We start from the raw sequence: 57,671 nt of genomic DNA on the forward strand, positions 1-57,671 counted from the left end.
TACGCCGAGGTGCTCAAGAAATCCGTCGGCGGTCCGAGCACCCTTCAATAGCGTTGCGCTTGGAACTTGAGACCGCCGTCGGTCAGCCAGCCATAGATCATCACATGACTAGTACGATGCTCGAGTACTAGCAGCCAAGCGCGGGCCGCATCTAGGTCGTCGTCAATTATGATTTCTATTCGATCAGACCACTCTAGCCTTATCTAGAAGATGGGCTCGCCGGCGATCCTTGAGCCTAGCGACCTCCACTCGTATTACACCGCTTGGGCTGGCGTCAGGCCGAGCATCATCATTGTGCCGGTGATCAGCAAGCTGAGCATCTTAAGGTGGGGCGTCGAGACTCTCCATCGAATCTGTTGTTGTGTTGTGACGGTGGTTCTACGGCGGCAAAATGTTGTACATATTATTTTTGTGTTCAACATATACCTTTGTATGTGTCGACTATGGTGCTTTGTCCAGTTACCGTCATCCCATGGTCGTGTCGCCCGAGGGGCACGCTCACGATGAGACGCTCAACATGGGAACAGGTCGCGATAAGCAATGAGGAGAGGCCTTCATGCCAGATAACAAGCGCCGGCTGCGCAGCGCCGAGTGGTTCGGTACCGCTGACAAGAACGGCTTTATGTACCGCAGCTGGATGAAAAATCAGGGCATTCCCGATCACGAGTTTCAGGGCAAGCCAGTCATCGGAATCTGCAATACTTGGTCGGAGCTGACGCCTTGCAACGCCCATTTCCGAAAAATCGCTGAGCATGTCAAGAAAGGCGTACTCGAGGCCGGGGGCTATCCGGTGGAATTTCCAGTGTTTTCCAATGGCGAGTCTAATCTTCGCCCCACGGCGATGTTCACTCGTAACTTGGCGAGCATGGACGTCGAGGAGGCTATCCGCGGCAATCCGATGGATGCAGTTGTATTGCTGGTGGGTTGCGACAAGACCACACCAGCGTTGCTGATGGGCGCTGCCAGCTGTGACCTGCCGACGATTGTGGTGACGGGGGGGCCGATGCTCAACGGCAAACACGAGGGCCAGGATATCGGTTCCGGTACTGTGGTATGGAAGCTCTCGGAAGAGGTCAAGGCAGGCAAGATATCGATACACGACTTCATGGCCGCCGAGGCCGGAATGTCTCGCTCTGCGGGTACCTGTAACACCATGGGCACTGCCTCCACCATGGCCTGTATGGCGGAATCACTCGGCACCTCGTTACCGCATAACGCGGCGATTCCAGCAGTTGACTCCCGTCGCTATGTATTGGCGCACCTTTCCGGAAATCGCATTGTAGAAATGGTCGATGAGGATCTAAAGCTTTCAAAGGTGCTGACCAAGGATGCTTTCGAGAACGCTATTCGTACCAATGCGGCTATAGGCGGCTCCACCAATGCTGTAATTCACTTGAAGGCTATCGCCGGGCGCATAGGCGTCGACTTGGGAATGGACGACTGGTCACGAGTTGGCCGAGGTACGCCGACCATTGTCGATCTACAGCCCTCCGGCCGCTACCTGATGGAGGAGTTTTACTATGCTGGTGGCCTTCCTGCGGTGCTCAAGCGTCTCGGCGAAGCCGATATTCTGCCCCATAAAGACGCGTTGACCGTCAATGGCAAGACCCTGTGGGAGAACGTCTGCGACGCCCCGCTGTACAACGATGAGGTGATTCGTCCCCTCGACAATCCGTTGCGGGAGGATGGTGGCATGTGCGTGCTTCGCGGGAACTTGGCACCGGGCGGCGCGGTACTCAAGCCTTCGGCGGCAACCCCCGAACTGATGCAGCATCGTGGTCGCGCGGTAGTGTTCGAGAATTTCGACGACTACAAGGCGCGTATCAACGACACGGACCTAGATGTAGATGCCAACAGTATATTGGTGATGAAAAACTGCGGGCCACGTGGCTATCACGGCATGGCTGAGGTCGGCAACATGGGCTTACCCTCCAAGCTGCTGGAGCAGGGCATAACCGATATGGTGCGCATCTCCGATGCCAGGATGAGTGGAACTGCCTACGGTACCGTAGTGCTGCATGTGGCCCCGGAAGCGGCTGCAGGGGGGCCGTTGGCTGCAGTGCGCAACGGCGACTGGATTGAGCTCGATTGCAACAGCGGTCGGTTGCATCTGGAAGTCGACGCACTTGAACTTGAGGCGCGTCTGGTCGAGGGCGACCCTACCGCAGTATCGAAAGAGATCGCCCGCAGTGGTGGCTATCGACAGCTCTACATTGAGCACGTGTTGCAGGCTGACGAAGGTTGCGATTTCGATTTTCTGGTTGGCTCGCGGGGCGCCGATGTGCCGCGCCACTCGCACTGAGGAACATTTCTATGACTAAACAACTTATGACCAAGGATCGCCTGCGCTCGCGATATTGGTTCGACAACCCGGATCATCCAGGCACCACTGCCCTGTGCTTAGAGCGTTACATGAACCAGGGGGTCACCCTAGAGGAGTTGACCAGTGGCCGGCCGATCATTGGCATTTGCCAATCGGGCTCTGATCTGGCGCCCTGTAACCGGCACCACATTGAGTTGGTGAAACGAGTCAAGGATGGTGTGCGCGCTGCTGGTGGAGTCCCCTTCGAGTTCCCATTGCATCCGATTCATGAAAATGTGCGCCGGCCCACCGCGGCGTTGGACCGTAACTTGGCCTATCTAGGGCTAGTCGAGGTGTTGCACGGTTATCCGCTGGACGGTGTAGTACTGACCACCGGCTGCGATAAGACCACTCCGGCCAGTCTGATGGCCGCGGCAACAGTTAATATCCCTGCCATAGTGCTGTCGGGCGGGCCGATGCTGAATGGTTGGCGAGGCCGTGAACGAGTCGGCTCCGGAACTGTGGTGTGGGAGATGCGCAAGCGTCTGGCCGCCGGGGATATCGATTACCCGGAGTTCCTTTCGCGGATAGCTGATTCGGCGCCCTCAGTGGGTCACTGCAATACCATGGGCACCGCCTCGACGATGAACTCGCTGGCCGAGGCACTAGGCATGAGCCTGCCCGGTTCAGCGATGATCCCCGGGCCCTATAAGGAGCGAGGGGCGGTTGCCTACGAGACTGGTGAACGCATCGTCGACATGGTCTGGGAGGATTTGCGGCCGAGCGACATTCTGACCCGTGATGCGTTCGAAAATGCCGTCGTTACCTGCTCGGCGCTAGGGGGATCATCCAACGCGCCGATCCACATCAACGCCATCGCTCGCCACGCTGGAGTCGAACTCGACAATGACGACTGGCAGCGTTTGGGCCATGAAGTACCGCTGCTAGCTAACGTTATGCCTGCTGGAGCCTATCTCAGCGAGGAGTTTTATCGTGCCGGCGGTGTCCCGGCGGTGATGAATGAACTGCTATCGGCGGGACGAATTCACGGCGAGGTGATAACTGTCAATGGCTTATCCCTAGCAGACAATATTGCCGGTTGTGAGACTGCTGATGAAGATGTGATTCGACGCTATAGAAATCCGCTGGTAGAACACGCGGGGTTCCTCAACCTGAAAGGCAATCTTTTCGACTCGGCGTTGATGAAAACCAGCGTAATTGCCGCTGACTTCCGCCAGCGCTTCCTCAGCGACCCGGATGACCCAAACGCCTTCGAAGGTAAGGTGGTCGTGTTTGACGGTTCTGAGGACTATCACGCACGCATTGATGACCCGTCGCTTGGTATTGACGGGCGTACCATCCTAGTGATGCGGGGCGCTGGCCCTGTCGGGCATCCCGGTGGTGCCGAGGTGGTCAACATGCAGCCACCTGAGGCGCTCATTCGCGCTGGCATTGACTCGTTGCCATGCTTGGGGGATGGGCGTCAGTCGGGCACATCCGGCTCGCCGTCCATCCTCAATGGTTCGCCAGAGGCTGCTGCCGGTGGGGCGCTTGCGCTGCTCAAGAGCGGTGACTGGGTACGGGTCGATCTTGGTCGTAGCGAGGTAATGTTGAAAGTCGATGACGCCGAGCTGGCAGTGCGCCGCGAGTGTCTGGAGGCCGAGGGTGGCTATCGTTACCCCGACCATCAGACACCTTGGCAGGAGATTCAGCGCGGGATGGTTGAGCCACTGGACCAGGGCATGACTTTAGCACCTGCAACCAAGTATCGAGATGTTGCCCGGACCAGTCCCCCGCGGGACAATCACTGAGTAAACACTAACGGCAAAAGCACGCGGCCGGCACAAAGGCGCCGGCCGCGTGCTTTTGCTGAGGACAAGTCTAGGGCTCAGACTAGGTCGAGCCGACGACCTAGGGCGCTGTCCCCAGGCTCAATGCCCAGTGCCTCGGCGGTTCCAGCAAGCACAGCTTGAGCAGCGAGGAAAGCTTCGCGGGGCTGGCGGGCACGAATGCTCTCCATTAGCTGACGGTGTCGTTCTAGACTTGCTTCGGGATCGCTGGCGCTGGTGTTGGATTCTGCCACCAACATGTAGATCGAGGGTCTGAGGATGTGCGAGAGCTGTGCCCAAACGATGTTGTGGGTTGCTTTGAAGATGGCTACATGGAAGGCGACGTCGAAGTCACTATGCAGCCTGCCACCCTGGCCGTGCAGGTTTTGTCCCATGCCCTCGAAAGCCTCCTCCATAGCGACCAGGTCTCGGGCTGTGGCGCGCTTGGCTGCGGTTAGTGCCACATAGGGCTCGACGTCGAGACGAAACGATAGAATTTCGCGCTGGATGCCCGGGTTGGGAGCAGCGTACCGGGTCATCCAATCGGTAACTTGGGTATCGAGGATATTCCATTCGGCGTATTCGCGTACCTTGGAACCATGGCCCGATATGCGTTCGATGACGCCTGCATCCACCAGCTGTCGCAGGTCGCTGCGCACAGCTGAGCGGTTGATTACAAACTGCTCGCAGAGGTCTACCTCCTTGGGCACGAAGTCACCAGGGTGATAGCGGCCAGAGAAAATGGCCTCAGCCAAGAAGTCGGCCACACTAGGGCGAGTAGCTGTTTTGCGCTTTTTATCTATCACAGGTCCCTCGGCTAGTAAAAACTAAACATATGATGTTTTATGTTGCACATTTCGTCAATACGATTTTTGTGCTACCAAGTCGTAGCCCGTTATTGGACCGCAGAATGGCCAAAGGCGATGTGGTCTTCGGGCTTGGTAGCGCCGGAGCCAACAGTGTCTTTGGTCATGCCTCTCTTTAAGCCGCCCTCGGGGCATGGTGGTGGGCGAATATTACTGCTGAGAAAGAAGCGCCTAAGAGGTGGGGTCTCTGCTTGCCCCCTTGCGCAACGCCTACAAGGTATCGTGAAATCTCCTAGCCGGCACTTTGCTCTCTGTCAACGGTGTAAAATGTGGCCGCCTTAAGGTCTAAGAAATTTGCTGGTGGGTATGAACGGCTAGAGCAAGCTGTCGGGGAGCCGTTGTGAGCCTCGACGATGATAACCAGGTCGTTCCCGCCTTGATGGACACTAGTCGTGGTATTTTGGTTCTCTTCAGTGCGCTTCTGCTTAAATGCGCGCATGGAGCCAAGCGATCTACGTCTAAACGATTTCAGATATTCATTGGTCTATTGGATTTTGTCGATGCTGTAACGGATGTAGAAAACCGTAGATAGGTTGGCGTTATGGAACTATCTGCTCTTGATAGTCCGCGCTTCAATTATACACAATCGATTTCACCCATCTACTTTAGGTGCACATTTAACGATTATCCTATTTCAAGTATACTTGGGTTGAGCATTCTAATTATGTTGTGTTGGTTTATGTTTTTTAGTTTGTAAGGAGTTTCTAATTGTTGGTATTGGGATTGGCTAAGGGATAGACATGACCTAGTCTCCAATAAGCTACGGCGTGAACTAAATGGCATTCTCTTAAGCTGGTAAATATTGATTAAGTTACCTAATAAGAGTATTTGCTCTATTTTTAAAGCTTTATGCTGTATATTGGTTTTAATTTTTGATATATGGGTATATCTAGTGATTGGTTTTTCACTAGATATTATATTAAAATTTACGGACAGGTCTCGCCCTGGATCAGCTGTGTCGAGAGCCGGTGTGATGACGCGGGCTCCAGCCCCAGAATCATTCGCGCGGCAAGGCGGCCTTTCTCGGTACTGTCCTGGTGGACGGTGGTCAGACGCGGTGACCGATATTGTCCTTCCTCGATGCCATCGAAGCCGGTGATACGCAGATCCTCGGGAATTCGGATGCCACGTTGTTCGGCCAGGGTCACGGCGGTCAGAGCAATGCGGTCTGACATGCACAGCAGGAGGTCTGGCCGCTCGCTGGCCGGCAGGTCGAGTATCTCTGCCAGCACCGGCGCGCAGACCTCATAGGTGTTTTCCTCGATGTTCCACATCGCGACGTCTTGCAAAGACACCTCTCGCTCTGCCAGGGCGCGATGAAACCCCGCCAGACGCGAGCGAGTAATGGTACGGCCGGCCGGAAGCAGCGTATGGGCATCGGTGATGGGGCCATTGCAGGGCGTGTCGGTCAGGCGCAGGTTGACGATACCGATACGACTGGCGGGTGTCTGCAAGGCATGTTGCGCGATGGTGTAGCAGGCGGGCTCATCATCCACATGGATGGCGGGGTGATCGCCCAGATCGAAGTCGACTGCCACGATAGGCTTGTGACCCGCGCTCTGGAGTTCTTCCACCAGCGCCATGCTGGCCATCAGCCCGTAGACGATGAAGCCATCGGCAATGCTGGAAGATCCGGGTGCCTGGGAGGCATTCTGGCGGCCTGAAAGCAGCAGTAGGGTATGGCCGTGAGCATCCAGCACTTCCGCGATGCCCGACAGCAATTCGCTGGCGACGGCGTCCTTGAGGCTGTAGGTCAGCGTCTCCGCGAGTACCACGGCGATGATCCGTGAGCGCCCCGTGCGCAGACTGCGCGCCTTGGCATCCGGGCCACGGTAGCCAAGGCGTTTGGCCTCCTCGAGCACCCGCTCGCGCAATGCTGGCGAGAGCTGGTCGGGGCGGTTGAAGGCGTTGGAGACGCTGGCGGTGGAGACGCCGAGTTGAGCGGCTAGCTCCTTGAGAGTGATGCGGCGAGGCGATGACACAGGCGTCGGGTTCCTGAAGGTGAAAAGCTTGAACGATTAAGTGCAGAGATAGCATATCGCCACGTACCAGAAATGCCCAGAAAGTGACGGAGTTGGCCGAACGAGCGGTCAACTGCGCACAAGGCGTCCAGTCGGGCAACGCCTGCTAGCAGTCCTGCACTTGCGAGGTATCGGCTGGCACGACCAGCCAGGCTGCCATCCCCGGCGCCAGGCTCAATTGGCCTGCTTCAAGCGAGGGCGTGGCCATGCCGGGCAACGAGACGACCTCTATCGGGTCATGATGCTGGCCATGAGGCATTCGCGAGCCCATCAGGGTAGGCAGATCGAGCATGACGGGGGCGTTGTCGTGTTCCGGGGCGTGACCTGCCTCGTGTTCCAGATTGGCCAGGCACACCATCTGCTGGTGAGGAGTGTGACGTATCACACCAAAGACACCCTTCGGCAGCACGGACGGGGAAATGAGCGTCTGTTGCCCCGTCTTCAGCGTCGCATTCTCGCGACGCAGTTCCAGCAGCTTGCGAACGCGATTCAGCAGGCTCTCGGGCGCCTCTTGTTGCAGCGAGACCGCCTGTGACTGATGAGGGGCATGGACGGGAAGCCAGGGCGACAGGGAGTCAGCGCAGAAACCACCATTGCGTTGAGGCGCCCACACCATGGGCGTGCGACAGCCATCGCGTCCCTTGACCTCGGGCCATAGCGCGATTCCGAAGGGGTCCTGCAGCTCGGCGTAGCTCAGCTCCGCTTCCTCGAATCCAAGCTCTTCGCCCTGATAGAGGCAGAGGCTGCCCCGCAATGAGCAGAGTACCGTCAGAGCCAGCAAGGCGCGTGCGCTCCCCCAGCGGCTGGCACTGCGCGGAACATCATGATTGGACAATGCCCAGCACGGCCAGGCGTCTTCGCCATGCTCGGCAAAGCGTGCCAGAACGGCGTGCAAGTCCACGGCATCGCCCGTGCTGTTGAGCAGGTCGAAGGTGTAGGCCATATGCAGGCGTTGCTGGCCCGCGGTGTAGGCTGCCATGGCGGGAAGCGGGTCGCTGCCCCCGACCTCGCCGACGCTGGTGGCGCCGGGGTATTCCTCCAGCAGGGCACGAATCTCTTCCAGATAGTCGAGATTCTCTGGCTGATCCGCATTGTGTTTCAGCAGTTGATAGCTGCGGGGATGCCCACGGCTACGGTAGTCGTCCGAGGACGGCGGATTGTCCGTCAGCGCCTGGTCATGGAAGTAGAAGTTGGCGGTGTCGAAGCGGAACCCGTCGACGCCCAGCTCCAGCCAGAAGCGCAGATTGTCGAGCTGTGCCTGACGCACCTCGGGATGATGGAAGTTGAGGTCCGGCTGGCTGGCGAGGAAGTTGTGCAGATAATACTGGCAGCGTCGTGAATCGAAGGTCCAGGCCGGGCCACCAAAGGCGGCTAACCAGTTGTTGGGCGCACCGCCGTCCGGGCGCGGGTCGGCCCAGACATACCAGTCAGCCTTGGCATTGTCCCGGGATTGGCGACTTTCCCGGAACCACGCATGCTGATCGGAACTGTGTGACAGCACCTGATCAATGATGACGCCCAGCCCGAGCTCATGTGCGCGGGCGACGAGCCGCGAGAAGTCCTCCAGAGTGCCGAACAGGGGATCGATGTCACGGTAGTCCGAGACGTCATAGCCGAAGTCCTGCATGGGCGAGGTGAAGATGGGGGAGACCCAGATGGCGTCCACCCCCAGGGTCGCGAGGTAGTCCAGACGTTGGATGATGCCGGCAATATCGCCGACACCATCGCCATTGGCGTCCATGAAGCTGCGCGGATAGATCTGATAGAGCGTTGCGCCGCGCCACCAGTCGTGTGCGGCATGGCGATGGAGTTGGGTAGATGTCATTGCACAATCCTTGTTGTCGAGGCGGCAGGGGGCACGGGCATGCTAGAGCGCCGGAAAGGCCCCGCGTCTCTGCGCGAGACCTTCCGGGCGTCATCAGTCTGCAGGCGCAAGGCCTGGCGGGGTGAGGCCGTTGGCGTTACCAGCCGCGGCGCCCGATGCGGGTGAGTTCTCTCCCGAGCGCTTCCACCGCCTGAGCACCGGTCTCCTCGCCCGACAGCACCTGATGGGTGCGGTTGAAGAAGGCATTGGAGACGCGAGCGTAGGCATCGCCCGTCACCGAGGCCGGGCGCGCGACGCCGGTTCTGAGCGCTTCATAGAGCTCGCCCATCGAGGGGTTGCTCGCCAGCACCTCGTCATCCTGATAGAGGTGTTCGATGGTGGGGTTGCGCCCCATCTTCATGGCATGGGCCTTCTGCTGCGGAGCGGCGGTGATGTAGGCGACCAGCTCCGCTGCGGCCTGTGGGTGCTCCGAGTAGTGTGATACCGCAAGATTCCAACCGCCCAGGGTCGCGCGTGACTCGCCCTGCGGGCCATGCGGGAGGGGGGCCATGCCGACCTTGCCTGCCACCGGACTGCCCTCGGCCTGGCTGAGCTTCCAGACATAGGGCCAGTTGCGCAGGAACAGCGCATTGCCCGACTGGAACAACCCACGTGACTCCTCCTCGGTATGATTCAGCGCACCTTCCGGAGCGATGCTGCCGATCCAGGAGGCGGCGAGGTCGAGTGCCTCGGCGGCGCGCGAGTTGTCGATGGTGACCTCACCGGCATCATCCACCAGGGTGCCGCCGCCCTGGCTTGCAACCCACTCCAGTGCGTTGCAGGTCAGCCCCTCGTAGGCGCGCCCCTGGAAGCTGTATCCCCAGAAATCGGCATTACCGGCGTCGCGTTCCGCCGCCTGGATCGTGCGCGCCGTCTCGGTGAGTTGCTGCCAGGTCTCCGGCACCTGCTGGTCGTATTTTTCCAACAGGTCCTTGCGGTAATAGAGCACGCCTGCGTCGGTGTACCAGGGCATGGCCACCAGACGTCCCTCTACGGTGCCGTTGTCGACCAGCGCGGGGAAGAAGCCCTCGGTGGCGTCGTCGGGCAGATAACGAGAAAGGTCGACCAGGTGATAGTCGAGCAGCCCTGGCCACGCCATGTCGACGATCAGCACGTCGATGTCACTGGAGCCGCTGCTCAGCAGCTGCTGATACAGCGAGAGCTTCTCGGTGGTGTCGTTGGGAGTGGAGATCACATTGACACGATTGCCGGATTGCTCGGCCCATTGCTGGGCGAGCTCCGGACACATGTCGGAATCTCCGCCGGGGCCACAGGCAATCGTGACCTCGGTGGCCAGTGCGAGGGGTGCCGTCAATGAGGCCCCGCTCAACAGCAGGGCACCGGCGCTACCCTTGAGGGTAGTGAGCATCCGTTGGCATGGGGTGCTGATAACAGAAGGCATGGCGTGCGACTCCATCATTGTGATTGTTGTTGCGGCGTCCGGGATGACCGTCATCCACCGAGCATCCCGTGAAGCATCGAATCTGCCAGGCGTCAGTTGAGGGCGAGCCACATGGCGCTGCCTGGCATCAGCGACAGGGGGTGGTGAGAGGCGTGTGTCGCCGTGACACCGGCGATCTCGAGGGTGGTCCAGGTGGTGATGTCTGGCGCCAGTTGACTCGGGTCGATAACGCTCGGCGTATCGCCTGTCCCGAGGTGTGCCAGACACAGCAGGCGTTGCGCTCCATGCTGACGCACGCTGGCGAAGACGTCGTCCGGGAGCCGCTCGGGGGCAATTAGGGTCTGATCACCTTCGCGCAGCACCTGGCTGGTCCCGCGATAGCGCAGCAGGCGACGCGCTCGCGACAGGAAGCTGTCATCACGGTTTTCCTGCTGCGCCACCGACAATGGCAACTGGCGTGGGGAGACCGGTAACCAGGGCGTGGCCTCAACGCCGGACTCCGTCGCGCAGCGGCTGAACCCACCGTTCAGGCCGTCATCCCAGACCATCGGCGTGCGACAGCCATCGCGGCCCTTGATCTCGGGCCACAGGTTGATGCCGAAGGGGTCCTGCAGGTCCTCGAAGGCCAGCTCCGCTTCGGGAAGCCCCAGTTCTTCTCCCTGATAGAGGCACAGGCTGCCACGCAGCGAACACAACACCGTCAGGGCGAGCAGGGCGCGCGATTCTCCCCAGCTGGTTGCACTGCGTTCCACGTCATGATTGGACAGGGCCCAGCAAGGCCAGGTGTCTTCGCCTTGCTCGGCAAAGCGCGTCAGCACGTCGTAAAGCGCGCGGGCATCGCCATCACTGTTGAGCAGGTCAAAGGTGTAGGCCATGTGCAGGCGGCATTGGCCGGCGGTATAGGCAGCCATGGTCGGGAGAGGGTCATTGCCGGCGATCTCGCCGACACTGGTGGTGCCCGGGTACTCATCGAGCAGGTCGCGGATGCGCTCCAGATACGCCAGATTCTCCGGTTGCTCGATATTGTGCTGCATCCGCTGATAGCTCTGCGGGTTGCCCGGGTTGACGCCTTCGCGCGCCATCGCCGGGTTGTCGGTCAAGGCGCGGTCATGGAAGTAGTAATTGACGACGTCGAAGCGGAAGCCGTCCACCCCCAGATCCAGCCAGAAGCGCAGGTTGTCCAGCTGCGCCTGGCGCACCTCGGGATGATGGAAATTCAGGTCCGGCTGACTGGCCAGGAAGTTGTGCAGATAGTACTGGCGGCGCTTGGCATCGAAGGTCCAGGCGCGACCACTGAAGGCCGCCATCCAGTTGTTGGGCGGGTTGCCATCCGGAAGCGGGTCGGCCCAGACATACCAGTCGGCCTTGGCGTTGTGACGGTCCTGACGGCTTTGCTGGAACCAGACGTGTTGATCGGAGCTGTGAGACAGCACCTGGTCGATGATCACGCGCAACCCCAGCTGGTGGGCTTGCGAGACCAGGTGCTTGAAATCCTCCAGGTGGCCGAACATCGGGTCGACATCCCGATAGTCCGCGACGTCATAGCCGAAATCCTTCATCGGCGAGGTGAAGAAAGGGGATAGCCAGATGGCATCCACGCCGAGACTGGCCACATGGGGCAGGCGCTCGATGATGCCGGCCAGGTCGCCAATGCCGTCGCCGTTGGCATCCATGAAACTGCGGGGGTAGATCTGATAGATCGTGGCACCACGCCACCAGTCGAGGCGTGCGTGAGGATCGAGTTGAGACAGGGTCATCATGACCTCCTTGTGAGTCGCGTGATCGGCAAGCGGGAGATTCAGTGCGCCTCGCCAGCACAGCGCGCGATGGCAACGCCGTGGGGCGGCAGCGTCAGGCGACCTGCCTGCCAGTGACCATTGATCATGCCGGGGGCATCCTCGAGGGCTTCCGCTCGCCAGGCGGTCTTCAGAGTCAGGGCCTGAGCAGAGAAGTTGAGCGCGATCAGCAACGACTCGCCGCCTGAGTGACGCGTGAAGCAGATGACTTCCTCATGCAGCGAGTGGAAGTGGATCTCCCCTCGGCTGAGAGCGGGGTGACGGCGGCGGAAGGCGAGCAGCTCCCGGCTGGCATTCAACAGCGATGCCGGGTCGTGTTCCTGATGGTCGACGGCCAAGGCATGGTGGAAGTCGGGAACCGGCAACCAGGGAGACACGCGAGAGAAGCCCGCATGTGACTCACCGGCCTGCCACGGCATGGGCGTCCGGCAGCCGTCGCGTCCCTTGTAGCGTGGCCAGAAGGTGATGCCGGCGGGGTCCACCAGCTGGTCATGGCGTAGCTGGGCTTCACTCAGCCCCAGTTCTTCGCCCTGATACAGGCAGACGCTGCCGCGCTGGGTCAGCAGGAAGGCGAGATAGAGGCGCAGGCGCGCCGGCGAGGCTTCGGCGTCCCAGCGCGTTGCCAAGCGTGTGACATCGTGGTTTCCCAGCGCCCAGCACGGCCAGCCGTCTCCGATCTGCGCTTCCATCGTCTGTAGGGTCGCCAGGAGGTGGTCAGGTGAGGCGTTCTCGGTCAGCAGATCGAAGGAATAGGCCATGTGCAGCCGCTGGTCGCCCCGGGTGTACTCGGCCATCACGCGCAAGGAGTCATCGTCACCGACCTCGCCAACGCTGGTGGTGCCGGGGTATTCATCGAGCAGACTCCGCAGCCGTTCGAGAATGGCGAGGTTCTCGGGTTGGGTCTTGTCGTGAAGATGTTGTTGATAGCCGTAGGGGTTGTCCGGGCGCACGCCAATGAAGCCCTCGGCGATCTCACGCCGCGGTGGGTTATCCTTTAGCTCACCATGTGTGCAGAAGTTGATGGCATCCAGACGGAAGCCATCCACCCCCCGCTCCAGCCAGAATCGCACTTCTTCAAGAATGGCCGTCACGACCTCGGGGTGATGGAAGTTGAGGTCCGGCTGCTCGATCAGGAAGTTGTGCAGGTAGTACTGGCAGCGGCGAGTGTCCCATTGCCACGCGGAGCCCCCGAAGATCGATTGCCAGTTGGTGGGCGGTGCGCCATCGGGTCTGGGGTTTGCCCAGACATACCAGTCGGCGCGCGGGTTATCGCGGCTCTGGCGGCTTTCCTCGAACCACGGGTGGGCGTCGGAGGTGTGTGAGAGCACCTGATCGATGATGACTTTCAGGCCGCGCGCATGCGCTGCCTCGACCAGACGGTCGAAGTCCTCCAGGGTGCCGAACATCGGGTCGACATCGCGATAGTCGCTGATGTCATAGCCGAAGTCCTTCATGGGCGAGGTAAAGAAGGGAGATAGCCAGATCGCATCGACATTCAGCGAGGCGATGTAATCCAGGCGCTCGAGGATGCCCGGCAGATCACCGATGCCATCGCCATTGCTGTCCTGAAAGCTGCGCGGGTAGATCTGATAGATGACGGCGCCGCGCCACCAATCGTGGGCCGACACCTGGGTGTCTCGAATCGTGGACATGCGAGTCTCCTGGGCGGGAGCCATGGCTCCCGCCCGTGCGGTCCTTGCGGAGAATGAAGCGGTTGGCCTGAGGCGCCGTAAGCAGGCGCTGGATACTCAGTCCTGGCTGCCAGGTCCTCGAGGAAAAGCCCTGCAGAACAGGCCCTGAACGTCAGGCTGCCTGGCGTTGCTGAGTCAGGCTCAACGCGCGATCCTGGCTGTCGAAGAGATGCACGTGCTCCAGGTCCGGCACCAGCGCGACGCGTTGGCCGATCTTCCATTGACTGGGGGCTTCACTGCGGTGGATCAGCAGGCTGTCGCCGTCTTTCGGGTCCAGATAGACATAGACTTCGTTGCCCAGGTACTCGACGTTGACGATCTCGAAGGCGTTGTCGCCACGAGCCTCTTCCAGGCAGAGGTGTTCGGGACGAATCCCCAGCGTCAGGCGGCTGCCGGTGCGTTCGTCGCCGGCATCGCGAGGCAGATCCAGTTCGCCGATCCCGGGCGTCGCGATGCGACAGCCATTGCCCTCGCTTCGCAGCAGCTCTGCCGGCAGGAAGTTCATGGTCGGGGAGCCGATGAAGCCGGCCACGAAGCGGGTCGCCGGCGCCTGATAGAGCGTCTGGGGGCTGCCGACCTGCTCGATGCGCCCATCACGCAGTACCACGATCTTGTCGGCCAGCGTCATGGCTTCGACCTGGTCATGGGTGACGTAGACCATGGTGGAGCCCAGGCGATGGTGCAGGCGGGCGATCTCGTTGCGCATCTGGACGCGCAGCGAGGCATCCAGGTTGGAGAGCGGCTCGTCGAACAACAGGATCTTGGGCTCACGCGCCATGGCGCGCCCCATGGCGACGCGCTGGCGCTGGCCACCGGAAAGCTCCTTGGGCTTGCGATTCAGCAACTCCTCGAGCTGGAGGATGCGCGCCGTTTCCATCACGCGCTGCTCGACGTTGTCCTTGTCGGCCTTGGCAAGCTTGAGGCCGAAGGCCATGTTCTCGTACACCGTCATGTGCGGGTAGAGCGCATAGGACTGGAAGACCATGCCCACGCCGCGCTCACGCGGGGGGAGGTCATTGACCAGATCGCCGGCGATATGCATCTCACCTTCGCTGATCGATTCCAGCCCGGCGATCAGGCGCAGCAAGGTCGACTTGCCACAGCCTGACGGCCCGACGAAGACCACGAATTCTCCGCTGCCGATCTTCAGGTCCAGGTCCTTGATGATGTGCGTGCTGCCGAAGGTCTTGTTGATCTTGGAGAGGGTTACGCTTGTCATCTTGCGACTCCCAGCCGGTGCTCGGCACCGGCTTTCGAAAGAAGGTTAGTCGAGTGCCAGGAAGGCAGCCTGATAGGCCGGCAGTACCAGGCGCGCTGCCTGGGGCTGAGCCTCGTCCAGTTCGGCAGTGAAGCCCGTGCCCCCGAGAAGGCGCGCGCCGCCTGCGTAGGCTTGCGGCAGTGCGGTGGTCCGTTCGGTGCCGGTCAGGTTGAAGAGACACAGCATGCGCTGGCCATCGTGCTCGCGCTGAAAGCCCAGCAGCTCGTCACCCACGTCCACCAGTTCAATGTTCCCCTCGCGCAGTACCGGGTGTTGGCGGCGGAAATTCAGTAGGGTGCGTGTGGCATGCAATACCGAGTTGGCGTCGTCTTCCTGATTGGCCACGGCCAGCGGCAGGTGGCGTTCATCGACCGGCAGCCAAGGCTCGACATTCGAGAAGTCCCCCCGGGCCGTCTGACGCCAGGGCATGGGAGTCCGGCAACCGTCGCGGCCCTTGAATTCCGGCCACAGCACCTTGCCGTAGGGGTCCTGGATGCGCTCGAAGGGCACCTCGGCTTCCGGCAGGCCCAGCTCCTCACCCTGGTAGAGGCAGACGCTGCCGCGCAGTGACAACACCATGGCCAGGGCGACCTTGGGATAGGCCACCGGGTCTTCGTCGGCACCCCAGCGTGTGGCGCTGCGCACGACGTCGTGGTTCGACAGGGCCCAGCATGGCCAGGCATCACCGGCCAGGCGCTGGAAGCGCTCGATGACTTCTCGCAGATAGCCTGCGGAGTGCGGGGCATTGAGCAAATCAAACCCGTAGGCCATGTGCAGCTTGTCTCCCCCGGCGGTGTACTCCGCCATGCGCTCCAGCGGCTTGTCATCACCGATTTCGCCCACTGTGGTGGTGCCCGGGTATTCATCCATCAGGGCGCGCAGGTCTTTCAGGAAGTCGAGGTTTTCCGGACGGCTCAGGTCATAGACGTGTCGCTGCCAGGTATAGGGGTTGGAATCCGGCGCGCCCAGTGTCTTGGCCTCGCCCGCCGGTACCGGCGGATTGTCGCGCAGGGCCTGATCATGGAAGTAGAAGTTGACGGTATCCAGACGGAAGCCATCGACGCCCAGCTCCAGCCAGAAACGCATGTTGTCGAGCTGTGCCTGCCGGGCTTGCGGGTGGTGGAAGTTCACGTCGGGCTGGCTGGTCAGGAAGTTATGCAGGTAATACTGCTGGCGGCGTGAATCGAAGGTCCAGGCCGAGCCGCCGAAGATCGACAGCCAGTTGTTGGGCGGCGTGCCGTCGGGCTTGGGGTCTGCCCACACGAACCAGTCGGCCTTGTCATTCGTCCGGTCCTGACGGCTTTGCTGGAACCAGGGATGCTCATCGGAGGTGTGGCTGATCACCTGATCGATCATGACCTTGAGATTGAGCGAGTGAGCGCGCTCCAGCAGCACCTTGAAGTCCTCCAGGGTGCCGAACATCGGGTCGACATCACGGTAATCGCTGATGTCATACCCGAAGTCGAGCATCGGAGAGGTGAAAAAGGGCGACAGCCAGATGCCATCCACGCCCAGGGAGGCCACGTAATCGAGTCTGGCGGTGATGCCCGGCAGATCCCCGATCCCATCGCCGTTGCTGTCCAGGAAGCTGCGCGGGTAGATCTGGTAGATGACGCCACCGCGCCACCAGCTGGAGGAGGTCTGCATTTGGGTTTCGAGCAATGACATGAAGATTATCCTTTGACGGCGCCGGCGGTCAGGCCGGATACGATGCGGCGCTGGAAGATCATTACCAGGATGACCAGCGGTATGGTGACGGTGACGGAGGCGGCCATGATGGGGCCCCAGGGGAGCTCATGCTGGCTGCCGCCGGAGATCAGAGCGATGGCGACCGGCACGGTGCGTTCGCTGTCGGTCAGCGTGAAGGTCAAGGCGAACAGGAACTCGTTCCAGGCCGCGATGAAGGCGAGCAACCCGGTGGTGGCCATGGCCGGCCACATCAGGGGCAGGAAGACCTTGGTGATGGTCTCCCATGGCGTGGCGCCGTCCATGATCGCGGCCTCTTCCAACTCCATGGGCAGCTGTCGCATGAAGGTCGTCAGCACCCAGACGGTGAAGGGCAGCGTGAAGATGGTGTAACTGAGAATCAGGCCACCGGGGTTGTTGTAGAGATTCAGGCTGCGAATCACCTCGAACAGCCCGGACAGCACCGCGACCTGAGGGAACATCGAGACCCCGAGGATGATCAGCATCACGGTGGAGCGGCCGCGAAAGCGCACGCGTCCCAGTGCATAGGAGGCGGTGATGCCCAGCAGCAGCGCGATCAACACGACGCTCAAGGCGATCAGGATCGAGTTGCCGATCGCCTGCAGGAAACTCTTCTGCGCAAAGATCTGGGCGTAGTTGCTGAAGTCCAGTGAGGTCAGCCAGTAGTTGACCTCGAACAGCTCACTGGACGGTTTCAGTGAGGTGATGACCGCGTAATAGAAGGGGAACACGGCGTAGACGATGATGATGGCGATCAAGGCCCATTTACCGACCAGCTTGGCGAGTCGGGTCATCTGGTAGCGATTCATCGGATGCTGATTCATTTATCCACTCCCAGTTGGCGGCGGCCAAGGTAGAGGTAGACCACGACGGCCAGCGCGATGATCAGGAATAGCATCGTGGAGGCGGCACTGCCGTAGCCCACGTCCTGGAACTCCACCAGTTGCTGGCGGGCGTAGATTGACATGGTCATGGTGCTGGACGAGTTGGAGGTCAGCACATAGATGACGTCGAAGACGCGCAGTGCATCGAGAAGACGGAAGATCACGGCGACCAGCAGGGCCGGGGTGATCAATGGCAGGGTGACACGGAAGAACACCTTCACCGGGTGAATGCCATCGACCTCGGCGGCTTCATAGCAATCCTTGGGCAGCATCTGCAGCGCGGCGAGTACCAGCAGTGCCACGAACGGGATGGTCTTCCACACATCGACCATGATCACGGCCCACATCGAAAGATCGGCATCCGCCGTCCAGGCCAGTGGCGCATCGATCAGCCCCAGCCCCATCAACAGGTGGTTGATGATTCCGAACTGGTCATTGAGCATCCAGGCCCACATCTTGGCGGAGACGATGGTCGGGATGGCCCAGGGGATGAGCACCGCGGCGCGGACCAGCATGCGCCCCTTGAATTCGGCGTTGAGCAGCAGGGCCACGATGATGCCGAAGACGACTTCCAGCGACACCGAGATGACGCTGAAATAGACGGTGTTCCAGACGGAATTCCACCACACCGGGTCAGCCAGCAGGCCGTACCAGACGCCGTCGTCCTTCACGAGATAGTTTTCAAAGCCGATGAAGGCGGCGCCGGTCGTGTCCGAGAGCGAGGCATCGGTCAGGCTGAGGTAGAAGGTTCTCAGCAGTGGCCAGCCGGCCACCAGGGCCAGCGCGACCAGCATCGGCGTGAGATAGGTCCAGGCCGCACGTACCCGCTGGCGTCTGACCTTGGTGCCGCGTTTGCGGGTCCGGGCCGAGGGCGTATCCGTCGGCACTGACTCATTGAGCGTGGTTGTCATGCGAAACCTCCCGGGTTACCAGCGACGACGTTTGATGCGAGCCAGCTCGCCCTTCAGCTGAGCCACGGCCTGGGCGCCGCTCTGCTCGCCGCTCAGCACACTGTGGGTCGCATTGAAGAAGGCGTTGCTGACCTGGCCGTAGTTGTCACCGGTGACGGCAGACGGACGTGCCACGGCATTGGTGAAGGTGTCGTAGAGCGTGCCGAAGAAGGGCACGGCGGTGAGCACCTCTTCATCCTGATACAGCGCCGTGAGGGTCGGGTTGTAGGCGGCCTGGATGGCCCGGCGTTTCTGCTCGGACTCACCGGTGAGGAAAGCCACCAGCTGTGAGGCGAGCTCGGGGTTCTCGCTGTACTTCGAGACCGCCAGGTTCCAGCCGCCCAGCGCCGCTGCGCTTTCTCCCTCGGCGCCGTGAGGCAGCTTGACCACCCCGACCTTGCCAGCCACCTTGCTGTTATCGCTCTGGGTCAGCGACCAGGCGTAGGGCCAGTTGCGCATGAAGACGGCGTTGCCGGACTGGAAGATGCCGCGGGCTTCTTCCTCGGAATAATTGAGCGCCCCCTGCGGGGTGATCTCGCCGATCCAGCTGGCGGCCAGGTCGAGAGCGGAGGCCGTATTGGGGTTGTCGACGGTGATCTCGCCATCGACATCGACAATGGCGCCGCCGTCGTTGCTGGCGACCCATTCCAGCGCATTGCAGGTCAGGCCCTCATAGGTACGTCCCTGGAAGACGTAACCCCACATCTTCTCCCTGCCGGCCTCGCGTTCCTTGGCCTGGATCTGCGTGGCAGTCTCTGTCAGCTCCTGCCATGTCTCGGGAGGTGCGAACCCGTACTTCTCCAGCAGGTCCTTGCGGTAGTAGAGCACCCCGGCATCCGTGAACCAGGGCATGGCCACCAGGCGGCCATCGACCGTGTTGTTGTCGATGATGGTCTTGAAGTGGCCCTGCGCTGCCTCTTCGCCGAGCGTCTGGTGCAGATCAAGCAGGTGATTGCCGAGCAGGCCCGGCCAGACCACATCGATCTGCAAGACGTCGATGTCACCGGACTGGGCCGACAGAATCTGCTGATAGAGCGAGAGGCGTTCCGTCGAGGAATTGGGCGTGGAGACGATATCGACCTCATGGCCGGTCTTGTCTTCCCAGGCAGCGACGCCCTGTTCACAGAGTTCCAGTTCGGCTCCGACCGCACCGCAGGAGATGGTCAGGTCCGCGCCCATGGCAGGGGCGGTGGTGGCCGCTCCCAGCAGGGCGAAGCTTGAGGCGATTAGCGTCTTGCGTTGCATGGTGGATCCTCGTCACTTGTTGTTGTTTGACCCGCATCGGACGTCTGGGTGGGGGAGAGTCACAACGTCGTCCGATGGTGGCTTCTTAATCGATTAAGGCGTGATCACAGTCAAGCGATTGGCGTCGATATCCGCAACCTGAACTTTGGTCTTGCTGTCACCGATATGTCGCCAGAAATGGGAGTTTTACGCGGTGATCGCTCCCCTTTGGTCGAATTTCGACATAAGTCGTGTGTCTGGAGCGCCGGATTGCCACTAGGGTCTTAAACGATTAAGTGAGTGTGGCCACCCCTCCAACGCCAATGATTCGGGCGCCACTTCGCTGATCATCGCCAAGCGAGTGATTCGTCAACAACAACAAAGGCTCTCTTCAACATGACAACTCCCCCTCAGCACCCGCTCAAGACCCCACTTGTCATGGCCGTTGCCATAGCGGTCATGAGCACCAATGGACTCGCCAATGCCGACGGGACAGGCGATATCGAGGCGCGGCTCGCAGAGCTGGAACAGCGTATCGATGACGCCGAACAACGGGCCAGAGCGGCTGAGCGTCGCGCCGCCGAGGCAGAGCGCGCGATGGCCGTTCAGCGCCAGTCGAATGAGGCTGATCAACCCGCGCGCGTGACCGCGCAGACCGAGGACCTCGAAGAGCGTCTGGCGGCCGTCGAGCGCCAGGCCAGTGGCGAAGAAGGTTTCTCCTTCAATGCCTATGCCCGCTCTGGGCTATTGATCGGCGAAGGAGGAAAGAGCATCGAAGGCGGCCCCTATCTCACGCCGGCGGGCTCGGTGGGCGGGGCGGTCGGGCGGCTGGGGAACGAGCCCGACACCTACGTCGAGTCGGTATTCAACTACAAGACCCGCTACGACAACGGGACGAAGGCGCTTTACCGCACCATGATTGCCGACGGAGTAGAGACCAGTAACGACTGGACCTCGGACGAGTCCAGTCTGAACGTACGACAGGTCTTCGTGGAGTTGAGCGATCTGCCGAGCTTTACCGGCGCCTTCGAGAATTCCTCCATCTGGGCGGGCAAGCGCTTCGATCGGGACAACTTCGATATCCACTGGCTAGACAGCGATTTCATCTTCCTCGCCGGGACCGGCGCAGGTATCTACGACGTTCAGCTTGCCGATGACTGGAAAGCCAACTTCTCGGTCTACGGGCGCAGTTACAGTGAATACCCGACAGAGGACTCCGATACTGGCGGTAATACCGACAACCTGACGTTCACCATGAACAACTATGTCGGCCACTGGCAGTGGATGGTCAGTGCCCTATCGGCGGCAGACAATGAAGAGCGCGCCATGGACACGGGGGCCGAAGCGGCCGATTCCGGCTTCCACACCATGCTGGCCTACCATGGCGACAGCTTCTTTGGCCTCGCCGATGGCAGCTTCAAGGCCGCCGTGCTGCATGGCCGCGGGCTCGGCGCGGAGACCAAGGTCATCGGGGCTGACGGGAACCTGACGGATGACGCCACCTCTACTCGCTTGGGGCTTTACGGCACGACCTATCTCGCACCCAAGTGGCGCTTCGCACCAGCCGTTCTGGCAGAGGTGAGCAAAGATCGCTACGACGACGGAGATGAGTATTCCTGGGCGACCTTCAATGCGCGTCTGGCCAATGAGCTGACGACGAATTTCGAGATGCAGTACGAGCTGAGCTATCAATGGATGGACCTGGACCCCGGCTCGACAGGCAATGCCGTGGAAGGCGGGTATCGCAAGTTCACTATTGCACCGACCTTCAAGCCTGAAGTCGGTGGCTTCTGGAAGCGTCCGGAAATTCGCCTGTTCGCGTCCTGGAGTGACTGGGATGAGGAGCTCAATGATTACTCCGAAGACGATGCCCTCGGGAGTGCAGGCTTCACGGGAGGCGAATGGGCCTTCGGTGTCCAGAGCGAGGTATGGTTCTAGGAGCAGGATGCCAAGCTGATCATCGCCTGCCAGTGTTTCGATCTTGCCCGCGGCTAGCCGCGGGTTTTTTGTAACGCCATCGTTGGATGGTTGAGACGCTGACCGCAAACTGACGAGCGAGATCTTGTTCGTAATGCTGGGAGGATCTGCTTAGGAAGTCGGCATGAATTTTCAGTATCGTTGTCTCTTGATTATGCAGCTTGATACCCATGATGCCTTTTCTGTATGAATTGCTTGTTGGGTATACGAGAGGCCAATAAAGGATAGGTTCATTGTAAGAATCGATCATCCGGCACCTTATAGTGAGTTGTTGATGGGGTATGCTGAATATTTCCTCCTTATATATTTAATGGCAGTTTTTATATTGATTTTTGAAGGCAGGGGAATGGCAGTATGTCACGGAAAGATGAAGGGAACTTTCTGTCGATGATGTTGTATTGAGTCGGCTGGCTCGCGCTATATTTTATGTAAAGTCAGTGGTCGCGCCACCAATGAGGTGAAGCGGTAGGGCTGTTGTTGAGCCCTAATATCTGTGCTAGCTTATATTCGTGGCCTGCCATGAGGCTCAATCACAGCATGTGACTGGTCATTGGTTGATTTTTATTTGTCGCATTATCTGTTTGATTTAGGAGACTGCCATGAATAGTGATATCGCCGAAGGTAAGTGGAAGCAACTCAAAGGTAAGGTCCGCGAAGGTTGGGGAGAGCTTACAGATGAAGATGTCGACGAAATTGCGGGTCGCAAGGAGCACTTTGTCGGAAAGGTTCAAGAGCGTTATGGCATGAACAAAGAAGACGCTGAAAAGGAATGGAATAAACTGTCCGATTCGTAAAGCTTTTTAATATATATTCCATGTTACCGATGCTTGCGCTTTGCAGGCATCGGTTTTTTGTGTCTGAGCTCCAGCAACAAGAGCAGCACGCATGGTATACAGGGGTTTAGAACATTCTCTCGAGAATACTTGGGATGGCTATTCGATAGCCGAGGCGCTGTCGAGAATGGTCATTCCGTTTCTCGACGCACCTTGCGTAGCTCAGTATTACTGACATTCTTGGAGACTGCCCCTTGGAGAAGTACTGGCGTGTCAAGCCATTGATATTCTCCGTGGTCCCTCGCCAGGTGGGGCTATAGAGGGCATGGCAATACATTTACTGTCAAAGCCCTTTGCGACATCTTCGTGATTGGCGACCTCCGAGTCGTATCCAGGGTCATCGTCTGGGGGTACCGCGACGAGGCTCCAGCAACCGATGCATCGGCTGTTGCGTCAGTTCTACTGGGGTCCTGAGTCGTCGTGCTGCCAGAGATAGTCGCCAGGGTCGTGTTATCGAAAGGCGGCTATTGACTCCCTGGTGGCACTCGTCAAAGCCAACGTGATATGGCTGTATTCTTCATCATGCGCCTGCTGCATGCTTGCGTGATCCGCGGTATGGTCGGCCAATGATTATCCAATGTGGGGTGGAATGCCTTGATGAGATGTTGAGCATTGAGCCCCGTTAGGGAGTGAGCATGAAGAAGTCCGAGGACATATCCTCATCCAAGCGTGTCACCATCACTGAAGTTGCCAAGGAGGCCAACGTCTCGATTGCGGCGGTCTCTCGGGCAATGAATCCTGAAGGCAGCAGCTCCCCCGAGATGCGTAGCCGGATCCTGGCGGTAGCCGAGCGAATGGGGTACAAGCCGAATCGTCTGGCACGAGGCATCAAGTCGCAATCCAGCCTGATCGGGATTCTCGTGACCAATTTCGAGAACCCTGTCTACCTGGCGATTCTCAGCGAATTTTCTGCTGCGATTCAGCGGCATAACTGCCACACCTTGTTGATCAACGTGAATACCGAGAAAAGCATCTCGGAGGCTGTCTCGTTGGTGATGGAATATCATGTCGATGCCTTGATCGTCACTTCTGCATCGGTGCCGCCGGAGTTGGTCGAGGCCTGTGCGAAGCAGAATACGCCTGTGGCCATATTCGGGCGTGATGGAGAAGATTCCGGCGCCTGTGTGGTGACCTGTGACGATGTCGAGATGGGGCGCATGGCAGCAGATCATCTCATTGATCTCGGTTATCGTCGGCTGGCCTATGTGGGGGCGTCGACCAAGGAGCAGGCCACGCTGGATAGAAAGCGTGGCTTCATCGAGCGGCTGGAGCAGCGCGGGCTGACCTTGCATGGCGTGGGGGAAGGGCATCGCCACAGCTACGATGCGGGTTATGAAGCTACCTGTGAGTTGTTCGCAGAGGCGGAGGTCATTCCTGATAGCATCTTCTACTTTGACGATATCATGGCATGTGGCGGCATGGACGCCATACGTCATGAGTTCTCGCACCGCATACCACAGGATATCGGTATCGTCGGGGTGGATGACATTCGCTTTGCCTCAAGCAAATCCTATGATCTGACGACGATCTGCCAGCCATTCACGGAAATGGTCAACAAGACGGTGTCGTTGTTGTTCGCGCGCATCAAGCAAGGTGGCATGGCGCCCAGTCGGGTCATCATGCCGTGTCAGATCACGCAACGCGGTTCGACTCGTCACGTCAACTGACACGCGCACTGCAGAACGCTTGATAGTTTTCTCGTGAAATCTTCTCTGGTGGCGGAGCAGCACTCTCTTGGTAGTCCGCCTGGAATACTGGCGATTCGTTGGCACATCGGTGGATTTTCGTTCTTTCTCGTCCCTTGGTCTAAATGGCTTTGAAAACATTTTCAAAGCCGGTTTGGCTGCGCTAGGCTGCTTGATATGCAGCGTACCAAAGCCAAGGAAAAGCCCCTGTGGTACGCGATAGAACAATAACGCCATCCACGCCTGAAGCCGAGACGCCCAATGACTCAGCAGACACCGCCCTCATTCGATCACCGTTTAAGCTCACAGCAGACAGCGGAACACCAGTCGAGCACTTTGGCCCCCAAAGTGCTGCGCATGGGGATGATCGGGGGAGGCGTTCAGTCTTTCATCGGTCAGGTCCATCGTGCGGCGGCGCAGATGGATGGACGGTATCGTGTCGTCGCCGGTGCGCTGTCATCGAATCCCGAGCGTGCTCGCCAGCAGGCGGAGCAACTCAACATCGCACGTGGTTATGGCGATGGTGAATCACTGCTACGCGAGGAAGCTGCCCGCGAAGATGGTGCTGAGGTGATCGCCATTCTCACGCCCAACGATAGTCACTTCGTCCTGGCCAAGCTGGCTCTGGAGCTGGGCTTTCATGTCGTCTGTGAAAAGCCGCTGGTCAATGATCCGGCTCAGGCTCGCGAGCTTGAAGCGATTGCCGAGCGGGCAGGGCTGCGCTTCTGCATGGCCTATGGCTATACCGGTTATCCCATGGTGCGTCAGGCACGCGCCATGATCGAGAATGGCGAGCTCGGTGAAATCCGTCAGCTGCAGTGTGACTACGTTCAGGGGCACCTGGCCTGCCTGACGGATGCGGAAAAGGCAGGCCACGACTGGCATATGGACCCCGCCATCGCGGGGGAGTCGATGATTCTCAATGATATCGCGACCCACGCCTTTCATATGCTCGAGTATGTTTCCGGGCTTGAGACCGGTGAATTGAGTGCCGATGTCACGGCCAGCGTGGCCGGACGCGAAGCGCACGATAATGCCAACGTAATGTTGCGCTATGGCAATGGTGCCCGCGGCCTGATGTGGATTACCCAGGCGGCTGCCGGCGCCGAGCATGGCCTGAGCTTCCGGATCTTCGGCAGTCTCGGGGGGCTCGAATGGCATCAGGAAACCCCCAATCAGCTCCTGTTCCGCCGTCTTGATGGCGCTCCTGTGCTGCTCTCCAAAGGGGCAGCGGGACTTCATGAAGCCTCCACGCGCATCTCTCGTGTGGCCTTTGGACACCCCGAAGGTTATCGCGAAGCCTTTTCTTCCCTGTATAGCGACCTCCATGAGGACATCACTGCCTGCCAGCAGGGGACTGAGCCGCACCCATTGGCCTGCTGGTATCCCGACCTGCGCAGTGGTGTGCGTGGTGTCGAGTTCGCCGCCACCGCGCTCGACTCCAGTCGACGAAATGGCGATTGGGTGTCTCTCCCATCACGGCGGACAGTCAATTGACGCGCTGATTCGGCTGTTCCATTGAGATAGCCAACGCCACTTCATTCAGGAATTACGCAATGACGGGCCGCCCTCGAGGCAGCCGGTGCGGATTCTGCTATGCCATTGTTCGGTCAATTACGTTGTAAGGAGTACGGGATGAACAGGAAAGGGGTCGACGATCTGCGCAGTAATCGCTGGTTCAAGCAGGATGATCTGCGCTCTTTCGGGCATCGCTCTCGCGTCAAGCAGATGGGTTACTGGGGAGAGGAGTTCGTCGGCAAGCCGGTGATCGCCATCATCAATACCTGGAACGACCTCAATACCTGCCATTCTCACTTTCCTGAGCGGGTCAAGGATATCAAGCGTGGTATCACGGCAGCGGGGGGCTTTGCTGTCGAACTGCCTGCCATGTCATTGGGTGAGCAATTGATGAAACCCAGCGCCATGATGTATCGCAACATGCTGGCCATGGAAGTCGAGGAATTGCTGCGCAGCTACCCCGTGGATGGCGCCGTGGTCATGGGCGGGTGTGACAAGACCACGCCGGGCGTGCTCATGGGCGCGATCTCCATGAATCTGCCGACCATCTATGTCCCCGCTGGTGCCATGCTGCGCGGCAATTACCGTGGGCAGGTGTTGGGGAGTGGTACGGATGTCTGGAAGTACTGGGATGAGCGACGTATCGGCAACGTCAGTCAGAGTGACTGGAACGAGATCGAGAATGGGATTGCCCGCTCTCCGGGCACCTGCATGACCATGGGCACGGCGGCAACGCTGATGTCGATCGGTGAATCTCTGGGCATGAGCCTGCCAGGGGCCTCAAGCATCCCCGCGGTGGACGCCAATCACAACCGTATGTGCTACGCCAGCGGCAAGCGAGCGGTGGAAATGGTCTGGGAAGATCTCAAGCCGACCGATGTCATGAGCGAGGCCTCCTTTGATAACGCGATTGCCGTCGACATGGCGATCGGTGGCTCGACCAACGCCATCATCCACATCGTGGCCATGGCACGTCGTCTCGGAATCACGCTGCCGATGGAGCGCTTCAACGAGATATCGCGTCGCGTGCCGCTGGTGCTGAACCTCAAGCCTTCCGGCGAATATCTGATGGAAGACTTCTTCTATGCCGGAGGGCTGCCGGCACTGATGACGAACATCGGCAGTGAGCTGAAGCTCTCTGCCATGACCGTGACCGGCCGCACCCTGGGCGACAACATCGAGGGCGCCAAGGTCTGGCGCCCGGAAGTCATTCTCCCGCTGGACACGCCGGTCAATGCCTCGGGCGGGACTGCCGTACTGACCGGCAGCCTGGCGCCGAAGGGGGCCATCATCAAGCCGACCGCGGCGGACCCTCGTCTGCATGTCCATCAAGGGCCTGCCTATGTGTTCGAGAATATCGCCGACCTCAAGGCGCGTATCGATGATGAAGACCTCCCGGTCACGGCTGACAGCATCATCGTGCTCAAGAATGGCGGACCGGTGGGCGGCCCCGGCATGCCGGAGTGGGGCATGATGCCGATTCCGGCCAAGCTGCTGAAACAGGGCGTGCGCGACATGCTGCGTATCTCCGACTCGCGCATGAGTGGCACCAGCTACGGGAGCTGCATTCTGCATGTGGCGCCGGAAGCCGCCGTCGGCGGGCCGTTGGCCATCGTCAAGACCGGCGACATCATCGCCGTGGATGTCCCCAATCGGCGGCTGGACCTGATGGTCGATGAGGAGGAGATCCAACGTCGACTGGCAGATTGGCAGCCGCCCAAGGACCGGCACCCTCATGGCTATGCCTCTCTCTACAAATCGCATGTCACCCAGGCAGATGAAGGCTGTGACTTCGACTTTGCCAATGGTGCCCCTGGCAGTACCCCTGAGCCCGATATCTATTGAGCGCCGCTGCCTGAGGCAGGGAGATAAGGTCGTGAGTACCGGGGCAGAGAGATAGAAGGTGTAAGCCCGCAGGGGTATCCACGCATGTGCCATAGCCATCGTCGACGGGAGTCCAGGAAATGGCGGAAATCGAACTGTTGATAGAGAGCCGGGCGGAATTGGGTGAATCCCCGGTCTGGGATGCCAGTCGCAACAGCCTGTTATGGGCGGACCTTTATGCCCCGGCGATCGAGCGCTACTGCCTGAGTGATGGCAAGCGAGAGCGTCGCGTGCTGCCAGAGACCTTGGGTGCCTTCGGGCGCTGTGCCGATGGGCGTTTGATCGTTGCCATGCGTTCGGGCATCCATCTGCTCGATTTCGAGTCGGGTGCACTGGAGTTCCTGGCTTGCCCACCCGGTGAGCCGTTGGCTGGCACGCGCTTCAATGACGGCAAGGTCGCACCGAATGGGCAGTTCGTGGTCGGCACCATGGATGAAGCGAGCCGCTCCCGGCCGTTGGGGCATTTCTACTCGGTCACGCCTGCGGGCGAGACACATTGTCTGCAGTCAGGCCTCATTGTCGCCAATGGACTGGCCTGGAGCGCTGATGGTCGGCGCATGCATTTTGCGGATACGCGGCGCGACACGATCCATGTCGCGGACTACTGCCCGGAAAATGGTGTCATGGGAACGCCGCGAGTGTTTGCCGAGACCCAGCCTGCACTGCACGGTCGCCCCGACGGTGGGGCGATGGATATGGCGGGAGGCTACTGGAGTGCAGGTGTCTTTGGCGGAGTCCTCAATTATTGGGATGCCCAGGGACGTCTGGCGCGCCAGGTCCGCCTGCCATGCCCCGGCCCGACCATGCCGTGCTTTGGCGGGGCCGATATGACAACGCTGTTCGTGACCACCTTGCGCAAGGGCATGAGCCCTGAGGCACTGGCCGCAGCCCCCTTGTCTGGCAGTGTCTTCGCGCTGGAGGTCGAGGTGCCGGGTGTCCCCATCGCCACCTTTGCCTCTCGCTCTCCAGCATCACCCGACGTGCTGAATGGAGAACGCTCACCCTCCCTGGACACGACCCGTGAACCTCACGCGTGACTGACCTTGTGACTGCTCTTGTGCCCCGTCCCTTGTGACCTCCACCGTTGATGAATTCCAGAGGGAGACCCCATGCGCCTCAATCGCCTCAAGCAACGCATTGCCCAAAAAGAGGGCGTCGTGAATGGCTGGCTCTCCATGCCGTGTGCCTTCTCGGCAGAGATCATGGCCCATCAGGGCTGGGACAGCCTGACCATCGACATGCAGCACGGGGTGATCGATTACAGCGATCTGCTGCCGATGCTGACGGCCATCTCCACCACTGACACCGTCCCGCTTGTCCGGGTGCCAAGTCTGGAGCCGGGGTTGATCATGAAGGTGCTGGATGCGGGGGCCTATGGCGTGATCGCGCCTTTGATCAATACGGCCGATGACGCCAGGGCACTGGTGGCCGCCTGTCGTTATCCCCCGCTGGGGATGCGCAGCTTCGGCCCTCATCGCGCCATGCTGTATGGCGGAGCTGATTATGCGAAGCATGCCAATGACGAGATGCTGGTGCTGGGCATGATCGAGACCCGCGAAGGCGTGGCGAACCTGGAAGAGATTCTGGCCGTCGAGGGGCTGGATGGCATCTATATCGGCCCTGCGGATCTGGCGTTGTCACACGGGCACACACCTGGGTTCGATCACGGTGATGGCCCCATGGATATCTTGATCGACGAGATTGTCGCACGGGCTCGGCAGCACGGCAGCGTCATCGGCATTCACAACGGCAGTGCCGCGCATGCGCGACGGATGTTGGCGCGTGGCTGTGATCTGGTCACGGTCGGAGCCGATACACGTCTGTTGATGGCAGGGGCACAGGCAGTACTGAAGGACATGGAGCGCAGCGCGAATCATTGTGAAGGCTATTGAATGCACCTGGCCGTGGCAGTCGTTCGCCTGAGCCAGCGATACGCTATCAGAGGAGAGGCAAAATGAATCAGTTCGCACGTTATCCCAGCCTGGAAGGCCGGCATGTCTTCATCAGTGGCGGCGCCAGCGGCATCGGCGCGACCTTGGTAGAGCATTTCTGTGAGCAGCAGGCGCGAGTGAGTTTCATCGATATCGATGATGCCTCAGGCGAGGCCCTGGCGGCGCGTCTGACCGATCAGGGAGGAGAGGTGCATTACCGACATTGCGATGTGACTGACATCCAGCAGCTGCGCACGGTCATCGAGGCTGCAGCAGATGAGTGGGGGCCGATAGGGGCCCTGGTCAACAATGCCGCGCGTGATACCCGGGTACCGCTCACGGAGCTGGATGTCGAGACATGGGATGACCTTCAGGCCACCAATCTTCGCCATGTGGTGTTTGCCTGTCAGGCAGTCTTTGCCGGGATGCAGGCGGCGGGCGGCGGGTCGATCATCAATTTCAGCTCGCCCAGCTTCCTGCGTCGCTCGCGGGACATCTCGGCCTATTCGAGCGCGAAGGCGGCCACCATCGGTCTGACGCGCACCTTGTCGCGTGACATGGGAGATGCGGGGATTCGCGTCAATACCGTGCTGCCGGGGTGGATCATTACGGAGCGTCAGAAGGCGCTGTGGTGGAATCCCGAGCTGGAGAAGCAGGTATTGGAAAATCAGAGCCTGCACCAGCGGGTACAGCCCGAGGATGTGGCTCGGATGGTGTTGTTCCTGGCAGCGGATGACAGTCGCATGATGACGGCCCAGACCTATATCGTGGATGGTGGCCTCGTCTAGCCATGCTGAAGTGGTCATGGCGTTTTCGCAGAGCGTTTTGGGAGGCTGCGTTTTGCATGCATCACTCCCCATGAAGCGCTTTTCGTGCCAGCGCCACTGGCAACGAGATGGCGGCTTTCGCCGGAGTGGTATCGAGTGCTCCTTGGGATGATCAATAGGATAAGGGTGATCGAAGCGACAGCTTTATAGGCTGCTTCAATCATGCCAAGACATCCTTATTGAACTTTGATCCAAGGGAAGCACTTTTTTTGAAAATGAAGGTGAAAACGTTTTCAAGCGCTGCTAGTGTCTTTTCAAGCGGCGAAGAATTCAGCGCTGACCATCATTTTCCTACGTCATCATCACTGAGCTTCAGGTGCGGATTTTTCGACCTGAATGCACACAATAAAACAACGCCATATGCTCGTCGGGAGAGAGGAATGAAAACGATAAAATTGACCGTCTCCGAAGCCATCGCCAGATACCTGGCGGCGCAGAAGATTGAACTCGATGGCAGTGTCGAGACCTTGTTCGGTTGCGGGTTCGCCATCTTTGGCCACGGTAACGTGACCTGTCTGGGGCAGCAGCTGCACAACATCCAGGACACGATCCCGATCTGGCGCGGCCAGAATGAGCAGTCCATGGCGGTTGCCGCCGTTGCCTACGCCAAGGCCAACAAGCGCCAGCGCATCGGGATCGCCAGCACCTCCATCGGGCCGGGTGCCACCAACATGATCACGGCTGCGGGTATTGCGCACACCAACCGCCTTCCGTTGCTGATGTTCGCCGGCGATGCCCATGTCTCACGCCTGCCAGACCCGGTGCTGCAGCAGGTCGAGCATGCCCATCAACCAAGCCTGAGCGTCAATGATGCCTTCAAGCCCGTCACTCGCTATTGGGATCGCATCACTCATCCCGCACAGATCATGCAGTCCTTGCCGACAGCGATCGCGACGCTGACGGATCCCGCCAATTGCGGGCCGGTCATGATTTCATTGCCACAGGATATCCAGGGCGTTGCCTATGACTATCCAGAGGCACTCTTCGAAGAATGCATCCATCATATTCGTCGTCCGGAAGCCGATACGCGTGCTGTACAGGATGCCATTTCCCTGCTGGAAAAGGCGGAGAAGCCGCTGATTATCGCTGGCGGTGGCGTTCATTATTCCGAAGCCAATCAGTTGCTGGCCGACTTTGCACAACGTCGTAATATTCCGGTGGTCGAGACGATTGCGGGCCGTTCTTCGCTGCTGCAATCCCACCCCTGCAATATCGGCCCGATTGGTGTGACTGGCTCGAATTCCGCCAATGCCATGGCAGCACAATGTGATGTGCTGGTGGCCATTGGCACACGCCTGCAGGACTTCACCACCGGATCCTGGTCGGTGTTTCGTAATCCAGCGCTGAAGATCGTGTCAGTCAACGTGGCGCATATGGATGCCATCAAGCATCGCGCCATGGCGGTCATCGGCGATGCTCGCCACACGCTGGAGCGTCTTGATTCCGGGTTGGGTGAATGGCAAGCCGATCAGCGCTGGCTGGAAAAGGGCCAGGCTGAGGTCGCCGAGTGGAAATCCCTGTGCGCCAACCGTGGCGAGATCACGCCCGGCGAGATGGCGTCCTACGCCCAGGTCATTGCCAGCGTCAATGCGGTGCAGGAACCCGGCGATACCGTGCTGACTGCCGCCGGTGGCTTGCCGGCAGAGCTCAACATGAACTGGCAGAGCAAGCAGCTCGGCAAGTTCGATATCGAGTTCGGCTTCTCCTGTATGGGATATGAAGTGGCGGGCGGCTGGGGCGCCAAGATCGCCAATCCCGACAACGAGGTCGTGGTCCTGGTCGGCGATGGCTCCTACATGATGATGAATTCCGACATCTACAGCTCGGTGCTGACGGGCCACAAGATGATCGTGCTGGTGTGTGACAACGCCGGGTTTGCGGTCATCAACAAGCTGCAGAACAACAGTGGCAATCCGTCCTTCAACAACATGCTGGCCGATTGTCGCAGCCAGGCCGATGAGCTGGTACGCGTCGACTTCCTCAAGCATGCCCAGTCGCAAGGTGCCTATGGTGAGCACCTGAGTGACATCAGTGATTTCCGGGCCGCCTACCAGCGCGCCAAGGAGAGCCCGCGGACCTACGTCATCGTGGTGGATATCGATTCCAGCAAGTGGTCTTCCTGTGACTGCTGGTGGGATGTGGGGCTACCCGAAGTCGTCCGCGAGGACGTGGATGAAGCGCAGGTCACCGCCATGAATGCCGGCCGTGTCCATCAGCGTCGCGGGCTCTGATTCTGCGTGAGGCCTAGCGCACACCGCACACCGCAACGGGCCTCATGAACACGCTTGGAATGACAACGCCAATTACCAGCACCCATGCATTTGCAGGAGAACCCTGATGTTCAATGAAGAACACAATATCGCACCGCTGCGCTGGGCCATGGTCGGTGGTGGCCGTGGCAGTGAAATCGGCCACGCCCATCGTGCTGCTGCCCATCGTGACAACTTGTTCCAGCTGGTCGCCGGTGCCTTCGATCTCGACGCTGAACGCGGGCGTGAATTCGGCACCAACCTGGGACTCGATCCAGAGCGTTGCTACCCGGATTACGCCAGCCTGTTCGAGGCCGAAGCTGCTCGCGAGGACGGCATTCAGGCGGTCAGCATCGCCACGCCCAACAGCACCCACCATGCCATCAGCCTGGCAGCGCTCAAGGCCGGTCTGCATGTGATCTGCGAAAAGCCGGTGACCTTCACGGTTGCCGAGGCCGAGGAGCTCAAGGCCGAAGCACAGGCGCGCGGTCTGGTCTTCGGTGTCATGTATGGCTATAGCGGCTATCAGATGCTGCACCAGGCACGTGCCATGGTGCAGTCGGGTGAGCTGGGGCAGATCCGCATGGTCAACATGCAATTCGCTCATGGCTTCCATAGCCAGCCGGTGGAGCAGGTCAGCAGCGGCGCCAAGTGGCGTACCAGTCCTGCCGTTTCCGGGCCGACTTATGTGCTGGGGGATCTCGGGACGCACATCTTCTATGCCGGCCAGTTCATCACCGGACTCAAGGTCGAACGCCTGATGTGCCACCGCCAGAGTTTCGTGGCCTCGCGTGCGCCGCTGGAAGACAACGCCCAGGTGTTGCTCCAGTACCAGAACGGCGCGGTGGGGTCGCTGTGGGCCAGCGCCGTGAACGCGGGTTCCATGCACCAACAGAAGATTCGCGTGGTGGGAGAGAAGGCCAGTATCGAGTGGTGGGATGAGTATCCCAACCAGTTGCGCCTGGAAGTGCAGGGCGAGCCGGCCCGCATTCTCGAGCGTGGCATGGGCTATCTCGCCGAAGGCGACAGCGCCGTGAATAGCAATCGCATCGGCGGCGGGCATGCCGAAGGCTTCTTCGAATCCTGGGCCAATGTCTATCACCGCTATGCACTCGCCATGCAGGGCGCCGAAGCGCGCCGTGATGGCAGAAGTACTCAGCATCTCGGTCTGTCAGAGCAGGAGTTGGAGTCGCTCTGGTTCCCCAATATCGACGCCGGTATCGAAGGTGTGCGGTTGCTGGAGTGCTGTGTGGAATCGTCTGACAACGAGAATCGCTGGGTCGCGTTCTGACCTGACTGCCGGCATCTGGAGCGCCTCACTCTGACGCTATCACCGCCATGGATTGGTGGTTTCTGTGAGGTCGCTTCGCCATTGCGCCACTGACGATGGTTATTTCAAAAGACAACGACAACACCAAAGAGAAGGACATCCTCATGCAAATCAAGCTTTCCAACGCACCGTGTTCCTGGGGTATCGAGTTTGCCGACAATCCCGCCAACCCCAGCTGGCAGACCGTACTGGATGAGATCGCCGGTGCCGGCTTCAAGGCGACGGAGCTGGGTCCGCTCAACTATCTGCCGACCGAGCAGGCAGCACTGGCGTCCGCGTTGGACAGCCGAGGGCTCGAGCTGATCGCCGGTACCATCTTCAAGCATCTACATGACGCGTCACGTCGTCAGGAAATCCTGGATTACACCCGCGCGACCTGTGAAGTGCTCAAGCCGCAGCAGGGCAACTATATGGTCATCATCGATCACGTCAGCTCGCCGCGCACCGATGAGGCTGGCCAGCAGGAAACCGCGACACGTCTCAATGATGAGCAATGGAACGAGATGATGGTCACTATCCGCCAAGTGGCTGAAATCTGTCAGGAATATGACGTGATGCCGGTGCTTCACCCGCATGCCGGCACCTATATCGAGTATCGTGATGAAGTCGATCGCGCCATGAAAGAGCTGGACTCTGACCTGGTCAAGCTGTGCATCGATACCGGCCATTGCACCTATGCCGGGATCGACCCCGCCGAGCTGATTCGCACCTATGGCAAGCGCGTCGCCTATATCCACTTCAAGGATATTCAGGCGCCGGTGCTGGAAAACGTGGTGAAGGATGGCATCGACTTCTATACCGCCATCGGCCAGGGCGTGTTCTGCCCGCTGGGCCAGGGCTGTGTCGACTTTGATGCGGTTCGCGAGAGTCTGGAATCCATCGGCTATCAAGGCTGGATCACCGTCGAGCAGGACGTGGACCCGACCAAGGACAACAGCGCGCTGGAAAATGCCCGCGAAAGCCGTGAATTCATTGAACGCAGCATTCTTGAAAAGGGCCTGGCGGAAGCCTGATCCGCATGAAGCCCTGTCGTCATCGCGCCAGAAGACGGCAGGGCACGGAAGATACCGCAATGACTTGTCTCGATAGCGTGGTGCGTCAGATGCCACGAGCACTCGAGCCACACCTGCCTCAGCAGTTCTCGTAATACTATAACAATCGATCACGAGAGGTCGTCATGCCCACTTCACACCCCGGTAGCGACACCGCTACCCCCTCAGCATCCACCGATTCCTCCTCACCCGACAATCAAGAAAAGCTGACGCCAGCGCAGCTTGTCTTCCTGATCAAGATCATTCTAGTGGCCGCCCTGGGTGGCCTGCTGTTCGGTTATGACACCGGCGTCATCTCCGGGGCCATCGGGCCCATCGCGCAGTATTTTGATCTGTCCGCCGCCGAGAAGGGCTGGGCAGTCTCATCTGTGGTCATCGGCTGTATTGGTGGCGCACTCATCGCCGGACGGCTGTCCATTGCCTATGGGCGCAAGGCCGTCTTCATGCTGTCAGCGTTGATGTTCACGGCGTCAGCACTGGGATCCGGCCTGGCGAGCACCTTTGATGCCTACATCTGGTGGCGCATTCTCGGCGGGATTGCCGTCGGCATGGCCAGTGTCATGGCACCGATGTATATCTCAGAGATGTCACCCGGGTATATGCGTGGGCGCACCGTCAGTCTGTTCCAGCAATCCGTGGTCTTTGGCCAGATGGTGGTGTTCTTCGTGAACTACTTCATTGCCAAGGGCATGGCGGAAACCTGGATCCTGAATCACGGCTGGCGCTGGATGCTGGGGTCTGAAGCGATCATTTCCATTCTGTTTGCGGTGCTGATTCCTTTCGTGCCGGAATCTCCACGTTGGTTGGTGCTGAAAGGGCGCCTGGACGATGCCCGCCGAGTCTTGGCGCGCTTCTATCATGGCGACGCCATTGAACGCACGCTGGGCGAGATCCAGAAATCCTTCCAGCACAATGAGAGCAAGCGTCACGCGTCGCTGCGTACCAAGGGGATGCTGGGGCTGGTGGCCATCGGGATCTTCATCGCAGCTGCCCAGCAACTGACCGGCATCAATGTGGTGATGTACTACGCCCCGGATGTGTTGTCCGCCGTCACTTCCAGCAATGAAGATGCCCTGTTCCAGACCTCCATCATGGGGGTGACCTTCGTCGCCGGTAACCTGCTGGGCATGCTCTTGATCGACAAGGTCGGCCGTCGTCCGCTGTTGATTGCGGGGAGCCTGGGCAGCATTGTTGGCATGACCTTCCTGGGTGTCGTGATCGGCAATGGCGAACCGGGCATCAGTGCCTTGATCGCCCTGATCGTCTATGTCGTCTCGTTTGCCATCTCCTGGGGGTGTGTCTGCTGGACACTGGTCTCCGAGATATTCCCCAATGCCATTCGCGCACGAGCCATGTCACTGGCCGTGGCGGCGCAGTGGCTGCTGGGCTTCATCGTCACTCAGACCTTCCCGATGATGCGCCAGAGCGACTTCCTCAATGAACTCGTCGGTGGTGGATTCAGCTTCTGGCTCTACGCTGTCCTGACCTTCATCAGCTTGATGATCGTGCTGCGCTACGTGCCGGAAACCAAGGGCAAGACATTGGAGGAGCTCGAGAACATCACAGGCACTCGCTTGAGCAAGCGTCGCCGTCGTCTTGCTCGTCAGGGCTTGCCACTGACCGCGGAGTAAACCAGGAGCGCTCTGGACTGTTCATCAAGCCGTCGTTATCTACTCCCGCTGGCAATCTTCACGTGCTGGCGGGAGCATGTCTTGCACCGGGCACTATCGTTCTGCCCCGATACCGATGGCATGATCAAAGGACACCAAGTCACATCCAGAGGACACATGGATGAAGCATAACGTCGCGCGGTATGGCCTGATATTGAATACAGAACGGTTCGAGGAGTGTGTCGCTTTCTACCAGGGTCTTTTCGAACTGCCGCTGATGTTCAGAAAGGAAGATGGCAGTTTCAGGCTGACCTGCCTGTCATATGGGGCGGGCTATCTGATGATCGAGCAGGGTGGAAAAGCCATTGAAGGCGGCAAGACCCCAGAACAAGGTAGCGCCAAGCTACGCTTCAATGTCAGGGATATCGATCAGGCATTGGCAGATGTCAAAGCCTGGGGAATCGACGCCGAAATTGAAGAGACACCATGGGGCAGGACCATACATCTGCATGATCCCGATGGTAACCGGGTGGGGATTCGGGATGAGGCGACATTTCTGACGCCCTGACGTTCTGCTTCCACGCCGTGAGACGCTCATCATGGAGGCTCCCCATCAGTAGATGAGCAGTCTGGCTTGTTGCCAATGGTCGTTGCCAGTTGAACAGGTTCTTGCTCCCCCCTCGACTCAAAATTATCACCCTCAACGCCATGAAAGGATTCTGGATATGAAGATTGCTCTACTGGGTGCAGGTCGTATCGGCCGTGTGCATGCCCGCGCCATTACCGAGCATCCGACAGCGCAGCTTGCCTGCATCAGTGATGCCTACGCGCCGGCCGCCGAAGCCTTGGCCAATGAATACTCGGTGCCGGTACTGTCCGCCGAGGAGGTCTTTGCCTCTGATGCGATTGAGGCAGTATTGATCGCGTCTTCGACACCGACTCACTCCGACTTTCTGGAGCGTGCCGTGCGTGCTGGCAAGGCAGTTCTCTGCGAGAAGCCGATCGACCTGGACCTCGCGCGCACCCGTGAGTGTCTTGCCGTGCTGGCAGAGCACCCAGTGACCTGCGCTCTCGGCTTCAATCGTCGTCATGACCCGCAATTCGCGGCGCTCAAGCAGGCGGTAACTGACGGGCGTGTTGGTGAGCTGGAAATGATCGCCATCACCAGTCGTGACCCTGAGCCACCGCCCGCTGAGTATATCGCGGCTTCCGGGGGCATCTTCCGCGACATGAGCATTCATGATCTCGACATGGCTGCTTGGTTGCTGGGAGAGCCGATCAGCGAGATATCGGTCACGGGGAGCTGCCTGATTGATCCGGCCATCGGGGAAGCGGGGGATCTGGACAGTGTTCTGATCAGCCTCAAGAGTGTCTCGGGCAAGCTTGCGAGCATCAGCAACTCGCGCCGTGCCTGTTACGGCTATGATCAGCGCATCGAGGTCTTCGGCAGCAAGGGCATGCTGGAAGCCCGTAACGAGACGGATACGCGACTGCGCTTCACGGGCGAGCAGGGAGTGATGGATGAACGACCCAAATGGTTCTTCCTCGAGCGCTATGCTCAGGCATTCGGGCGTGAGGTCGCCGATTTCGTCTCGGCCTGGCAAGACAAGCGAGCACCTCTGGCCGGGGCTCAGGACGGCCTGGCGGCACTTGAGCTGGCGGAAGCCGCGCTCATTTCCTGGCGCGAGGGACGCCGCGTGCTGCTCAGCGAGATTCGGTGAGCTTTTGGCACCTTGATGACCGATCAGGTGAGGCCGTACCCACAGCATGCAAAAGCCCGCCTCTGGACATTCCAGAGGCGGGCTTTTGCGTTCATGGCGTCACATCACGCCAGAGGGCTTTATACCAGCTCGCGCTTTTCTTTCCGTGCGATGCGGCGATCACGTGCGACCGCGCGGCAGATGACGATCAATACCGCCAGGGTGAGCACTGGCCATACCAGTACGTAGGTGGCAAATAGCAATGTCATGTGTGTTGTCTCCCTGTTCTGTCTCGGACGTTATCCAGAATCATGCGCCGGTGGAGGCAGCAGGCTGCGTCTGGATCGGTGTTGTCGTATCACGACCACCTGAGTCGAGTGCTTCGTCATAGTTGCCGACACGTGCGGTGATGGTGTCGAAGTCGAAGCGTTCCTGTCGGCTGGCGAGGCTCATGACCACACACACCAGAGTGCTGGTGCCGTAAGCGGTCAGCGATGCCAGCAGGACGGTGTAGTCGCGCAGGAAGTCAGTCGCGAAGATCAGCATGGCGATCATGGCCGCGATTCCCGCAAGGATCCCAAGAATGCGCCCCAGGAAGCCGAATACCATCAGGCCGATGATCACGCCGCCGCCGATGCTGGCGAGCAGCTCGAAGAACAGACCGCTCATGCCCGTCAGCGGCACCAGTTCAAAGCGTGCCAGGCAGAACATCACCATCGCGACGATGACCGACGTGGTGAAGGCGGTGTTGGTCACCCGATTCCAGAAGCAGCTGGCGATGACCGGGAAGACGATCGCGCCCCATAGAGCCCCGACGAAGACCAGCATTACCAGGATATCCAGTGAGAAGCTGGCGAAGACGATGCCCAGTACCGTGGCGATGATCATGGTCAAGCGGCCGATGAAGAGCATGCGCTTCGGGTCTGGCTTGCCGCGGGCGATATTCTTGCCATACACATCGGCCATGATGATGGCGGACAGCGCGGAAAGGTCGGAATCCGCGGTGGAGGACAGCGAGCCGATCACCAGAATGAAGAACAGCGCGATGAAGAACGGCGGCAGATACTCGGACACCATCTGCGGGATGAGGTTGTTCATGTCGCCGTTGAGCGGCTCCACCCCGAGTGTCAGTGCCATCAGGCCAATCATGCCCAGGCCGATAACGATGGCGCCATAGCCCAGCGTCGCGGTGAGGAAGGTCGGCTTGATGTGGTCTTCGTTGACGGCGAACAGGCGCTGGGAAATGGTCTGGTTACCGATCGCATAGGCCAGTACCGCGACGAAGAAGGGCGCACCCTGATTCAGGATGGCATCCGTCGAAAAGAAGTTGGCCTGCTCTGGCGTCAGGTTATCCAGGCCTGCGACCAGCTCTGTCGGGCCACCCATCGCAAAGAATACTGCCGGAATGATCACGATGGCGATCGCCATCAGGGCAACCAGTTGCGCGAAGTCGGTCAGCACCGAGGCGCGGAAGCCTGACCACAGGGTATAGAACAGCACCCCCACGCCCGCCATGATCACGCCCGCCTGGAAGGACAGCGGCGAGAGCACGGAGACGAGCGCCCCGGCGGCGGTGAAGTTGACCATCAGGCTGATCACGCTACCCAGCAGGTTGGAGAGCGCCAGAATCAGCTGACTGGAGGAGCCGTGGCGCGCATGGATCAGCTCGCCCAGTGTATGCGCATTGGGCGCCAGCTTGCGGAAGCGGCGACCGAAGGGGTAGATGAACAGAATCATCAGTGCACCCCACAGGCCATAGTGGATCGGCCCTGAGACACCATAGGTATAGCCGGAGGTGGCGGCAGCATAGAAGGAGGCCGCCCAGATCCAGGTAGCCGTCATGCTCGCCGCGCCCATGCCGAAGCCAACGCGATGGTTGGAGACCATGAAGGCATCGGCATCTTCATTTTTCTTGCGGATCCCCAGCGTCATCAGATAGGTGCCGCCATAGAAGGCAAGCAGCAGCAGTACGACAGTCAGGGTAGAGAATTGATATAGCGATTCGTTGTTCAAGAACTGGCCCTCGGTAGGGAAACAGGGCGCTACGCAACGCAGTTGCCCGAGGGCAAACGGTTGTCGATAGCGACGAGTAAGGAGGGGAAGGTTCTTAGCCGTGGACGTAGTTCTGCGTCATTTGCTCAAGCAAATGGCATCCAGCGCAGCACGTGGGCCGCGTCATCAATAATCGGCAATCTCGGTCAATGAAGACGGAGTTGGTGGCACTTCCCGGTCAGGCGGGAACTTGGGGGAGGGCGGCGTGGCATGCATCTGCCTTCATCGGAATAATGATATCGCATACGCGTCCTTGTTATCGGTCAAGCCTTGCAAGGGCGCTGATGCGAGTTGTTGGTCAGCCCCAAGCTTGGCAAAACGGTGTTTTTATTTTCTCTCGTTATCAAATTCGTTGGCAACGATAAATTATGCGCATGTCAATGTCCACACCCTGGCGGGCAAAGCTTGTCTCTCGTTTGCGTCAACGATGGTTGAACGAGCGGGTGCGACGATGTTCAGTTGCGTGACACGTGCCAGAGCAGGATGGAAGACATGACGTATTATATAAATAATATTACTTGGCATGACTCGTCTTTATTTGCTGAGCTTTCTGAATGGAGCCAGAAAGTGGAATAAATCGTTGTCATTACGTCATGCGTATTACTTGTCCAATGCTTGAGGAAAAGACTCCCTCAATGGCTCAGGCAACGACTGACTCGGCGTGGAAGGGGACGTTGACGCATGGGAGAGCGAGTCTTCAAAGCGGCCTACCCACAGTAAAACGCCCTGTCCGAAGACAGGGCGTAGTGGGCATGCTCAGCGCAGGGTTTGGCTTACCGAGAGCTTTCTGCCGTCTTGCGAGTGCTTTCCCAGCGCAGGTGCGCTTCGGGAGAATAGCTACGTGACGGCGTGTGCTCGAGACCGATCTTGGCGGTACCGATCGACACCAGACGCAGCAGGGACGCCGTGGCGGCAATCACGATGAACAGCGCCGGCACACCGCCGAGGTTGGAGAGCATCTTGATGCCATCAATGCCCACGAAGGCCGTCATGATCCAGGCGACGGCGCCGATGGTGCAGCCCCAGATGATCTTCATGAGCAGGCGATCATGGGTGTTTTCATCACTGTCACCGGCCATGGCGGCCTGGCTGTCGGTGCTGCACAGCTGGCTGATCGCTTCGGTGTTGGAGTCGGCCGCCGTCACGAAGGACAGGAAGGCGATGATCAGGAAGACGGCGCTGACCAGGGTGCTCATCGGCAGTTCGTCAAACAGGGCATAGATGACGGAGCCTGCACCAGACTCATTCAGCAGTTGGTAAAGCGCACCACCACTTTGCATGTCGAACTGGATAGTGGAGCTTGCGAAGACGCTCACGTAGGTAATCGAGAACAGTGCCGGCGCGACCAGGTTGATCAGCATGAACTGTCGCACGGTATAGCCACGGGAAATCTTGCCCAGGAACAGGGCGGAAATCGGTGCCCATGCCATCCAGTTGGCCCAGTAGAAGATACTCCAGCTTTTCGGCCACGGATCGTCATCGAAGGCCCCGGTGAACAGGCTATTTTGCATGAAATTGTTGAAATACTCACCCGCGGCTTCGGTGCCATAGCCAAGAATGGTCTGGGTCGGGCCGCACAGAAAGACGAAGGCCATGAAGACGAAGAAGGCCTTGGCGTTGATGGCGGACAGACGCGCAATGCCTTTTTGCAGACCACTGGCCGCGGAGGCGGTAAAGCAGGCCACGATGGCGAGAGTCACCAGTGCCAGCATCAGCGGGCCAGTGCCGGTCCCCAGGAAGCGGTCCAGGCCGCCGGCCAGTGTCATGGCGCCGGTACCCAATGACGATGCCATGCCGCAGACCAGTGCGAACAACGCCAGTGCATCCAGCGCGCGGCCCTTGCGACCGATCAGGCGATCACCCAACAGCGGCACGAAGAGCGTGCCGAGCGAGAACGGCTTGCCAAGGTTGTAATGCATCAGAGCGAACAGCAATGCCGGGACGGTATAGATCGCATAGGGCGTGAATGACCAATGCAGGAACATCGTCGAGAGCGCAAAGCGCGCCGCCTCGGGAGAATTCGCCGTCAGATCCAGCGAACCGGGGGGAGTATGCAGGTGATAGAGCGGTTCTGCGGTCGACCAGAACATGATGCCGACGGCCAGCGTGGTACATAGCGTGATGGAAAACCAGCGCCAGGGTGTCAGGATACGAGAAGCACTTTCCCCCCCGATCCGGGTCCGGCCCAGTGGTGACAGGTAAGTGATCAAGCATGTCACCACCATCGCCAATGCCGTAATCGAGAACAGCCAACCGAACTTGTTGAGTACCCAGTCATTCAAGGCCGTCGTGGTGGCGAGAAAGCCTTCAAGATTGATGAGGCTTGCTGCCACCGCGACCATCAACAGGATGAACGGTGGCCAGAAGACCAGGGGGCGGATGGAAGAGCCAAACATACGCATTCCTATAATTTCTTGTGAGGGTGCGGATCCTAACTCATAAAATTCTGTTTTGTCAGCGTTGAGATTCGCTCATCAACGGCGTATATACGCGCGCGTTCATGTAATGCGCTGGCGGGATTTCCAGAAAGTTCTGTCCGGAAATTGCGTCAGTGGCTAACGCCCCCGAGCCGTCACGCAGGCTGCATGGCCCACGCCACTGTGCGGGCTATGACACTCAAGAAAAACCACGACACCCCCGTCGCCTCTCGGCCCGGGGGTGTCGTGGTTTCTCCTTGAGGACTTGAGTATCACGCCATCTCGAGCTGGATCAGCTGGACTGGGAAGATTGCCAACGCTGGTGAGCTTCTGCCGAATAACTGCGTGACGGCGTGTGCTCGAGGCCGATCTTGGCGGTGCCGATCGAGACCAGACGTATCAGAGACGCCGTGGCACCGATCACGATGAAGAGCGCTGGTACCCCGCCGAGGTTGGAGAGCATCTTGATGCCGTCGATGCCGACGAAGGAGGTCATGATCCAGGCGACGGCACCGATGGTCGAGCCCCAGATGATCTTCATCATCAGGCGGCCCTTGCTGCGGTCTTCGCTTTCATTGCCTGCCAGAGCCTCCTGGCTATCCGAGCTGCAGAGCTGGCTGATGGCGTCGGTATTGGAGTCGGCCGCTGTCACGAAGGACAGGAAGGCGATGACCAGGAAGATCCCCCCCACCAGAGAGCTCATCGGTAGCTCATCGAATAGTGCGTAGATCACCGAGCCAGCCCCGGCCTCGCTGAGAATGGTGTTGAGTGCCCCGGCGGTATCCATGTCGAGCTTCAATGTCGTGCTGCTGAACACCGCGACATAGATGATCGAGAAGAGTGAGGGCGCCACCATGTTGATGAGCATGAACTGTCGCACGGTATACCCCCGTGAGATCTTGCCCAGGAACAGAGCCGAGATCGGTGCCCATGCCATCCAGTTGGCCCAGTAGAAGATGGTCCAACTCTGTGGCCAGGGGTCATTGTCGAAGGCCCCGGTGAACAGATTCTTGCTCATGAAGTTGGTGAAGTATTCGCCAGCCGCTTCCGTGCCGTAGCCCAGGATGGTCAGCGTCGGACCGAAGGCAAACACGAAGATGAGAAAGGCGAAGAAGGCCTTGGCGTTGATGGCGGACAGGCGTGCGATGCCTTTTTGCAGACCACTGGCCGCCGAAGCGGTGAAACACAGCACGATTGCGAGGGTGACGATGCCCAGCATCAGCGGACCCGAGCCTGTGCCTAGGAAGCGGTCGATGCCGCCTGCCAATGTCATGGCCCCTGTGCCGAGGGACGACGCCATGCCACAGACCAGAGCGAAGAGCGCGAGTGCATCGAGCGCACGTCCCTTGCGACCGATCAGTCGATCTCCCAGCAGCGGCACGAACAGGGTACCGAGCGAGAAGGGCTTGCCGAGGTTGTAATGCATCAGGGCAAAGATCAGCGCAGGAACGGTGTAGATCGCATAGGGCGTGAACGACCAGTGCAGGAACATGGTCGAGAGCGCGAACCGCGCGGCTTCCGGGCTATTGGCGGCAATGTCCAGCGAGGTGGGCGGCGAGTGCAGATGATAAAGCGGCTCTGCGGTCGACCAGAACATGATGCCCACGGCCAACGTGGTGCATAACGTGATGGAGAACCAACGCCATGGGGACAACAGTCGCGTCGCGTTCTCGCCGCCGATACGGGTGCGGCCCAACGGCGAAAGATAGGCTATCAGGCAGGCCACCACCATGCTGAGCGCCGTGATGGAAAACAACCAGCCGAACTTGCTCAGTACCTGGTTGTTGAGATTGGTGGTGACAGCCAGAAACCCTTCGAGGTCGACCAGGCTGGCAACGACGGATACGAAGAGCAGTATGAACGGGGGCCAGAAGACCAGTGGTCGAATGGAAGCTCCAAACATGAGTCACTCCTTGATCTTGTTATGGGATTTCTTGCAGGGATGAGCATCGGGATAGTGCTGCGGTTGCAGTGTCAGGAGAGGTTTCTCTATGGGACATGAGTAAAAACGAACGTATGTTTCCCTCGCATCACCAAACGTGTCTCGTCCCTGGCCCGGGAACTGCAGCAGGAAGTCTGACGACTGTCGTGTGGCGAGAGTGCATGCAGCCTATGGCAATGAATGGTGAGAAATCTTCAGTTACGTCGCAAACAGGATTTCAGGCGTCGTGATCGGGCAAGTAAAAACTCCCGCATAAGCAGCAAGAGCGCTCGAGAGGGATTCTTCTTCATTCAGGCTGAAAACTGAGAGCTACCTCGTCCCCCTGGCAAACCACCTCTGGGCTTGGTAGCGATACCAGTCCCTTCGTTCTCCGGCCAATCCTTGGCCTTGGCGACCGAGGCCTGCAAGGCCATGCGCCTTACGGGGATCGGTGGGTTTGATATCATCAAGGTCAAATACGCGGGTGGCTGTCAGTGACAGTCACCCGTTCTTGTCATTATCCCCTGGCGGATGGTGAGCCATGGGTTTCGTGGCTGTGTGTCGTCTGGCATACCCCCGTGTTGCTCCCTGCTTGCCAGCCTTACCGTCTTTCATGAGTGTCATCTATGCCAACCCCTCTGCCACTGCAGAAATTGCCACCCTTGAGTTCGCTGAAAGGGTTTGAAGCTGCTGCGCGTCTGCTGAGTCTCCGCGCGGCTGCCGAGGAACTGAACCTGACGCATCCGGCCATCGCCAACCAGATTCAGCGTCTCGAAGAGAGTCTGGAGGTGAAACTGTTTGCCCGTGAAGGCCGTCATGTGGTGCTGACGGCGGCTGGCGAGCGTTTCTATCCGGTAGTGCGTGAAGCGCTGGCGGGCCTGGTGCAAGGCGCCGAGTCTCTGCGCCAGATGCAGCATGCCCAGCCGCTGACGATTCAGGTCTATGTGACGACCTCGATTCGCTGGTTGGCACCTCGCTTGTCGCATTTCCAGGCCATGTATCCTGAAGTCGAGCTCAAGCTGATGACGTGCAGTCTCGGCTGGGAGTTCGATGAGGCCAATGCCGATGTCGGTATCGTCTTTCGCGATGCGCCGCTGGCGGACCACCTGCATTGGCAGCCGTTGTTCGAGTCACGCCTCCTCCCGGTATGCAGCCCCCAGCTGCTGGGCGACGATGCACACCCGGTGCCCGCGGATGCCTTGAAGACGCTGCCGTTGATCGGGGTCTACACCGAGGGCTGGAATTGGGAGAGTTACTTCGAGGCATTGTCGCTAGGGCCTTGTCCCACCCGCAATTGCATCGTGGTCGACACCCTGGCCGTCGCTCTGGAGATGGCGGCGCGCGGGGAGGGCGTCGCTTTGGTCAACGGGCCCTTTGCCGACGATGACCTGGCGAACGGTCGACTCATCAACCCGACCGGGCAGGTGACGACCGGGCGCGGTGAATGGGGGGCTGTCTGTCATCGCGAGCTGGAGCGGGACCCGCGCGTCGCGACCCTCCTGGGCTGGCTGGAGGCACAGAGTCGCAGCGTGCCCACCTGATCCGCCAGAGCGAGAGCTGTTACGTGACAACGCCACCTTCGGGTGGCGTTTTTCGTTTCTGAGTTCTGAGTTCTGAGTTCTGAGTTCTGAGTTCTGAGTTCTGGGTTCTGGACATCTGGCATCTGCCGGTTGATCGCTGTTCGCTGTTCGGAGACGTGGGGTCTGGGGGGACTCACAAAAATTGTTACCAATCGCCAAATTCTTATGAATTGTTGGCAGGCAGGTCGGCCAGTAGGGTGAGCCTCAAGATGACATGGGCCACGACGGACAGGATTCCACTCCGTCCCAAGCGGCCCTGTGCAGTACACCGGACAGCCAGCAGGCAGACAGCTAAGAGGACAGCACATGAAAGTCGGATTCATCGGTCTCGGTAACGTGGGTGGCAAGCTGGCAGGTAGTCTGCTGCGCAATGGACATGACGTCACCGTGCGTGACCTTGACCCGGAAGCCGCCAAGCCTTTCCTCGCGCAGGGTGCCAAGTGGGCGGATTCTTCCAAGGAACTCGCCGAAGCCAACGACATGGTCATCACCTGCCTGCCGTCTCCGGCTGCCTGCAGCGCCGTGATGGAAAGCGATGACGGCATCATCGCCGGTCTGGGTGAAGGCAAGATCTGGCTCGAGATGAGCACTACCGACGACGGCGAACTGCGTCGCATCGCCGACAAGGTGCTGGCCACCGGTGCCAAGGCACTGGAAGCGCCGGTCTCCGGCGGCTGCCACCGCGCTGCCACCGGCAATATCTCCATCTTCGTCGGCGGTGACCGCGAATCCTTCGAGCAGGTGCTGCCGGTGCTGACCAACCTGGGGCGTCGCGTTCTGCACACCGGGGAGCTGGGTACCGCCTCCGTGCTCAAGGTGATGACCAACTATCTGGCCACCGCCAACCTGTGCGCCATCGCCGAAGCCCTGACCGTCTGCAAGAAGGCCGGCATGGACATGAATACCACCTACGAGGCGATCAAGATTTCCTCGGGCAACTCCTTCGTCCACGAGACCGAGTCCCAGGTCATCCTGAACGGAAGCCGCAACATCAGCTTCACCATGGATCTGGTGCTCAAGGATGTCGGCCTGTTCGACACCTTGGCCAAGAACCTGGATGTGCCGCTGGAAATCTCCCCGATGCTGATGGACATCTTCCGCGATGGTCAGGAACGCTTCGGTCCGCGTGAGTGGTCCTCCAACATCATCCGTCGTCTCGAGGAAGCCGCCGATGTCCGTGTGCTCGGCACCGGCTTCCCGGCAGAGCTGACCGATGACGAGCCGGAAGAAGTCGGCTACGAAGTCGGCGTTACCGGCCGCAACTGAGCCGTGAAGACTGCCCCGGAGCGCCGTGCGAATGGCCTCCGGGGTATTTGCGTTTGAGACTCACCCTCAGGGAAAGTGTTATCTCCCACCAGCAACGAGAGGTCTGGCATGCAACATCACGACAACTTCTACATCAATGGTCACTGGCAGGCACCCTTCGGGCGCGAGCGCATGGAGGTCATCAATCCGGCCACCGGCGAGCTGTGCGCCAGTGTGCCGCGCGCCGGTGAGCAGGATGTGGAGGCTGCCATCATGGCAGCACGTCAGGCGCTGCCTGCCTGGTCCACGACATCCGCGCAGGAACGCCATGATATTCTGATGGCGGCAGCGGATGAGATGCAGCGTCGCTTCGATGAGCTGCGCGACGTTCAGGTGCTCACCATGGGTTGCCCGGTGCAACTGGCCGGCGCGCTGCACGTGGAAGGCCCCATCGAAGGCATGCGCTACTACGCCGAGCGCGCCTTCCAGATGGAAGAGGACGAGCGCAAGGGCGATGTGACTCTGATGCGCGAGCCCATCGGTGTCTGCTCGCTGATCAACCCGTGGAACTATCCGTTGCATCAGTTGATCGGCAAGCTGGCCCCGGCGCTGGCGGCAGGCTGCACCGTGATCGCCAAGCCGGCGGAGCAGACGCCGCTGCAGGACTTCATCATGGCCGAGATCTTCGAGAAGGTCGGTCTGCCTGCTGGCGTCTTCAATGTGGTGACGGGCGAGGGCAGTGAGATAGGCCCGGTGATGTCCGGACATCCGCAGGTCGACATGGTGTCCTTCACCGGCTCGACCATTGCCGGTAGCAAGGTCGCCGAGAGTGCCGCGCCTACCGTCAAGCGGGTCTGTCAGGAACTGGGCGGCAAGTCGCCGCTGCTGGTGACGGAAGATGCCGACCTGGCCGCGGCCGTGCGCTTGAACGTCGAGAACGTGATGGCCAACACCGGTCAGACCTGCGACGCCTTCACGCGTCTGCTGGTGCCGCGTTCGCGCATGGAAGAGGCGACCCGTCTGGCGGTCGAGATCGCCAATGAGCAGGTGGTGGGTGACCCGAATGATCCGGCGACCACCATGGGGCCGCTGGTCTCCCAGCGTCAGCGCGAGCGGGTGCTTGATCTGGTGCAGCGGGCCATCAACGACGGTGTCGAGCTGGCGCTGGGTGGCGTCGAGCCGCCCGAAGGGCTCGAGAAGGGCTGCTATGTGCGGCCGACTATCTTCACCAATGTCAGCAATGAAATGGAGATCGCCCGTGAGGAGGTCTTCGGCCCGGTGCTGTGCATCCTGCCCTACGACGACGTGAAGCAGGGGATTGCCATCGCCAATGACAGCGTCTATGGCCTGTCATCTGCGGTCTATGCGCGTGACGCCGAGGCAGCATTGCCGATCGCCCGCTGCATGCAGGCAGGGCAATGCTATCTGCAAGGGGCAGAGTTCTCCTTCGATGCGCCCTTCGGTGGCTACAAGCGTTCCGGCAACGGCCGTGAATGGGGCGACGAAGGCCTGGCGGAATATGTCGAGGTCAAGGCACTGCTCGGCGCGCCGGTCATCTCCTGACAGGAGGCGAATGACGCCGCCGTGATGCCACGCAAGATACCCGTGATTCGTGAGGCCAGGGTGGCCTTGTGAATCACGGGTATCTTGCATTCGCGCCATCGACCATTCGCGCCATCGACAAAAGACACCCTCAAGGCGCTTGTCGGCTGTCGCGGATGCGCTTCGCTATCAGAGCAACGCCCATCGCGTCTGTCACATCGCTGGGTACTGAAAAATACCTATATGCTCAGTGCTAAAAATACCTATATATAGTGGCAAGACTTTGTGCGGTGCAGCATTGCTGGCGCGTCAGGTGCCGTTTTGGACCTCAGATGATGCGCGAGGAGAGCTGACGCGCCGCCTGAACCAGATGCTTGGAGTAGGCGCGAGCCTGCTGCGGATTCAGGCAGTCCTGGCTGATGACGGCGCTGATGGCGGCAATGGGCTCGTTGCGCATGTTCAGCACAGGCGCCGCGATACAGCTCAGCTGTCCTTCGGCCTCGCCGCTGGACACCGCATATCCCAGGCGTTGTGCACGTTCAAGCTCGGCATCCATCTCGTCACGGCGTTCGGCCAGGCCGGGCGTGCTCCGCGTCGCAGCTTCCAGATACAGTTGGCATGAGGCCTCGGGGCGCATGGCGAGAATCGCCTTGCCGGCGGCACAGGCGTGCTGGGCCATGGTCTTGCCGATATAGAGGTTGTAGCTGCCACTGCCGGAGGCATCGACCTTCGAGATCACCACCACCTGATCCCCGATGGGGATGCACAGGAAGATCGAGCGGTGAATCTCGTTCTTGAGAATCTCGGCGATGGGGTAGAAGACCGGAATCAGGCTCTGCTTGTTGTAGATCGTCGAGGAGATCTGGAAGATGCGCGAGCCGATGCAGTAGGACTTCTTGCGACCTGGATCATGGGCGACCAGCTGGTGATGCAGCAGGGAGTTGATCACGCGGTGTCCGGTGGCAGGCGAGATGCCGGTGGACTCGCAGATTTCCGAGAGCGTCAGCGGGTAGGAGGCTGCCGCAAGCAGGTCCAGAATCATGACACTGTGGTCGACGGCAGGGGCTTTGGTCTTCTCGTGATTCATGAACGCGGGGACACTCCGAAACGCGAATCTCGGCCACAGGCGGCGTGCATCCGGGGCTGTGACACTTTGACGACGGATGAACGATGCCACACACGGCATCTCTCATGCGCTGAAAATAAAACGGCCCATAGGGTACCAGACCCATGGGCCGTGCGCGGGTTGTTTGGTGGCTCACTCGGCGTGATCGGCCAGCACCAGGTCCGCGCCTTTTTCCGCCACCATCATCACCGGCGCATTCAGGTTGCCGGAGGTGATATTGGGGAAGATGGCGGCATCGATGACGCGCAGCCCCGCCACACCATGCACCTTCAGCCGGCTATCGACCACGGCGTTCGCCTTGTCCGGGCCCATCGCGCAGGAGCCACACAGGTGGTAGATGGAGCCTCCCTGGGAGCGGAAGTACGCCAGCATGCTGTCCTCATCCTGGACCGTCTCGGCCGGGGCGACCTCGCACTCGGTGATGGCCTTGAGCGCGGGCGCGCCCATCAGCTTGCGCACCAGACGACTGCCCTGGATGACCTCATTAATGTCTTTCTGGGTGCTGAGGTAGTTGGGGCAGATGGTCGCCGGCGCCGCCGGGTCTGCCGAGGCCAGTGAAATGCTGCCACGGCTGGTCGGTCGACAGGAATTGAAGGCCAGCAGGAAGCCGGAATACGGCTCCGGCGTCAGCTTGGCCTTCGGGTCGTTGGGAATCTGGTAGGACATCGGATTGAAGTAGAGCTGGATGTTCGGCTCTGACTCCGCGTCGCTGCCGCGGAAGAATCCCCCGGCCTGATTGACGCTCATGCCCAGTGGCCCGCTGCGATTGACCAGATACTGCAGTCCCGCCTTGGCCTGGCCCCAGAAGGACGCGAAGTCGTCATTCAGCGTGGTGCGATTGGCGCGGTAATAGTAGCTGGCACACAGATGGTCCTGCAGATTCTGCCCGACGGCCGGCAGGTCTACCTGCGTCTGGATACCATGCGTGGCCAGCGCCTCACGCTCGCCGATCCCCGAAAGCTGCAGCAGCTTCGGGGAATCCACGGCGCCAGCGCAGAGAATGACCTCGCGCCGTGCCGTCACCTCGATGACCTCGTCATCAAGCCGGTAGACGACACCCGTGGCGCGCTTTCCGCCGTCGGGCGCCTCTTCCAGCGTCACGCGCTCCACCTGACAGATATGCTTGAGCGTGAGGTTGTCGCGTGACAGTGCCGGCTTCAGGTAGGCGGTATTGCTGGAATCCCGCTGTCCCTTGCGGATGTTGGCCTCATAGATGCCAGCACCCTCGAAGTGTTCGCCATTGAAATCATCATTGAGCGTGTAACCCAGCTCGCGGGCACCTTCCAGCCACGACTGGCAGATCGGGTGCGCGCCATGTTTCAGCGGCGTGATGCCGATCGGCCCCTGGCCGGAGCGATACTCGGTGTCGCCATCCGGGTGGCATTCAAGACGCTTGAAGTAGGGCAGTACCTCGCGATAGGACCAGCCGTCGTTGCCGGCGCGCGCCCAGTCATCGAAGTCCGAGGCCTGGCCCCGGACATAGATCATCGCATTGATGGAGCCGGAGCCACCCTGCACCTTGCCGCGGGGGGTATAGATCTTGCGCCCCTCCATCGCGGCTTCTTCCTTGCTGTAATACATGTAGTTGTAGGTCGGGTTGTAGTAGGTCTTGGCGAATCCGACCGGCACCTTGATCCAGGGCGAGGTGTCCTTGCCGCCGGCCTCCAGCAGCAACACGCTGTGGCGTCCGCTGGCGCTCAGCCGGTTGGCGAGGATGCACCCCGCCGACCCGGCACCGACAATGATGAAATCGTATTGCATCGGCGTTACGCCTCCGGCTTGCGCTTCCAGTCGGTGCTGGACTGTTCCTTCACGTCATAGGGACGCGGGTCCATGCTCAGGTGCAGGGTTCGGCCGGTGTAAGGCGAATTGGCCTTGACCACGTCCATGTCCAGCTCAACCCCCAGGCCCGGCTTGGTGGAGGGGATGATGTAGCCATCACGCCACTCGATCTTCTCCTTGAGCACATCGGCGTGGAAGCCATCCCAGGTGCCGATGCTTTCCTGAATCAGGAAGTTGGGCGTGGCGGTCGCCAGCTGGATGCTGGCCGCGGCGCCGACCGGGCCGTTGTAGAGGTGCGGGGCGATCTGGGCGTAATAGACTTCTGCCAGCGCCGCGATCTTCTTGCCTTCCAGAATGCCGCCGACGCGTCCCAGGTTCATCTGCAGGATGGAGGCCGCGTTGTTCTTGAGCACATCGTGGAATTCGTACTTGGTGGTCAGGCGCTCACCGGTCGCGACCGGGATGGAGGTGTGGTCTGCCACGCGCGCCATGGCTTCGCTCTGTCCCGGCGGCACCGGCTCTTCCAGCCACAGCGGGTCATACGGCTCGAGATACTTGGCGAGACGAATGGCGGATGCCGGCGTCATCTGACCGTGGGTGCCGAACAGCAGATCACAGCTGTTGCCGACCGCTTCGCGGATGCGGCGGCAGAAGGTGGCGCTCTTGTCCATGCCTTCCAGAGACAGCATCTGGCCGGAGTAGGCGGTGTAGGGGCCGGCCGGGTCGAACTTCAGCGCGGTGAAGCCCTTCTCGCGGTTTTCCAGTGCGCATTCGACAGCCAGCTCGACGTTGTCATAGTCGTAGTTGCCGCGTGCATCCTTGGGGTACAGGTAGGTATAGGAGCGCAGTTTGTCGTGGACCTTGCCACCGATCAGCTCATACACCGGCAGACCGGCCGCCTTGCCGACGATGTCCCAGCAGGCCATCTCGAGACCGCTGAGCACACCCATCATGGTGAGGTCGGGGCGTTGGGTGAAGCCACTGGAGAAGGCTTCGCGGTACAGACGTTCAATATGATGCGGGTTCTTGCCTTCCAGATAACGCGAGAAGACATCGGCGATCGCCTTGCTCATGACTTCCGGGTGGAAGGTGGCGGCATAGACTTCACCGACCCCTTCGATGCCGCAAGCGGTACGCAGCTGAACGAAGATCCAGTACATGCCGCCGACGTGGGGCGGCGGAGTGGCGACGATGTGTGTCTCGCAACTGACAACTTTCATGGTGGCAGGCCTTTCAGTGGTCACTGGCTAGCAGGAGATTGTGGATGCGCACTGCCTGGCATGCCGTCATTCGACGCCAACAGCGCGCTTCCGGAAAGAAATGGGGTGGGGCGTCAGCGCCTCCGGGGAGAGGGTTCCCCGAAGGCGTGACAGGTAAGACGGAATGGCGTGATCAGTAGTTCATCACGACCAGACGGGTCTGGGTGTAGTCGAGCATGCCGTGCTTGCCATCATCACCGCCCAGGCCAGAACGCTTCCAGCCGGCGTGGTAGCCCTGGTAGGGGTCCGCCGGGGTGCGGTTGATGTAGAGCTCGCCGGCTTCGATGTTGTTGGCGACCTTCATGGCGGTGCGATAGTTCTCGGTGAAGACCACGGAGGCCAGACCGAACTGGTGGTCATTGGCCAGTGCCAGCGCTTCATCCACATCGCTGTAGGTCAGCACCGGCAGTACCGGGCCGAAGATCTCTTCCTGCACGATCTCCATGTCCTGACGGCAACCGGTCAGCAAGGTCGGCGGGTAGAAGTGACCCTTGCCCTCGGGGATATAACCGCCGATTTCCAGAGTGGCGCCGTCATCGATGGCGCGTTCCACCATCTGATGGATGTTGAGACGGGAATTCTCGTTGATCAGCGGCCCCATCAGGCTGGCATCTTCCAGACGGTTGCCGAACTTGACGCCTTCCATCTGCTGCTTCAGCTGGGCGACGAAATCGTCATAGACGGATTCGTGCACATAGACACGCTCGATGGCGGTACACAGCTGGCCACAGTTGGTGAGGGTAGAGGCCGCGATCTGTGCCGCTGCCTTGGCCAGGTCGGCATCCGGCTCGACGATGGCCGGTGACTTGCCGCCCAGCTCCAGCGAGGACTTGGCGATGTTGACCTGGGAATATTCCAGCACCTTGCGACCGGCGCCGACGCTACCGGTCAGGGTGATCATGCCCACCTTGGGGTGCGTGCAGACGGCTTCTGCGGTGCCGTGGTCCATCGCCAGGATGTTGACGATGCCTGCCGGAATGCCGGCATCCTGAATCGCCTTGGCGATCTCGAAGGCGGAGGTCGGGGTGTTGTTGCTCGGACGCACGACCACGGCATTGCCGGTAATCAGCGCCGGGGCGATCTTGCGCAGCAGGGTGAACACCGGGTAGTTGAACGGAATCAGGCAGGCCACGACGCCGATGGGCTCACGCTGCAGCAGCAGGCTTTCATTGGGAGTGTCGCTGGGGACGATCTCGCCCTCGATACGACGTGCCCACTCGGCGTGGTAGCGCGTGATGTCGGCGGCGTAGACGGCTTCATTGGTGGCGTCTTCCAGGCTCTTGCCGGACTCATCTGCCAATGCCTGGCCGATGGCATCCTTGCGCGCCATCAGCGCCTCGGCAAGCTTGTGCATGTAGCCGGCACGCTCGGTGCTGGTCTTGGCACGCCAGTCCTTCTGCGCCTTGGCCGCAATGCTCACCGCTTCAAGCGCTTCGTCAGTGGTTGCTGCCTGCACCTGACCTACCAGTGCTTCGGTGGCCGGGTTGTAGACCGAAATCATCTCGCCCTGGGATGAGGCGACGAATTCGTTGTTGATGAAGTTCTTGTCAGTGCGCATGCATCACTCCTCCTGAATTTGGCCTACAGGCTATGAAGTGACGTCAAAGGTGTCAAACTGTTTTTCACATGTAGAAATAGATTTCCGCATATGGAATTAATGGTTTATCTCTTGTCGCGAATATTCGCCGCCGAGAACATTATCCCGCGTATTCAATCGATGTCCGCAGTGGTTGGCAGGCCCGCCATTCGCGAGATAACACCATGGGCCGGGCGCTATCACATTGGCTGCCCCGCTGGCTGAGCAGGCGGCAGACCGCAGACAGCAGGGGACAGAGCGAAGAGGGGAGAGGACAGAGCGAAGAGGGGAGAGGACAGAGCGAAGAGGAAAGACGAGAGACGAGAGATAGAGAGAGCAGATGGGGAGAACAGATAGAGAGAGCAGACCACGCGACTGACCTGAAATGATGGTAAGTCTTGTACTGATTTCTGGTGTCGACTCCATCATGACATATCCTCCTTTCTCGCTAGTCATGCCGCGCTTCATGTAGTCGTTAACGAGCTTTCATCGTAAGTGTTCACTCTGTTGAGTCATTAACTAAATCAGTGCATTCCTATATGCTGTGCAGCCTGATTGAGAGCCATGGACGGTCTTGTATAACAGGGCATCGTCTACGATAACTGCCAGGGATGCAGAACATGTCAGATTCATGGGTACTCGACGCCTTGCTGTCGTCGTTTGATGTCTCACTGAGCCAGAACGAGCGCCTGCTCACGCTTGAGATGAGCGGCGCGGACTTCATCCCGCATCGCCTGGTGGGGGAAGAGCGCATGTCGCGTCCCTTCGCCTATACCCTCGACTGCATCTCCCAGAACGGTGACATCGAGCTCAAGACCCTGATGGCGCAGCCGGCGGCGCTCTCGGTGCGTCAGGCCGATGGTAGTTACCGCAAGCTCTCGGGGCTGGTCGAGTCCGCCGCACTGCTCGGTGAGGACGGTGGCGTCTTCTATTACCAGCTGACGCTGGTGCCGTGGATGACGATGCTCAAGCTCGGGCGTGATAGCCGTATCTTCCAGGACCTCACCGCCGTCGAAGTCATCGAATCGGTGTTCTCGAATCATGCCATCGCGCAAGGCGAAGCCCAGGGCGGCTGGCGGCTGGACCTGCGTCGCGAGTATCCGGCGCGCAGCTACTGCGTGCAGTATCGCGAGAGCGACTTCCAGTTCGTGAATCGCCTGATGGAGCAGGAAGGGCTGTTCTATTACTTCGAACACGCCTCTGACGACAGCGACTTCAATGGCCACCGCCTCGTCATCACCGACGATGTCGCGACCTGTGCGCCAGTCGAGCCACAGGTGATTCGCTTCCATCGTCAGGATGCCACTGAACTGGAAGACTCCATCACCCAATGGAGCGGTCGCCGTCAGCAGCAGCCGACCCGCGTCAGCCTCGGGACGTTTGATTACAAGCAGCCGGGCCTGGAGAAACGCTCCGGCCAGGACACGCGTAGCGATCAGGGCAACCTCAGCGAGCAGGAAGTCTACGACTATCCCGGCGAGTACTATTTCGACGATCACTCGCGCGGCGAACGCCTGACCGTCAATCGCCTCGAAGCCCATGAATCCCGCGCCAAGCGCTTCTACGGCGCGGGGGGCACCCGCCAGTTGAAGGTCGGCCGCTGGTTCGAACTCAGCCAGCACGCCCGCCATGAAGACGGCGACTCAAGTGAGCGCGAATTCCTCGTACTGGGCCTGACCGTCTGCGCCGAGAATGCGCTGCCGGTGTCGGCACACCTCAAGGCGCTACCGGGCAGCCTGCAGGCGCGCATGGCCGAGGCGCGCCAGGTGCACGGTCTCAATGAGAGTGCTCACGAAGACTACGCCGATGTCGGCACCGGCCAGTATCTGATCGACTTCGAATCCCAGCGCCTCAGTCAGCCGTATCGTCCGTCTCTCGATCATCCGCGCCCCAACCTAGGTGGCCCGCAGACCGCGATTGTCGTCGGCCCCGCGAATGAAGAGATCCACACCGATTCGCTCAACCGCGTGCGTGTGCAATTCCATTGGGACCGTAGCGAGAAGGGCGCGGCCGACGCCAGCTGCTGGCTACGTGTCGCGCAACCCAACGCTGGCGCTGGCTGGGGCAGTGTGTTCGTGCCGCGTATCGGCCAGGAAGTCATCGTCGATTTCCTCGAAGGCGACGTGGATCGTCCGCTGATCACTGGGCGGGTCTACAACGGCGACCAGACGCCGCAATGGCACTCCAACGGCCTGCTCTCCGGCCTCAAGAGCAAGACCTACCGCGGCAACAAGTACAACGAGCTGGTCTTCGATGACGCGACGGATCAGGAGCGCGTGCGCCTCAACTCGGAGCACGAGAAATCCCAGCTCAACCTCGGCTATCTGATCCACCAGCAGGGCAACACACGCGGCAGCTTCCGCGGTACCGGCTTCGAGCTGCGCTCGGACGCCTATGGGGCGATTCGTGCCAACAGCGGCCTGATGCTGAGTAGCTGGGGCCAGATCGCCGCCAGTGGCGAACAGCTGGATCTCTCTCCTGCGCAACAGCAGCTCGCCAGCGCCTATCAGCTGGCCAATACACTCAGCGACAGCGCCACCAGCCACAACGCCGAGGCGCTCGCGGCGCGTACGCAGATCAAGCAGGCCAGCGACGATACCCAAGGCACCTATGGCGCCGATGACAGCGGTAGCCGCTTTGACGGTAGTTCAGCCCAGAGCGCTACCAATGGCGGGCGGGGGCAGGCGGCGCGCCTGAATGCGCCCTGGCTGCATCTCACATCGCCCGCCGGCATCGCCACCAGTACGCCGGAATCGACGCACCTGGCACAGGGCCGCTCGC

At 60.0% G+C, this 57,671-nt stretch carries 39 protein-coding genes (1 of these 39 running past the window's edge); 20 read left to right on the forward strand and 19 right to left on the reverse strand.

All coding sequences use genetic code 11. The features are described 5' to 3' along the window. The first annotated feature begins 556 nt into the window (after positions 1-556). Together R2R70_RS16395 and R2R70_RS16400 are read left to right on the forward strand one after the other, a co-directional pair. The gene (locus R2R70_RS16395) at positions 557-2,302 is read left to right on the forward strand and encodes an IlvD/Edd family dehydratase (protein WP_410978519.1); all 1,746 of its coding nucleotides are present in this window, start codon (positions 557-559) and stop codon (positions 2,300-2,302) included. 11 nt (positions 2,303-2,313) lie between these two features. Then, positions 2,314-4,113, forward strand: coding sequence for an IlvD/Edd family dehydratase (locus tag R2R70_RS16400; RefSeq protein ID WP_107335109.1), 1,800 nt, complete (start codon positions 2,314-2,316; stop codon positions 4,111-4,113). Positions 4,114-4,190: 77 nt separating this feature from the next. Here R2R70_RS16400 and R2R70_RS16405 read toward each other — a convergent pair whose 3' ends face one another. From R2R70_RS16405 to R2R70_RS16455, 11 genes are all read right to left on the reverse strand, one after another. Beyond that, positions 4,191-4,898: a FadR/GntR family transcriptional regulator gene (locus tag R2R70_RS16405; protein WP_107335108.1), complete on the reverse strand. Its 708-nt coding sequence runs from the start codon at positions 4,896-4,898 to the stop codon at positions 4,191-4,193. A gap of 1,025 nt (positions 4,899-5,923) precedes the next feature. Beyond that, positions 5,924-6,979 carry a LacI family DNA-binding transcriptional regulator gene (locus R2R70_RS16410; protein ID WP_200906744.1) on the reverse strand — a complete coding sequence of 352 codons (1,056 nt, stop codon included), beginning with the start codon at positions 6,977-6,979 and terminating at the stop codon, positions 5,924-5,926. A gap of 145 nt (positions 6,980-7,124) precedes the next feature. Then, the gene (locus tag R2R70_RS16415) at positions 7,125-8,843 is read right to left on the reverse strand and encodes an alpha-amylase family glycosyl hydrolase (RefSeq protein WP_410978520.1); all 1,719 of its coding nucleotides are present in this window, start codon (positions 8,841-8,843) and stop codon (positions 7,125-7,127) included. Positions 8,844-8,979: 136 nt separating this feature from the next. Then, positions 8,980-10,251, reverse strand: coding sequence for an ABC transporter substrate-binding protein (locus tag R2R70_RS16420; RefSeq protein WP_410978556.1), 1,272 nt, complete (start codon positions 10,249-10,251; stop codon positions 8,980-8,982). 125 nt (positions 10,252-10,376) lie between these two features. After that, positions 10,377-12,044: an alpha-amylase family glycosyl hydrolase gene (locus R2R70_RS16425; RefSeq protein ID WP_410978521.1), complete on the reverse strand. Its 1,668-nt coding sequence runs from the start codon at positions 12,042-12,044 to the stop codon at positions 10,377-10,379. A gap of 38 nt (positions 12,045-12,082) precedes the next feature. Beyond that, positions 12,083-13,732: an alpha-amylase family glycosyl hydrolase gene (locus tag R2R70_RS16430; protein WP_410978522.1), complete on the reverse strand. Its 1,650-nt coding sequence runs from the start codon at positions 13,730-13,732 to the stop codon at positions 12,083-12,085. Between the two features lie 151 nt (positions 13,733-13,883). After that, positions 13,884-14,990, reverse strand: coding sequence for an ABC transporter ATP-binding protein (locus R2R70_RS16435; protein WP_131431779.1), 1,107 nt, complete (start codon positions 14,988-14,990; stop codon positions 13,884-13,886). A 45-nt stretch (positions 14,991-15,035) separates the two neighbouring features. After that, positions 15,036-16,676, reverse strand: a complete 1,641-nt coding sequence (locus tag R2R70_RS16440) for an alpha-glucosidase (protein WP_410978557.1) — start codon at positions 16,674-16,676, stop codon at positions 15,036-15,038. 26 nt (positions 16,677-16,702) lie between these two features. After that, the gene (locus R2R70_RS16445; RefSeq protein ID WP_170877360.1) at positions 16,703-17,560 is read right to left on the reverse strand and encodes a carbohydrate ABC transporter permease; all 858 of its coding nucleotides are present in this window, start codon (positions 17,558-17,560) and stop codon (positions 16,703-16,705) included. Further along, positions 17,557-18,531 (reverse strand): carbohydrate ABC transporter permease, encoded by a 975-nt coding sequence (locus R2R70_RS16450; RefSeq protein WP_410978523.1) that lies wholly within the window; start codon positions 18,529-18,531, stop codon positions 17,557-17,559. The genes R2R70_RS16445 and R2R70_RS16450 overlap by 4 nt, the downstream gene beginning before the upstream one ends. A gap of 15 nt (positions 18,532-18,546) precedes the next feature. Then, on the reverse strand, positions 18,547-19,815 hold the full coding sequence (locus R2R70_RS16455; RefSeq protein ID WP_410978524.1) for an ABC transporter substrate-binding protein: 1,269 nt from the start codon (positions 19,813-19,815) through the stop codon (positions 18,547-18,549). Positions 19,816-20,190: 375 nt separating this feature from the next. On the opposite strand from R2R70_RS16455, the gene R2R70_RS16460 reads away from it, so the two are divergent. From R2R70_RS16460 to iolG, 14 genes are all read left to right on the forward strand, one after another. After that, a complete protein-coding gene (locus R2R70_RS16460) occupies positions 20,191-21,732 on the forward strand; it encodes a carbohydrate porin (RefSeq protein ID WP_410978525.1) in 1,542 nt (513 codons plus the stop codon). Between the two features lie 638 nt (positions 21,733-22,370). Beyond that, positions 22,371-22,565 carry a CsbD family protein gene (locus R2R70_RS16465; RefSeq protein ID WP_043334054.1) on the forward strand — a complete coding sequence of 65 codons (195 nt, stop codon included), beginning with the start codon at positions 22,371-22,373 and terminating at the stop codon, positions 22,563-22,565. Positions 22,566-23,239: 674 nt separating this feature from the next. After that, positions 23,240-24,271 carry a LacI family DNA-binding transcriptional regulator gene (locus tag R2R70_RS16470; protein ID WP_054555839.1) on the forward strand — a complete coding sequence of 344 codons (1,032 nt, stop codon included), beginning with the start codon at positions 23,240-23,242 and terminating at the stop codon, positions 24,269-24,271. Positions 24,272-24,646: 375 nt separating this feature from the next. After that, positions 24,647-25,786, forward strand: coding sequence for a Gfo/Idh/MocA family protein (locus R2R70_RS16475; protein WP_410978526.1), 1,140 nt, complete (start codon positions 24,647-24,649; stop codon positions 25,784-25,786). 138 nt (positions 25,787-25,924) lie between these two features. After that, entirely contained in the window at positions 25,925-27,652 is a 1,728-nt protein-coding gene (araD, locus tag R2R70_RS16480) for an L-arabinonate dehydratase (RefSeq protein ID WP_107335098.1), read from the forward strand. 119 nt (positions 27,653-27,771) lie between these two features. Beyond that, positions 27,772-28,728, forward strand: a complete 957-nt coding sequence (locus tag R2R70_RS16485; RefSeq protein ID WP_410978527.1) for an SMP-30/gluconolactonase/LRE family protein — start codon at positions 27,772-27,774, stop codon at positions 28,726-28,728. Between the two features lie 72 nt (positions 28,729-28,800). Next, positions 28,801-29,583 carry an HpcH/HpaI aldolase family protein gene (locus tag R2R70_RS16490; RefSeq protein WP_107335096.1) on the forward strand — a complete coding sequence of 261 codons (783 nt, stop codon included), beginning with the start codon at positions 28,801-28,803 and terminating at the stop codon, positions 29,581-29,583. A gap of 62 nt (positions 29,584-29,645) precedes the next feature. Then, positions 29,646-30,410, forward strand: a complete 765-nt coding sequence (locus R2R70_RS16495) for an SDR family NAD(P)-dependent oxidoreductase (protein WP_192837993.1) — start codon at positions 29,646-29,648, stop codon at positions 30,408-30,410. 419 nt (positions 30,411-30,829) lie between these two features. Further along, positions 30,830-32,680 (forward strand): 3D-(3,5/4)-trihydroxycyclohexane-1,2-dione acylhydrolase (decyclizing), encoded by a 1,851-nt coding sequence (iolD, locus tag R2R70_RS16500; protein WP_410978528.1) that lies wholly within the window; start codon positions 30,830-30,832, stop codon positions 32,678-32,680. Positions 32,681-32,786: 106 nt separating this feature from the next. Next, complete coding sequence (locus tag R2R70_RS16505; protein WP_054555846.1) at positions 32,787-33,989, forward strand: Gfo/Idh/MocA family protein; 1,203 nt, start codon at positions 32,787-32,789, stop codon at positions 33,987-33,989. A gap of 143 nt (positions 33,990-34,132) precedes the next feature. Then, on the forward strand, positions 34,133-35,041 hold the full coding sequence (locus R2R70_RS16510; RefSeq protein WP_107335093.1) for a TIM barrel protein: 909 nt from the start codon (positions 34,133-34,135) through the stop codon (positions 35,039-35,041). Positions 35,042-35,205: 164 nt separating this feature from the next. Continuing rightward, positions 35,206-36,711 carry a sugar porter family MFS transporter gene (locus R2R70_RS16515; RefSeq protein WP_082388443.1) on the forward strand — a complete coding sequence of 502 codons (1,506 nt, stop codon included), beginning with the start codon at positions 35,206-35,208 and terminating at the stop codon, positions 36,709-36,711. Positions 36,712-36,871: 160 nt separating this feature from the next. Beyond that, a complete protein-coding gene (locus tag R2R70_RS16520; protein WP_404326530.1) occupies positions 36,872-37,258 on the forward strand; it encodes a VOC family protein in 387 nt (128 codons plus the stop codon). A gap of 157 nt (positions 37,259-37,415) precedes the next feature. Further along, positions 37,416-38,411 (forward strand): inositol 2-dehydrogenase, encoded by a 996-nt coding sequence (gene iolG, locus R2R70_RS16525; RefSeq protein ID WP_410978529.1) that lies wholly within the window; start codon positions 37,416-37,418, stop codon positions 38,409-38,411. Positions 38,412-38,530: 119 nt separating this feature from the next. Here iolG and R2R70_RS16530 read toward each other — a convergent pair whose 3' ends face one another. The 4 genes from R2R70_RS16530 to R2R70_RS16545 all read right to left on the reverse strand — a co-directional run bounded on the left by R2R70_RS16530 (position 38,531) and on the right by R2R70_RS16545 (position 44,762). Further along, entirely contained in the window at positions 38,531-38,659 is a 129-nt protein-coding gene (locus R2R70_RS16530; RefSeq protein WP_213115279.1) for a putative transporter small subunit, read from the reverse strand. 40 nt (positions 38,660-38,699) lie between these two features. Continuing rightward, positions 38,700-40,403 (reverse strand): sodium:solute symporter family protein, encoded by a 1,704-nt coding sequence (locus tag R2R70_RS16535; RefSeq protein WP_213115278.1) that lies wholly within the window; start codon positions 40,401-40,403, stop codon positions 38,700-38,702. Between the two features lie 812 nt (positions 40,404-41,215). Continuing rightward, positions 41,216-42,838 (reverse strand): BCCT family transporter, encoded by a 1,623-nt coding sequence (locus tag R2R70_RS16540; protein ID WP_410978530.1) that lies wholly within the window; start codon positions 42,836-42,838, stop codon positions 41,216-41,218. 313 nt (positions 42,839-43,151) lie between these two features. Further along, complete coding sequence (locus R2R70_RS16545) at positions 43,152-44,762, reverse strand: BCCT family transporter (protein ID WP_410978531.1); 1,611 nt, start codon at positions 44,760-44,762, stop codon at positions 43,152-43,154. A 644-nt stretch (positions 44,763-45,406) separates the two neighbouring features. Between R2R70_RS16545 and R2R70_RS16550 the strand changes: the two genes are divergently transcribed. The 3 genes from R2R70_RS16550 to R2R70_RS16560 all read left to right on the forward strand — a co-directional run bounded on the left by R2R70_RS16550 (position 45,407) and on the right by R2R70_RS16560 (position 49,168). After that, entirely contained in the window at positions 45,407-46,321 is a 915-nt protein-coding gene (locus R2R70_RS16550) for a LysR substrate-binding domain-containing protein (protein WP_410978532.1), read from the forward strand. Positions 46,322-46,666: 345 nt separating this feature from the next. Then, complete coding sequence (locus tag R2R70_RS16555; RefSeq protein WP_410978533.1) at positions 46,667-47,626, forward strand: NAD(P)-dependent oxidoreductase; 960 nt, start codon at positions 46,667-46,669, stop codon at positions 47,624-47,626. A gap of 108 nt (positions 47,627-47,734) precedes the next feature. Then, positions 47,735-49,168, forward strand: a complete 1,434-nt coding sequence (locus R2R70_RS16560; RefSeq protein ID WP_107335082.1) for an aldehyde dehydrogenase family protein — start codon at positions 47,735-47,737, stop codon at positions 49,166-49,168. Between the two features lie 307 nt (positions 49,169-49,475). On the opposite strand, the gene R2R70_RS16565 is transcribed toward R2R70_RS16560, so the two are convergent. The 4 genes from R2R70_RS16565 to aldA form a co-directional block, all read right to left on the reverse strand. Continuing rightward, positions 49,476-50,234, reverse strand: a complete 759-nt coding sequence (locus R2R70_RS16565) for an IclR family transcriptional regulator (RefSeq protein WP_107335081.1) — start codon at positions 50,232-50,234, stop codon at positions 49,476-49,478. A 171-nt stretch (positions 50,235-50,405) separates the two neighbouring features. Then, entirely contained in the window at positions 50,406-52,034 is a 1,629-nt protein-coding gene (locus R2R70_RS16570) for a GMC family oxidoreductase (protein WP_410978534.1), read from the reverse strand. Between the two features lie 5 nt (positions 52,035-52,039). After that, positions 52,040-53,275: a mandelate racemase/muconate lactonizing enzyme family protein gene (locus tag R2R70_RS16575; protein ID WP_077373025.1), complete on the reverse strand. Its 1,236-nt coding sequence runs from the start codon at positions 53,273-53,275 to the stop codon at positions 52,040-52,042. Between the two features lie 172 nt (positions 53,276-53,447). Then, entirely contained in the window at positions 53,448-54,872 is a 1,425-nt protein-coding gene (aldA, locus tag R2R70_RS16580) for an aldehyde dehydrogenase (protein ID WP_054555865.1), read from the reverse strand. Positions 54,873-55,510: 638 nt separating this feature from the next. Between aldA and R2R70_RS16585 the strand changes: the two genes are divergently transcribed. Beyond that, positions 55,511-57,671 carry the 5' portion of a type VI secretion system Vgr family protein gene (locus R2R70_RS16585; protein ID WP_410978535.1) on the forward strand. The gene runs 596 nt beyond the window's last position, so only the first 2,161 of its 2,757 coding nucleotides appear in the window; it begins with the start codon at positions 55,511-55,513; its stop codon lies beyond the right edge, outside the window.

This window comes from Cobetia sp. SIMBA_158 (assembly GCF_046566945.1).
GTDB lineage: Bacteria > Pseudomonadota > Gammaproteobacteria > Pseudomonadales > Halomonadaceae > Cobetia > Cobetia amphilecti.

What these genes read in the sequence shown, in the direction of transcription:
- R2R70_RS16395 (WP_410978519.1), top strand. Translation starts at nt 557, where the DNA reads ATGCCAGATAACAAGCGCCGGCTGCGCAGCGCCGAGTGGTTCGGTACC.
- R2R70_RS16400 (WP_107335109.1), top strand. Translation starts at nt 2,314, where the DNA reads ATGACTAAACAACTTATGACCAAGGATCGCCTGCGCTCGCGATATTGG.
- R2R70_RS16415 (WP_410978520.1), bottom strand. Translation starts at nt 8,843, where the DNA reads ATGACATCTACCCAACTCCATCGCCATGCCGCACACGACTGGTGGCGC.
- R2R70_RS16420 (WP_410978556.1), bottom strand. Translation starts at nt 10,251, where the DNA reads ATGCTCACTACCCTCAAGGGTAGCGCCGGTGCCCTGCTGTTGAGCGGG.
- R2R70_RS16425 (WP_410978521.1), bottom strand. Translation starts at nt 12,044, where the DNA reads ATGATGACCCTGTCTCAACTCGATCCTCACGCACGCCTCGACTGGTGG.
- R2R70_RS16430 (WP_410978522.1), bottom strand. Translation starts at nt 13,732, where the DNA reads ATGTCCACGATTCGAGACACCCAGGTGTCGGCCCACGATTGGTGGCGC.
- R2R70_RS16435 (WP_131431779.1), bottom strand. Translation starts at nt 14,990, where the DNA reads ATGACAAGCGTAACCCTCTCCAAGATCAACAAGACCTTCGGCAGCACG.
- R2R70_RS16440 (WP_410978557.1), bottom strand. Translation starts at nt 16,676, where the DNA reads ATGCAGACCTCCTCCAGCTGGTGGCGCGGTGGCGTCATCTACCAGATC.
- R2R70_RS16445 (WP_170877360.1), bottom strand. Translation starts at nt 17,560, where the DNA reads ATGAATCAGCATCCGATGAATCGCTACCAGATGACCCGACTCGCCAAG.
- R2R70_RS16450 (WP_410978523.1), bottom strand. Translation starts at nt 18,531, where the DNA reads ATGACAACCACGCTCAATGAGTCAGTGCCGACGGATACGCCCTCGGCC.
- R2R70_RS16455 (WP_410978524.1), bottom strand. Translation starts at nt 19,815, where the DNA reads ATGCAACGCAAGACGCTAATCGCCTCAAGCTTCGCCCTGCTGGGAGCG.
- R2R70_RS16460 (WP_410978525.1), top strand. Translation starts at nt 20,191, where the DNA reads ATGACAACTCCCCCTCAGCACCCGCTCAAGACCCCACTTGTCATGGCC.
- R2R70_RS16465 (WP_043334054.1), top strand. Translation starts at nt 22,371, where the DNA reads ATGAATAGTGATATCGCCGAAGGTAAGTGGAAGCAACTCAAAGGTAAG.
- R2R70_RS16470 (WP_054555839.1), top strand. Translation starts at nt 23,240, where the DNA reads ATGAAGAAGTCCGAGGACATATCCTCATCCAAGCGTGTCACCATCACT.
- R2R70_RS16475 (WP_410978526.1), top strand. Translation starts at nt 24,647, where the DNA reads ATGGGGATGATCGGGGGAGGCGTTCAGTCTTTCATCGGTCAGGTCCAT.
- araD (WP_107335098.1), top strand. Translation starts at nt 25,925, where the DNA reads ATGAACAGGAAAGGGGTCGACGATCTGCGCAGTAATCGCTGGTTCAAG.
- R2R70_RS16485 (WP_410978527.1), top strand. Translation starts at nt 27,772, where the DNA reads ATGGCGGAAATCGAACTGTTGATAGAGAGCCGGGCGGAATTGGGTGAA.
- R2R70_RS16490 (WP_107335096.1), top strand. Translation starts at nt 28,801, where the DNA reads ATGCGCCTCAATCGCCTCAAGCAACGCATTGCCCAAAAAGAGGGCGTC.
- R2R70_RS16495 (WP_192837993.1), top strand. Translation starts at nt 29,646, where the DNA reads ATGAATCAGTTCGCACGTTATCCCAGCCTGGAAGGCCGGCATGTCTTC.
- iolD (WP_410978528.1), top strand. Translation starts at nt 30,830, where the DNA reads ATGAAAACGATAAAATTGACCGTCTCCGAAGCCATCGCCAGATACCTG.
- R2R70_RS16505 (WP_054555846.1), top strand. Translation starts at nt 32,787, where the DNA reads ATGTTCAATGAAGAACACAATATCGCACCGCTGCGCTGGGCCATGGTC.
- R2R70_RS16510 (WP_107335093.1), top strand. Translation starts at nt 34,133, where the DNA reads ATGCAAATCAAGCTTTCCAACGCACCGTGTTCCTGGGGTATCGAGTTT.
- R2R70_RS16515 (WP_082388443.1), top strand. Translation starts at nt 35,206, where the DNA reads ATGCCCACTTCACACCCCGGTAGCGACACCGCTACCCCCTCAGCATCC.
- R2R70_RS16520 (WP_404326530.1), top strand. Translation starts at nt 36,872, where the DNA reads ATGAAGCATAACGTCGCGCGGTATGGCCTGATATTGAATACAGAACGG.
- iolG (WP_410978529.1), top strand. Translation starts at nt 37,416, where the DNA reads ATGAAGATTGCTCTACTGGGTGCAGGTCGTATCGGCCGTGTGCATGCC.
- R2R70_RS16530 (WP_213115279.1), bottom strand. Translation starts at nt 38,659, where the DNA reads ATGACATTGCTATTTGCCACCTACGTACTGGTATGGCCAGTGCTCACC.
- R2R70_RS16540 (WP_410978530.1), bottom strand. Translation starts at nt 42,838, where the DNA reads ATGTTTGGCTCTTCCATCCGCCCCCTGGTCTTCTGGCCACCGTTCATC.
- R2R70_RS16545 (WP_410978531.1), bottom strand. Translation starts at nt 44,762, where the DNA reads ATGTTTGGAGCTTCCATTCGACCACTGGTCTTCTGGCCCCCGTTCATA.
- R2R70_RS16550 (WP_410978532.1), top strand. Translation starts at nt 45,407, where the DNA reads ATGCCAACCCCTCTGCCACTGCAGAAATTGCCACCCTTGAGTTCGCTG.
- R2R70_RS16555 (WP_410978533.1), top strand. Translation starts at nt 46,667, where the DNA reads ATGAAAGTCGGATTCATCGGTCTCGGTAACGTGGGTGGCAAGCTGGCA.
- R2R70_RS16560 (WP_107335082.1), top strand. Translation starts at nt 47,735, where the DNA reads ATGCAACATCACGACAACTTCTACATCAATGGTCACTGGCAGGCACCC.
- R2R70_RS16565 (WP_107335081.1), bottom strand. Translation starts at nt 50,234, where the DNA reads ATGAATCACGAGAAGACCAAAGCCCCTGCCGTCGACCACAGTGTCATG.
- R2R70_RS16570 (WP_410978534.1), bottom strand. Translation starts at nt 52,034, where the DNA reads ATGCAATACGATTTCATCATTGTCGGTGCCGGGTCGGCGGGGTGCATC.
- R2R70_RS16575 (WP_077373025.1), bottom strand. Translation starts at nt 53,275, where the DNA reads ATGAAAGTTGTCAGTTGCGAGACACACATCGTCGCCACTCCGCCGCCC.
- aldA (WP_054555865.1), bottom strand. Translation starts at nt 54,872, where the DNA reads ATGCGCACTGACAAGAACTTCATCAACAACGAATTCGTCGCCTCATCC.